Here is a 57,671-nt window from a genome sequence, read left to right on the forward strand (position 1 = left end):
GTATGGACTCGTGTTTTTTTATCCTCTGGATTTTACTTTCGTATGTCCTTCTGAGTTGATTGCTTTAGACCATCGTATTGATGAGTTCAAAAGCCGTAATGTTGAAGTGGTTAGCGTTTCAATTGATTCACACTTCACTCACAATGCATACAGAAATACACCAATTAACAAGGGTGGTATTGGCTCAGTGCGCTATGTTATGGCTGCTGACATGACTCATAGCATTTGCCAATCCTATGGAGTTGAACATCCGGCAGCAGGCGTTGCATTCCGTGGAGCATTTATTATTGATACCAATGGCGTAGTTCGTTCACAAATCGTAAATGATTTGCCTATTGGTCGTAATATGGATGAAATTTTAAGAATCATAGATGCAGTACAGCACTTTGAAGAAAATGGTGAAGTATGTCCTGCAGGTTGGGAAAAAGGTAAAGCAGGTATGAAGGCATCAACAGAAGGTGTTGCTGCTTATTTATCAGAGCATTCCGACTCCTTGTAAAAAAGATCCCGGGAGACACCAAGAGTCGTCCCGGGAAATGAAATGTCCCGCTCTAGTATCGTGAAACAAATTATTGTTCACCTATCCTAACTAAATATTTTGCTGTGCGGTTTTCCAGATGTTGACCATACGGCAAAATAAATCGGCGGTTTTTTCTGCATCATAAATAGCTGAATGTGCTTCTTGAGCATCAAAAGGAATTCCTGCTGCTTGAGCTGCTTTGGCTAAGACGGTTTGTCCATACATAAATCCACCTAATGTGGCCGTATCGAAACAAGTAAACGCATGAAAGGGGGATTTAACTCCCGTTCTTTTGATGGCTTCCTTTATAAATAACAAATCAAACCACGCATTATGCCCCACCAAGACAGCACGTTGGCATTGAGTTTTTTTTAGTGCAGCAAAAATAGGTTTAAATAGATTTTCTAAAGCAGTTTTCTCATCTAACGCAAAACGTAGAGGTTGGTATGGATCTATTTGATTGAATTCTAAGGATTTTTGATCCAATTCAGCGCCTGGGAAAGGCAAAATATGTTCAAAATGACTTGCCCCACGATGAAAATTTCCGTGTTCATCCATAGAAACTAATACGATACACATTTCTAACAATGCATTCTTGCATGGATCTACTCCGGCTGTTTCTACATCAACCACTATAGGCAAAAAACCACGAAATCGTTCTTTTATATTCATATTAAATACACTATCGCTTGGGCGCATGAATACTCCATGGAATGGTTTCACCTGCAGCGATGGGAACAACTTGGCTGGAGCCTAAAGGCAGATAAGCGGGTATGGTTTGAGGAGATTTAATTAATTCAATATGTTGTTGATTGATCGGTAGTTGATAGAACTCGGCACCAAAGCGACTAAGAAAATGATTGAGTTGTTTTAACTGGTTCATTTCATCAAATACCTGCGTGTAAAGAGCGAGAGCAAATGGTGCAGAATAAATTCCTGCACATCCACAAGCACTTTCTTTGGTACTGACGATATGAGGAGCACTATCCGTTCCCGCAAAAAACTTAGAATTACCGCTACACGCGGCCCCTAGTAACGCTTTTTGATCGTGTTCATGCTTTAAAATAGGTAAACAATAATAATGGGGTCTCAGCCCCCCAGCCAGCAACTTATTACGGTTATATAATAAATGATGTGGAGTAATCGTTGCTGCAACTGTTGCTGGGGCATCGGTGACATATTCGACCGCAGCCCGCGTTGATATGTGTTCAAGCACTATTCTTAGTTTGGGAAAATTTCGTACGATCGGCTTTAGATATTCCTCTATAAATAAGGACTCACGTTCAAAAATGTCACTATGGGTTACTTCTCCATGAATTTGCAATACCAGGTTGCTACTTTGTAACACTTCAAAAAGGGGATAAAGATCAGTTAACGACTTTGCACCTGCCTCTGAATTGGTCGTTGCCCCTGCTGGGTACAGTTTGGCACCAAGAATATAAGAAGTTTTCGCTGCTTCTTTTAATTCTTCAGGACGTACGAAATCATTCAGATAAAAGGTCATATACGGTTCAAAGGTAGCCCCTTGAGGGAGTGCTTTTAGAATTCTAGTTCTGTATTCACTTAGGGAGGACAATGAGGTTAGAGCTGGCTTAAGATTTGGCATTACTAATGCGCGAGCAAAATGCTGGGCCGTATCAGCCACAGTGTGTTCTAGCATCTCATTATCTCTAAGATGGACATGCCAATCATCCGGACGATTAATTATTAGCGTTTGCATAGTAAAGATTCCTGCGTTTTTGCCGATAATTAAGGATAACATGAAACAAGTCACGAGAATGAGTAAAAGATGGCATTTGTGGATCAAAAAGGACAATTTCTAGCATGTATTGCATTGAGCACAGTGCTTATAATAGATACAGGACATGCAATGACGCAGATTCAGTTTGCAAATCCTTTAGGGGCAAAGGGATGGCGGGTCAGCCGTAACCCGATACGTTGTGGGTTATCCCTTACTATCCCTAATTTTGGTATTGCCTATTTTGAACAGTATGCAGCCCAACCACCCCATTTTATTATACGAACATGGAATGAAGTACAGCAGTATTTACCTGCTAAAATCATCATAAAATCGCCCAATTGGAAACCAGATCGACCTGCGGTTCTAGCAGGGGAATTAATGGTTAAACCGGGGGAATTTGGCATCTTTCTAAAACGGGATGCAAGTTTAAAGCTGCTTACGTTTCTTTCACAAGGCTATGAGCCTAACTTCAGTTATCGAGCCGAAACAGGATTTAATACCCTTGTTGCTTTATCACCTGTGGGTTTTCAAAAACCCTATTCTCGCTATCAAGAATGTATTGGAAGCTTGTTACCTTTTGATTATGAACAAGTACGCGAGAGTGTGTTCCATTATAAAGAAGATGGAAGCGAATTAAGTGATAAGGATAAGGATCAATTGCGGCGTATTGCACGCTATGTAGAGGCCGATGCTCAAATAAATGAACTAAGAATTATTGGTTATGCAGATGCTAATGGGCGCAAAGGGTATAATAACGCAGTATCTGAAAATAGAGCACGAATTGTGGAAAAATATCTGCTACAACTTGGTGTACCTAAAAACATACTTCATGTGACTTGGGTCGGAGAATTGTATCCTGTAGCGAGAAATGATACAGATGTCGGTCGGGCAGCAAACCGAAGAGTCGTGATTACACTCATAAAAAAATAAAATAAGTCGACTCAAAGGAAGCCAAAAGAATTAATTAATTGCACTGTCCTTGAATTTTAGAAAAAGATTGCAAGTTGTCATAGATGCTCTATATTAGTAATCCTGTACACGCTATTTCCATTTTTTTTTAGGCCGTGCACAGGCTTCATTTTTTATAAACAAAGCCAAAGAATCGTCATGGTGCTCAAAAAAAATATCCAGTGCGTAAAAATAGCATATCCAATTGAAAAATATTAATTTTTTTTTGTAAATCTTCTTGACTTATTCTTTTCCACTGCTAATACTCACACTGTTGCATGCATCGACCTGAAGCGACGAAGGCATGCTAATGACAACTCCTAGTAGAGAGTTATCAATGAAATAGGAAACAATAATAATTTATGCGGAGACATAAGCATGTTAAGTTTAAAAAAAACCACTTTAGCAATTTTAGCTTTAGGAAGCAGTACACTATTTGCAGGTACCATGGGTCCAGTATGTACCCCAGGTAACGTTACAGTTCCTTGCCCAAGTACTGGATGGAACGTTGGCGGCCAAGCATTGGTATTGCAAACAATGACCGATAACGACGTTTCTTTGAACCTCGACATTACTCCATCAGGCATTTCTTTAAATACAGAATTAGACGCTCAATGGAACTGGGGCTTCCAAATTGAAGGTTCTTACCATTTCAATACTGGAAACGACATTACCTTAACTTGGTATCACTTAGATACTGGTTGGAACAACCATGAATTTACTCCTGATTTTGCTCCAGATGTATTAATTGGTTATGGTCATAAGAACCGATGGGATGCAGTTAACGGTGAATTCGGTCAATTCGTTGATTTCAGCGCGAACAAGAAAATCCGTTTCCATGGCGGTTTCCAATTTGCTAGCATCAAGAGAAGCATGCATGCATTTGGAACAGACTTTGATAATGGTGTTCCAGACTATACTCTAGGATTTGAAGGGGACACTCAGTACAACGGATTTGGACCACGTACTGGTATCGACATGAACTACGTATTCGGTAATGGCTTTGGTATTTATGCTAAAGCAGCTGCTGCAGTCTTAGTGGGTTCACAAAAACACAGCTACGATGTTGATTTTATTGACCCAGACGGTTCTAATCCAGTTCTTCCTAATGTGTTCACCGTGGATGTTAGCGGTTCTAGAACAGCAATCGTTCCAGAATTAGAAGTTAAGTTAGGTGCTAGCTATGACTATGCAATGGCACAAGGTGATTTGGTTCTGGATGCTGGTTACATGTGGTTCGACTACATTCATGCGTTAAACGGCACTGTATTGCCAGTTACAGCAACTGATTTCGCTGCTGCTGGTCCTTACTTTGGCTTGAAATATATAGGAAACATTTAATTCGCTATCATTTTAATAAATTTAATCGATACTGTTGACTTTAAGAAGGTCCGGTTAGATAATTGAGCAAGGTACGCTCTCGGTATAGAGCGAATATGCGTACCGTTGCTAACAATTTAAATTGGTAACGAACGGAAATAATAATAAAAAGTGGAGATAAGCATGTTAAATTTGAAAAAAACAGCGTTAGCTGTTCTTGCTTTAGGTAGCAGTGCAGTATTCGCTGGTACCATGGGCCCAGTTTGTACCCCAGGTAACGTTACTGTTCCTTGCCCAAGTACTGGATGGAACGTTGGCGGCCAAGCATTAGTATTGCAAACAATGACCGATAACGACGTTTCTTTGAACCTCGACATTACTCCATCAGGCGTTTCTTTAAATACAGAATTAGACGCTCAATGGAACTGGGGCTTCCAAATTGAAGGTTCTTACCATTTCAATACTGGAAACGACATTACCTTAACTTGGTATCACTTAGATACTGGTTGGAACAACCATGAATTTACTCCTGATTTTGCTCCAGATGTATTAATTGGTTATGGTCATAAGAACCGATGGGATGCAGTTAACGGTGAATTCGGTCAATTCGTTGATTTCAGCGCGAACAAGAAAATCCGTTTCCATGGCGGTTTCCAATTTGCTAGCATCAAGAGAAGCATGCATGCATTTGGAACAGACTTTGATAATGGTGTTCCAGACTATACTCTAGGATTTGAAGGGGACACTCAGTACAACGGATTTGGACCACGTACTGGTATCGACATGAACTACGTATTCGGTAATGGCTTTGGTATTTATGCTAAAGCAGCTGCTGCAGTCTTAGTGGGTTCACAAAAACACAGCTACGATGTTGATTTTATTGACCCAGACGGTTCTAATCCAGTTCTTCCTAGTGTGTTCACCATTGATGTTAGCGGTTCTAGAACAGCAATCGTTCCAGAATTAGAAGCTAAGTTAGGTGCTAGCTATACTTACGCAATGGCACAAGGTGATTTAACTCTGGATGCTGGTTACATGTGGTTCGACTACATTCATGCGTTAAACACAACTGTATTACCAGTTACAGCAACTGATTTCGCTGCTGCTGGTCCTTACTTCGGTCTGAAGTATGTTGGAAATATTTAATTTCTTAATTGATTAAGATCTTATAAAAGCCCGTCAAATGATGGGCTTTTTTTTTCTAATGGAGTATTCATGTTTAAGAAAACAACTATAACTGTATTGGGATTGGCAGCAAGTGTAGCTACTGCCGGTGGTATGGGTCCTGCTTGTACCCCAGGGAATGTTACAGTTCCATGTGTAACAAAACTCTGGGATTTTAGCGCTCAAGCGCTCTACCTAAGATCAATCTATGGTAGTGAAAAATCGATACAATTCGGTACATTACCAGTAAATAAAGAAATTCAGAATGATTGGAATTGGGGCTATTTTTTAGAAGGGTCTTACCATTTTAATACCGGTAATGATATTACCGTCAATTGGATGCATTACAGTACTTCTACCGGACCGACAGAGTTTTTCGGAGTTTTGAATATCCCGGTTACGGGTTTACCACCTATTCCAGCTCCATTTGATTTTATTAGTCGCAATAGAATAGACCAAGTTAATGTCGTGATGGGACAACATACTGATATTAGCATGCGTAAGAAAATGCGCTTCTATGCGGGTATGCAGTACGCAAATATCCAATCGACTGCTACAAATTATTATATAACCGAATTTATTCCTGCACTTGTGACAAATCCTTTTAGCAAATTTGACAACACTGACTATAAAGGATTTGGACCGGTAGTTGGAATTGACTATGCTTACAACTTGACAGACTCTTTAAGCGTGACTGCAAATGGAGGTGGCTCAGTGCTTTATGGTACGAATCGCTACCACGCAGGTTTTGTCGTATCCCCTCAGCAGGCAATTGTTGAGCAAGTATTCTTTCGTAAAAGAGGTATTGTTCCAAGCCTAGAAGCAAAACTTGGTATCAATTATGCGCATCCTACACCAATAGGTCTTGCCAATATTCAAGCGGGTTACCAAGTAGTGAATTATTTCCACGTTTTGGAAGAGCAACCACTCCCCAATTTATTTGGTCCAATACGTCCTGTAGATTACGGTCTTTTTGGTCCCTATTTCGGTCTGAAGTTAATTGGAAATGCATAATTTGAACTAAAGATGCACTTTCCGAATAATCCTCAAAAAAAAACCCATAGATCGACTATGGGTTTTTTTTTGATGATTGCAATAAGTAACAAATTTTAAGCAGATTTGTGAAAAAGAGGCTAGCCACTCCTTGTTTACCAAGATATAATTTTCTGCCTTTCCGATGTGGAAGTAAAAATAATGAGCAGGAGTACCGCATGCAATATAAAAAAATCATATTGGCCCTAGTCTGTTTGTCATCGCCACTCTATGCGGAACATGATCAGCAGTTGCAACGTCAAATAGCCCGTTTACAGAAACAAGCGCAACAATTACAAACTCAATTAGATTCCTTACAGAAAGAACTAGTTGCTCAGAAAGTGAGTCAGTCAAGCAAGCCAAATAAGAAGCAAGCTAAAAAATCAGAGCCAGTTGTTCATAAAAAACCAGCAAAGAAACATGAAAATGAAAAACATGAAAAAATGGTCAAATACCATTCATCCACGCTCTCAGTTCATACCCCAGAGGAACATCCAGAATCTATTGGATTTTATCCAACTGCCTTAGTGGCTGAAAGTCGAGTTGTTACTTATATTGCTGGGACACCTGTCGTGACCTCTCCGTATTTAGGGGATAGACCTGCATTCGATGGGTCAGATTATATTGTGAATATTTCCAGTATTAACCGTGACATTCGTTTGATGCAACAACGTCGAAAATTATACAGAGCCTATAGAAATATGGGTTATCCGATTCCAGAGAGACCAATTATTGCACTAAGTGGGAAAGCTGAGCCTGTGGGCATGATCAATAGTGATTTTGTTGGTGGAACCAATGTTGATTTGACTTTGGGCTCGAGCGAGGTAGATGTTGCTGCTGCGTTAAATCAAAATGTCGAGGCATATATCGCACTGGCCTATGATGAGAGTCCTCCTGATGTGGGTCCAAGAATTAATAACTCCGCATTTAACCTTAATATGGGTTTTGTGAATGTCGGTAATTTGGATAAGACGCCCTTTTATTTTACTGCTGGGCAGTTGTATGTGCCTTTCGGACGTTATTCTAGCGCCATGATTAGTGCCCCACTGACCCTAAATTTAGCTCGTACTAAAACAAGACCTTTTATTATAGGTTATAAATCACAAGAAGATACCGGGCCATTTGCTGCGGCCTATATATATCGAAGTGATACGACCTTAGGACGCGCTGGTGTAGGCGGTGCCAATGTCGGTTATGTGTTTGCATTTACGGAAGCCACCGGTGAAATAGGTGCAAGTTACATTAGCTCCATCGATGATGCAGCGGGAATGCAAAATACTGGGGGTAATCCCGGCACTTTTGGTGGGTTTGGCTCATTACTTAATGGCAATGAATTAGTCCGTAAGACGGATGCTGTCGATATTTATGGAAACATGGGTTATGACCGATTTAACTTTGCTGCTGAATGGGTGGCTACTATTGAATCATTTAGAACCCAGGATTTAAGTTTCAATGGACATGGTGCAAAACCACAGGCATTACAAACAGAAATTGGTATGACGTTTAAAGCCTTTAACCGACCTGCATCTATCGGTGTGGGTTACCAACATACCAAAGAGGCCCTTGCATTAAACCTACCAGAACACCGTTTCATTGGCGTATTTAATATTTCTATCTGGAAAGATACTGTAGAAAGTATCGAATATCGACATGAAATAGATTATGGATCTAACGATTTCGCTAATGGTGCTTCTGCCCCTGGTTTTGTCAATGCCCCCACACTAGGTACCGGAGGTACAGCGGATACAGTTTCTGCTCAAATTGGGGTTTATTTCTAAAATAATATCATTCAACCTGGGTGAAAGTACCCCCTGTCACCCAGGGTTACAGTGCATCATGCAGAATGCATAATCTCATAGATCGATACGTTACATCTTCTCCCTGCTTATCCTACTGATTTTGCAATGCATGCAGCAATAAAGACGCAATTTGTGCTATCTTTTAACATATAGCGTATTTTATTAGGAAGGGAGCATGTGTGCATCCTACATCATGCCAGGGTCCACAGACACGCCAACACATCGACTAATCTATTTATTGCGATCCAGTGTTCTGCTTATTTTTATTCTAGTTTTTTATACGTCCTGTTCCTATGCAACTAAAGTCGTTGAACTAAACATTAAAGGAGCAATTGGGCCTGCTACGGCAGATTATGTGATTCGTGGTATTGATAATGCACAACATGCAGATTTAATTATAATTACGCTGGATACTCCCGGCGGGCTCGATGAATCAACCCGAAATATTGTTCAAAGCTTTTTATCCTCCAATATTCCTATAGTAACTTATGTCAGTCCGAATGGTGCTCGAGCGGCAAGCGCAGGGACGTATTTACTTTATGCGAGTACCTTGGCCGCCATGGCGCCCGGAACACAATTGGGTGCTGCGAGTCCGGTTAATTTAGCATCAGGGTTCAGTGACACAAGCCCCTCCGATAAACAAACTACCATGGAGAAAAAAATTACCAATGATGCAGTAGCTACCATAAGGTCACTTGCACAATTGCGAGGTCGCAACCCAGATTTTGCACAAAAAGCGGTTTTAAATGCTGAAACAATGACAGCTACTGAAGCTTTAAAGCAAGGGGTTATTAATTATATTGCAAATAATGAGAGCGAATTGCTGGCGCAGATGAATGGCGTCTCAGTGATACAAAACAATCAAAAAATAACACTTAATACCAGTAATGCTAAAATTGAATTAGTGAAACAGGATTGGCGCACACAATTTTTATCGATAATTACCGATCCCACTGTAGCTTATCTTCTTCTTTTACTAGGTATATACGGTATTTTTTTTGAGTTGGTAAACCCAGGACATTTATTTCCGGGGGTTATTGGAGCGATTTCCATATGTATTGCGCTTTATGCGCTGCAATTATTACCAGTTAACTACGCTGGGTTTTTTCTTATTATATTGGGAATTGCATTTATTGTAGGAGAAGCATTTGTGCCCGCTTACGGTTCTCTAGGAGTGGGCGGTACCATTGCATTTATTATTGGCTCCATTATGTTAATTGAAACCGATAATCAAATGTACCAAATTGCGTGGTCGGTAATTGTTGCAATGGCTGTTGTAAATATCCTTTTTTTTGTTCTTCTTCTCGGGATGGTATTAAAAGCAAGACGACAAAGTGTAAAACATGGTTTAATCGTTTTAATCGGGGCCAAAGGTCGTACGCTTGGCAATATAAATCATGAAGGACAAGCAATGATTCGTGGTGAAATTTGGAGCGTACATTCTAAATTACCTATAGCCGCGAACAGGCCAATAAAAGTGATTGGAGTTTCAGGGCTTAAAATGGAAATTGAAGAGGATTTGAGCAATCAAGGAGAATAATATGGGACCATTTTTTACGGTAATTATCGTTGCAATTTTACTACTTTTGATATCAGCAGTGAAAGTCTTTAGGGAATATGAGCGCGGCGTTGTATTCATGTTAGGCCGCTTCTGGAAAGTGAAAGGGCCCGGTTTAGTGCTTATTATTCCAGTTATTCAACAAGTTGTACGAGTCGATTTACGTACTATAGTTATGGACGTACCCAGCCAAGATGTGATCTCTAAGGATAACGTTTCAGTACGCGTGAATGCAGTTTTATATTTTCGGGTGGTGGTCCCAGAAAATGCAATTATTCAAGTAGAAAATTACTATGAAGCAACCAGTCAATTGGCGCAAACTACACTCCGTTCTGTATTAGGCCAACATGAACTCGATGAAATGCTTTCTGAACGCGAACGCTTAAATAGTGATGTACAGAAAATATTGGACTCACAAACAGATAATTGGGGCATTAAGGTGTCTAATGTGGAGATAAAACGAGTCGATTTGGACGAAAGCATGATTCGTGCAATTGCAAGACAGGCTGAAGCTGAGCGCGAACGGCGTGCGAAAGTGATTCATGCTGAAGGTGAGTTACAAGCTTCAGATAAATTGCTGCAAGCATCTCAAGTTTTGGCACAACAACCGCAAGCAATGCAGTTGCGTTATTTGCAGACATTAGCTGCTATAGCCGGCAACAATAACTCCACTATTGTGTTTCCCATGCCGATGGAGTTAGGTGATATTTTATCGAATATGGCCTCAAGGAAAAAATAGATATATTAGAAGGTAGCCTGGGTGACGGCACGCCGTAATCCGGGTTTTCAACCTTAAAATCACTCTTATTTTATCGTTTAGATTAAAAAACTCGCCGTGGTTTTAATGTAAGAGAAATTTTACTGAGAATACTCACTATAGGCAGCAGAATTATATAAGAGACGAGTTCAATTATTTTGAATAAATGCTTTCGTTTCCCTTCGGCTAAGGCGTAATTTCGACTAAATTTTTCAAATAAGGGCCAATCGCAAATTTTAAAACCATTGGGGGATTTATAGCCTATAAAAAAGTAGCCAGTAAAATATCCATAAAATTGAAACAATTTTTGTGGATAAAAGACATAGGTTGCAGCCGCAGAGGCTTCTAAATAGCTCGTGTAATGCCAGCAATTTTTAGGCAAAAAGAGCATATCTCCTCGTTCAAGCGTAATGTGATAACCTTCTGCTTGGTTTAATCTTGGGTATTGTTTCAATAATAAATCCCAGGATTGACCAAATTCCACTAGACTGTCTCCAACAAAAGGAAGCTTATAGATATTTTGGCTTTGCTCTTCAGTAAACAATAACACCTGCTTTTTTCCACTTAAGCATAAGTGAAGATTACAGCAATGCTCTCTATCAAAGTGGATTTCTGTATGCGCTCCCTTACCTCCAAAAAAATAAAGAACTTTTAAATTTTTGTTAAAGTACCTAGGTCGAAATGGAATTTTTTGCCAAAGGGGCACATGACGTTCTATTGCTGCCGAATGTTTTGGAAAAGTTTGACCAAAAATTCTATAAGGCTTATTATTTTTAATGTGGGACATCACGGTTGAAAAATTACCCCGATCGTAAGATTTCCAACTATGATTTTCATAAGTATCATAGGTGATTACCCCTTCCAGAAGATTTTCAAAATATTCAATGGAAAACTTGTCGGTAAATTGTTTAATTTTAATTAAGATAGGTTCTTTTGAGCGATAAATAACATGTTTAATATATTCTTCTTGACCGTATTCGTACTCAATTTCTTGTATTTGTTTTATTTTCATTTCTTAACCTTTTGGACAAGATAATAAAAATAATATTTTCTACCCCAAAATTTTTCTTTTCGGGCGTATTTTGCGACGTAATGGAGCGCAGGATTTTTAAATCTAATTTTCCACCAAGGAAGGAAGATTAATCCGCATACCGCAGCAATCGTTGGAAGTTCGGATATAATTTGACTTATATCATCCCCAGCAATGGACAAAGCCTGTCGGTAAAACCCTTCTTCATTGACGATTAACCGTTGATAAAGTGAGGCTTGTACCTGCTTGGTAATATTCACTTTTTGGATTATTTTTAGTTTATCGTTGTTCTTAATAAATTGTTCTAACTTGTTGGATTGATCTTTATTTTTAAAATAATGATCTGCATAACAAAAAAATCCACCTAGAGATAAGACCCGCTCTACTTCAGAAAAAAAATCCTCGATTCGAGGATAAAGATGAGAGCTTTCAAGATTGATAACGATATCAAAACATTCATTACCTAAGGGGAGATTTTCGGCATCAGATTGAATGTAATTTACTTTATCCTCGTCGTAAAAATGACGATTGGAGTTGACTACTAAACGGTTAACCAAATCGACTCCTAATGCATAATCGGTTTTTAACAGTTCAGAACTTGCTTTAAGGCCAAGGCCATTGCCACTTCCTATCTCAAGCAATCTCTTATAAAAAAATTGGGTTTTGATTAGGGGCCTAATCAGTGAGTAAAGAAGTAATTGAGAATATATATCTTGCACCTCAGAGATTTTCGAAAAATCGAAATTTAATTCTTTATATTCGTCATGTATTTTTTTATCCCAGAAACCTAGGTTCAAAAATACTTTATTATGATGTAATTGACCAAAAGTGTTATAGCTGTCTTGAATCAATTTTTTAATAAATTTGATTTCTGAGCGATCTAGGTAATGATGCCTCATTACGAAACCAATTTGCCTGGCCGCATGGCTATAACTTGGGATTTCTTCATCCATTTGATTCGAGTAATTATGCAACTCATATGATAAGTATAAACGATTTTTGGTAAGAGATAGTCATCAATCATTTTGGCGCAAGATCAATACAATCTTTCGTTTATCTGACTTTTATGATAGAACACTTCTTTTGAAGAATTCATGAGGTTTTATTGTGTCGATTAAATCAGATAGATGGATAGAAAAAATGGCCCTTGAACATGGAATGATCTCTCCATTTCAACCCGGACAAGTGCGTGAAAATAACAATGGCCGCATTATTTCCTACGGGGTATCCAGTTATGGATACGACGTCCGTTGTGCGAATGAATTTAAAATTTTTACTAATATAAATTCCGCTATTGTCGATCCTAAAGCTTTTGATGAAAACAGCTTTGTTGATGTGCAATCTGATGTTTGTATTATTCCACCGAACTCCTTTGCATTAGCGAGAACAGTAGAGTATTTTCGCATTCCACGAAATATCCTAACTATTTGTTTGGGTAAATCTACTTATGCACGTTGTGGGATTATTGTGAATGTTACCCCTTTAGAGCCAGAGTGGGAAGGCCATGTAACTCTGGAGTTTTCAAATACAACTACCTTGCCCGCTAAAATTTATGCACATGAGGGTGTGGCGCAAATGCTATTTCTGGAGGCCTCGGAAGTTTGTGCGGTTTCGTATCGTGATCGCGGTGGAAAATATCAGGGCCAAACCGGCGTTACTTTACCTCGCACGTAATCTTGAATAAACAATAAAATTTAATAGTCCGAAGAATTGGCAAACTATCTCCATTAAACGAACAAAGAGCTTACGTTCCCGCGAAGGCGGGAACCTTTGCGAGACATAGTGCTGATAAGAATTGACTCCCGCGTCCGGGGAATGACGAAATGAATGGGACATCCTTCTTGGTTTTAGATACGAAATTCCAAGAGCGGTGCTCAGACTATTTCAAGCTTTACAACAAACTACCCTCAGTCTTCATCGGGTAGTTTGTATTTATCACGCGATGCATCAACGCGTTCACGTAATTCTTTTCCCGGTTTAAAGTGCGGACTGTATTTTGCTTTAGTCACTACTTTTTCACCTGTTTTGGGATTATGGGCATTACGAGGAGGTCTATAATGAAGAGAAAAACTTCCAAATCCCCGGATTTCTATTCTTTGATTTTTAATGAGTGCTTCACTCATTAATTCCAATATTCTATTAATGCCATCAGCCACTTGCTTTTCAGTAAGATGCGTCATTCGAGCAGCGATGTGTTCAATGAGTTCCGATTTGATCATACCCACCTCGTGTTGTCGCGTGTTTCAAAGTCTGCTACCAATACAGATTAGGTGCTGACAATGGTCCCTTGTTTTATAAGTATAGACTGGGAAAAAAATTATTCAATGTTTTCAAGACAGTTAGTCTAAAGTTGTTTTTCGTGTATGAATATAGGCGAAAACCACACCCCAGCTCATTTCAACTTTGGTATGGGCGGTTACAGTAAAATGAATGCAGGACAATGTTTTACTAGTTGTAATTATTGTTTTCAGCTGCGATAGCTGATCCAGCTTAGCACAGAGGTTTTCCCATGTGGGACCAAAAAAAGCAGTAGAATTAATAAAAACAAGGGTTGCCTCGTTTAGATTCGCTTCTAGAAAATCACCTAGAATAAACTGAATCCTTTTAGCTTGGTCGGTATAGTGCTTCAATGCTGCCAATTGCTTGACTCGTCTGCATGCATCTAAGTAGAGCTCAGGAAATAATTCGATTCCCACGCTTTTGCGGATGGGGAAAACCATGCTGCAGGCCAAAACCGCTTTCCCTATTCCCGAGCCCAAGTCATAGAATACTGTGTTCTCATCTGGGTTGGTTAATGATAAGAGCGCGATAAATGATAAAAACTCAATTTCTCCATAAGCATATTCCATTGCATCATGCTTCTGGCGAGCATCCTGAGAAAGGAGAAAGCCGTTAGCATCTGTGTAAATTTGGCGAAATACTTGGGCGTGTTCTAGCAGGTTTAAAGATTTTTGCCATCGGTTTATACTGGCTTGTTTATGTTTGTACCTTAAATGAAGCAGCAAGGTTAAGAATATAATGAGCAAGCAAACAAAATAAAGTATAGAATGTCTCAAGAGTAAATTCCTTTTCAAATAGGAAGCTAATTATAGCTGTTTCTCTGGGACCTTGAAAAATAAGACACTAATCAGTATATCTTATTCGCTTGTTGAGACGCTACCTGTTTTCCGAATTAAAAGTATCGAAGAAGCTAATTGGTTTCGTAAGTTTTTTACGCTAGTTTATTCGCTTTAGAGAAGGTTGGTGTTGACTATTTGGATCTTAAAAAGTTTTTTTCTTATCCACTTCATCTGATCACAAAACATAAAGTCTATCTTATTGCATTATAATCGAGTAAAATTTCTGCATGTAGTATAGAATAATAATGTTAAGTATTATTTTTGTTTAATAGTTTTTGTTTCTAAAAACGGGAGTTACTGTAAATTATGTCTTACGATGTTTATAGTTAATATTTCCTTAATTTTGATTCATTAGAATGAAGTTATATTGAGGGGTAGGAGAGGCATTATGGCTGGTTTTTTTAGTAATCGAGCTTATGTACATCAGGAAGCTAAGCCACGCGCAGAATACAATTTTATCAACGTTGGTAATGAACAATTCCATGCTGTTGCTGTAGCAATGATTGATTCGTTACAAAGCGTTTCCCAACGGGGTAACGATGCAACTTTGAAAAAAATCTTGGAGCGCTTTTATCTTCATTTCCCCAAATATATAAATAACCAACCTTATTTAACACTTCCAGAACGTATGAGTATGTTACTCAATACTTCTCGTAAGTCAGAATTAGTGGACTGCATGGCTTACGTATTACGTCAGCTTGCAGTAGATGAGATCTATACTAATCCATTAATGTATCGTGAAGTATTTAATGGATTAAGTGCTGACACACCCAAAAGCTATTTGCGTAATCCAGAGGTCGAACTCCCATCCAGTGCTTTAAAAGCCTTAGCCCAGGCGCTGGAAATTAGTATAACGCTATCTTTTAAAGAACTTGGAAAGGAACTGAGAAAAAGAGAGGTGTATGAGGGAGAAACAGGTTCTAATAAAATTAATTTAGTAATCCAAGTGCAAGGGGATCAGCATTTCCCTGCCGTAAAACATAAAGCAGATTTTGCCTATGTTGGTCAGTTAGCCATTAATGCTCCCAAACCTATTGAACATACCAAAGAGCAGGGAGAAACTTTAAGCGATATTATTGGGCTAATTGCGGAAGATAATAAACAGCTGTTGCAGTCTTATGAGCAATGGCGTAAGACTATTTTAAGCATGGTTGTTGCAGGTGAATTAAACCGCGAACAATTAGTGAGACTCTATATTACTTTTTTACCTGCTCAAATGAATAATACAATCTCGTCTGCTCTTGAACATGCAAATAGAAAACCCGTTATTGCTGGTATTCCCCAAGAACGAGAACAACAAATGATTGAGCTTCTAGCAAATGCTTTATCAAGCTGGATTAGCACAAAACAGGTTGAGCCCGATAGTTTATTTGATCAAATAGAAAATCAATCTGCTATTTCATTGAGATAATCTTTATTTAGGCTATCGAAGCAGAATCTGGTTAATACCTAAATTCCCTCTTCTGCTTCTAGGTCTGCAATTACAGAAATCCGTGCTCTTTCATCCATTCATCATTGGGAAATTTTGACATGTAATTCCGAATGGAGTCGGGCAAAATAACCAAGCATTTTTGATCCTTGCTTAATGATTTTGCAGCGTGCAGAGCCGCCCACATTGCTGCGCCTGAAGAGCCTCCTACCAGTAAACCCTCTTCTCGGATTAAATCTCTTGCAGTTCGGAATGAATCCAGATCATTCGTTTTAATGTATTTATCAATCAAACTATTATCTAAAACTTCTGGGAAGAAGTCATAACCTATCCCTTCCACGGCATAGGATTTAATTTCAGTGCCGCCACCAAGGATCGAACCTTCTGGATCGACACCAATAATCTTGATCTCTGGGTTATATTCTTTAAGACGTCTGGCAATGCCCGTAATTGTTCCGCCAGTGCCTACCCCGGCAACAATCATATGTAGATCTTTGCCAAAATCATCAATAATCTCTTGAGCAGTACCCTTATAATGGGCATTAGGATTATTGGGATTTGCGTACTGATCGAGGATATGAGAATTAGGAATTTCTGCTTGCAATCGTTTCGCTAAAGAAATATGGCTTTCAGGATCGTCATATGCTGCTTCGGTTGGGGTGCGATAAATCGTTGCCCCCAAGCGCTCAAGTACAGATTGTTTTTCCTGACTCATTTTTTCGGGCATGGTAATGATGACTTTGTAACCGAATACAGCGCCTGCCAACGCAATGCCTATTCCTGTGTTTCCAGAAGTTGGTTCGATGAGCGTGTCACCTGGTTTAATACGACCATCGCGTTCCGCATGAACAATCATTTCATACCCAATACGATCTTTAACAGAGCCGCCTGGATTGAAAAACTCGCATTTTGCATACAGTTTGCAATTTAGATCACGACCTAAACGATTAATTTTTACTACAGGAGTGTGTCCGATGGTGGCGAGTATGTTGCTATAGATCATATTTAGTCCTTTATTGAGAGTGGTTTGATTTTGATTATATGGTTTTTATGCAAAAAAAAAAATTTCTTGTTGGATTTAGGTGGTGATTTTAACTTTTTTAATTTATATTTATTTTTCAAACAACAAAAGCAGGGAGCAAAATATGTTTCATTTAAAGTCACTTAAGTGGTGTTTTGGTATCGCTTTATCTTTGGGATTATGTGCATGCATGGATATGCAGCGTTCTGAGCATATGAATACACAAGGCTATGAACAAATGAATACTCAAAACAAGCAACAAGCAGGGAATAAGCCTAAGGCACAAAAGACCTATGCATCAAAAGATCCTACGCAAAAAGCAACCCCAGGTCCTAAACGTAATGCTGCACCACAAATACCTGTAATACAATAATGTTGCGCATCTAACTTTCCCGCTATTAAGCGGGAAAGCAATTCCCTAATTGAAGTTATAGCCCACGGACTCCTCATCTCTGGCTATACACTCCTGTTCCAGTTCTCTCTGTAATTCCATTAAATTCAGTCCATCTTTAATCATTTCATCTCGTACAAATTGTCGCGAAGCATAATTTCCAAAGAAACTCATTTTTTTCTTACTCGCTTTTTCAAGGCCTTGATGAGATGTTCTTGCGTTTTTATGATCCTGCGTTACATTTTGAACAGAAGGAATAATTCTTTTTTCTTTCATACTTGAACCTTATTTTCCTATAAATTTTAATAATCATCCTTGTATTTTAAGAAGCAAATTCATTTTTGCTTCGAATACGCTAATGATTTAAAAGAGCATGCCTATTATATACATAACAGACATACCCAAAATTAGCAGAGCAACTATGTAATAGATTCACATTGTTTTTTCAAGCGATTATTTAAAATAATTATTCAGGGGCAATCATTTTTTCTGGTCTGACTAATTCCGCAAAACGTTCTGCCGTTAAAATCCCAAGCTTGACTGCTGCTTCTTGTAAGGAGCAATTGTCATGATGCGCAGTTTTAGCAATTTTAGCTGCTTTATCATAGCCTATGTGTTGATTAAGCGCTGTGACGAGCATTAAGGAGTGATGTAAGTAATAGTCAATCACCTTGCGATTGGCTTCAATCCCTTCTGCACAAAACTCTTGGAATGAATGGCAAGTATCAGCAAGCAAATTAAGCGAATGAAGTACATTAAAGATGATCACCGGTTTAAATACATTCAGTTCAAAATTACCCTGACTGTCGGCTATGCCCACCGTTGTATCATTTCCCAGAACTTGCGCACAAACCATAGTCATTGCTTCACATTGAGTAGGATTGACTTTCCCTGGCATAATGGACGATCCAGGTTCGTTTTCTGGAATAATTAACTCACCAATACCACAACGTGGACCAGACGCTAACCATCGAATGTCATTTGCAATTTTCATTAAAGCGCAAGCTAAGGTTTTCATTGCTCCATGGGCATTTACCAAAGGTTCATGGGATGCTAAAGCGGCAAATTTATTTTCTGCGCTAACAAAGGGTAATTGGGTTATTTGCGCAATATGTTGTGCTACTTTGGTTGCAAATTGAGGATGGGTATTTAACCCCGTTCCTACCGCAGTTCCACCGGCAGCCAGTTCATATAATTCGGGCAATACCCCTTCAAGGCGATGGAGGCAGGCATCAAGTTGAGCAACATAACCTGAAAATTCTTGACCTAAAGTGATAGGAACAGCATCTTGTAAATGAGTTCGGCCTATTTTGACTATATCTTTAAAGGCAGCCATTTTGACGGCGAAAGCATCACGTAAGTTTTTAACGGCGGGGATTAATTTTTTATTGAAAGCAATGGCTGCCGCAATATGCATGGCAGTGGGAAATGTATCATTTGAAGATTGAGACATGTTCACATGATCGTTAGGATGCACTGGTGATTTACTTCCCATGGTACCACCTGCCAATTCAATAGCACGATTTGAGATTACCTCATTGGCATTCATATTGGATTGAGTACCGCTTCCTGTTTGCCACACATGCAAAGGAAAATGGTCGTCTAACATCCCTTTGCTGACTTCATCGGCAGCTTGAATAATTAAGTCCGCTTTATCTTTGGGTAATTTCCCCAAATCTAAGTTGGTTAATGCGGCAGCTTTTTTCAAGATCCCAAAGGCATGGGTAACTTCGCGCGGCATAATATCCTTGCCTATATTAAAATGATGTAATGATCGCTCAGTCTGTGCTCCCCAATATTTATTGGCAGGAACAGCAATCTCACCCATGCTGTCCGATTCTATACGTGTTTTGCTCATGGTTTTTTAATTTCCTTAATGCGTTAAATAAAATAAAAAATTCTATCACATAGGGCTAAAATAAGTAATTTTTGTTATAGTATTGGCAAGTAAAGGTACGGGGCCTGGATGCATCAAAGCACTATCTAAGCTACGTAAGAGAACAAAACACATGAGAGCAGTACGTATTTATCAATCTGGAACCTATCATCCAGATCAGCTTTTAGAATTATCTCCAGAAGCCAGTCAGCATGTTGGGGTTGTTTTGCGCATGCAACCTGGCGAGTCGCTTACTTTATTTTGTGGGGATGATCACGAATTTTCTGCAACTATAGAATCAGTTAAGAAAAAACAAGTTATTGTACGTATTGGTTCGAGTACCCATATAAGCCGAGAATCGCCCTTAGCTATTCACTTAGCACAAGCCATCTCCAAAGGTGAGCGTATGGAGTTTGTAATGCAAAAAGCGGTGGAATTGGGTGTGGCGAGCATTACTCCTATTATTACGAAGCGTTGTGTCGTCAAACTAGACAAAGAACGCATGGCAAAAAAACTGCACCAGTGGCAGGCGATTGTCATTGCTGCCTGTGAACAATCTGGACGTAATACGGTTCCCCAAGTACATACCCCGATGTCCCTAGAGGATTATATGCATGCGGCGCAAGCAGAATTAAGGTTTATCTTAGATCCAGGTGAAAATAAAAAGTGGCGCGATTATGCGATTAGCTCATCGGTAGTTGATTTGCTTATTGGTCCTGAAGGTGGGCTAAGTGAGGATGAAGTTCAATTTGCTTGTAAGCATGGGTTTCAGCCTTTATCCTTAGGCCCAAGAATTTTACGTACGGAAACCGCGGCGATTACTGCATTAAGTGTGTTGCAAGCCGTAGGTGGTGATCTATAATAGAACGTGTGGACCAGTTTTTCCTGCAACAAAAATCGTGAAAAATATAAGTGGTGCGGGTTGAATGACAAATCTTTTGACTGTAGTTAAGATGATGGGAATCATTCAGAAAATTTTTCAATCAAACTATGCCCATACCGTTGCAGTAAAGGTTGGCAATTAACGAATTTTAAACAACAGAGGTTGAACATGAGTGATCTTATTAAAACGATAACAGATGCAAGCTTCGAACAGGATGTAATCCAGGCAAATAAGCCTGTATTAGTTGATTTTTGGGCTGAGTGGTGTGGACCATGCCGTGCACTGACCCCTATATTGGAAGAAGTAGCTGCTACTCATGGTGAGCAAGTAACTTTTGCGAAAATTAATATTGATGAACATCCTCAAACTCCTGCAAAGTTTGGTGTGATGAGTATTCCTACCTTGATTTTATTTAAAAATGGTCAAGTTGAAGCGGTTAAAATGGGTTTGCTTTCAAAATCTCAATTAAGTGCTTTTGTTGAAAGCCACGTTTAATTTTTATTTTCTATATAAAAAATGTTGTATCTTTTACTAAAGCTGTGATAGCCTGTCTGCAATATGTGGTATAATTTGAATATATCACATAGGCAGCAGAATCCTTAGCTGCTATTCTTAATAATATTTTTCCCGGATACCCAATTCGATTAATCAACAAATCAAGTGAGAAGTATGAATCTTAGTGAACTTAAGCAATTGCCTATTGCCGATCTTTTTAACATCGCACAAGAGATTGGTGTCGAAAACCCTTCCCGTATGCGCAAACAAGAAATTATTTTTGCGATTCTTAAAGCTCATGCCTTAAAGGGTGAAGACATCCATGGTGATGGTGTTTTAGAAGTCCTGACGGATGGTTTCGGTTTCTTGCGTTCTGCCGATGGTTCTTATTTGGCAGGCCCTGATGACATTTATGTATCACCTAGCCAAATCAGACGTTTCGGTTTGCGTTCTGGCGATACTATTTCCGGTAAAATTCGTCCTCCCAAAGACAGTGAACGTTATTTTGCTTTGTTGAAAGTTGATGAAATCAACTATGATTCCCCGGATAGTGCCAAAAGAAAAATTTTATTTGAAAACCTTACCCCTCTGTTTGCTACAGAGCGCTTGGTGATGGAGCAAGGAAATGGCAGCACCGAAGATTTGACCGCGCGAGTAGTTGATTTATGCGCACCTTTTGGTCGAGGACAACGTGGCTTGATTGTTTCCCCACCTAAAGCGGGTAAAACATTAATGTTGCAAAATATTGCACGTTCTATAGAAAAGAATTATCCAGAATGTTACCTCATTGTGTTGCTGATTGATGAGCGTCCAGAAGAAGTAACTGAAATGCAACGTTCTGTTAAAGGTGAGGTAGTTGCCAGTACCTTTGATGAGCCCGCTAACCGCCATGTTCAAGTTGCTGAAATGGTGATTGAAAAAGCCAAACGCTTAGTTGAACACAAACGTGACGTGGTTATTTTACTTGACTCAATTACTCGTTTAGCTCGCGCATACAACACGGTGATTCCTTCTTCTGGTAAGGTATTAACTGGTGGGGTCGATGCGAATGCATTGCAAAGACCAAAGCGTCTCTATGGTGCTGCACGAAATATAGAAGAGGGTGGTAGCCTGACTATTATTGCTACGGCTCTGGTGGACACAGGTTCAAAAATGGATGAAGTGATTTACGAAGAATTCAAGGGAACCGGTAACATGGAAATTCACTTGAGTCGTAATATTGCGGAACGTCGAGTGTTCCCTGCAATTAATATTAATCGTTCAGGCACACGTCGTGAAGATCTATTATTAAGCCCAGAAGATCTTCAACGTACCTGGATATTGCGTAAAATTCTGCAGTCGATGGATGAATGTGATGCAATTGAGTTCTTGATCGAGCGCATGAAAAATCACAAAACCAATGCTGAATTTTTTGATGCAATGAAACGTCAAGAGTAATTTAAGTTTTAAACGCCTTCAATGCTACCGGAGTAAGCGATGACTCTCGAGCATTAGGTTAAAGAACTTCGTCATTCCCGCGTATGCGGGAATCCATCCCTGAATTAGTTTTGGTTTTCATTAGAGTTGGTTTCCCGTATACGTGGTATTGCCTTTAGGGTTTTGTCATTTCGAAACGGGAATCAATCTTAAAGTGACCCTGTGTCTCGCTAGAAATAGATTCCTGCCTTCGCGGTAACGATTCTTCTCATCAACTTATTGGCAGTGCACCAGTATGGGATGACCAATTTACTTAGCATTAAATGCAACGAGGTTAAAGGGGATAATTAATGAAATACTCTGATCTAAGAGATTTTATTGCACAATTGGAATCACGTAATTTATTAAAGCGCATAACCTACCCTGTATCGCCAAATCTTGAAATGACTGCAGTCAGTGATCGTGTTCTACGTTCTGGCGGCCCAGCCCTTCTTTTTACTAATCTTCCCAACCATCAAATGCCAGTTTTAACCAATTTATTTGGTACTGTTGAGCGTGTAGCGATGGGAATGGGAGAAGACAGTATTAGTGCATTAAGGGAAGTAGGCAAATTATTGGCTGCTTTAAAAGAGCCTGATCCTCCCAAAGGATTCAAAGATGCGTTTAATAAACTTCCATTGTTAAAACAGGCATTAAACATGGCACCAAAATATGTAAGCGGTGCAGAATGTCAAACCCATGTGTGGGAAAAAGATGAAGTAGATCTTACTTCGTTACCTATTCAAACATGCTGGCCTAAAGACGCAGCGCCCCTGATAACGTGGGGCCTTGTAACTACCAAGGGACCTCATCAAACACGTGAAAACATGGGGATTTATCGACAACAATTATTGAATAAGAATCAATTGATCATGCGTTGGTTATCTCATCGTGGAGGAGCATTGGACTACCAGGCATGGCAACAGGTTTATCCGGGAGAACGTTTTCCGGTTTCCGTAACTTTAGGGGCAGATCCGGCAACGATACTTGCAGCAGTGACTCCAGTACCTGACACTTTGTCTGAGTATGCTTTTGCTGGTTTGTTGCGAGGTCAACGTACTCGGTTAACACGGTGTATTGGGAATGATCTCCATGTTCCCGCGAGTGCGGAAATTGTTTTAGAAGGCTATTTAGAGCCTGGAGTGGAAGCTCCCGAAGGACCCTACGGAGATCACACAGGGTATTATAATGAAGTCCAATCTTTTCCTGTGTTTACTGTCGAACGTATTACTCATCGAGATAATCCCATTTATCATAGTACCTATACGGGTCGGCCCCCGGATGAGCCAGCGATTTTAGGGGTTGCCTTAAATGAAGTATTTATCCCTTTGTTACAAAAACAATTCCCAGAGATCGTAGATTTCTATTTGCCGCCAGAAGGGTGTTCTTATCGTTTGGCTGTAGTCACAATGAAGAAACAGTATCCTGGGCATGCGAAGCGGATTATGATGGCGGTGTGGTCCTTTTTAAGACAATTTATGTATACCAAATTTGTAATTGTCTGTGATGATGATATTGATGCACGCAACTGGCACGATGTGATTTGGGCAATGACTACACGAATGGATCCGGCACGAGATACCGTGATGATGGAAAATACGCCAATTGATTATTTGGATTTTGCTTCGCCTGTTTCCGGTTTGGGTTCTAAAATAGGACTGGATGCCACCAATAAATGGCCAGGCGAAACACAAAGAGAATGGGGCGAGCCGATTGTGATGGATGAAGAAATTTTGAAAAAGGTGAATGGATATTGGTCTTCACTGGGGTTAGATGAATGAAGGTAAAAACAATTAAAGCTCTTGTAGAGGATATATCCCCGCTGACGGACAGCATCATGCGGTTGATTTTAGCACCTGAACAGTATATAGCCTACCAAGCGGGTCAATATCTACAGATCCTTTTTGGGGAGGAAGCGTTTAGTTATTCCATTGCTAATGCACCCCTAGGATCCCATAAATATGAACTTCATATTCGTCATAGTTTGGAAAATCCTTATAACCAGCGCCTATTTGCGCATATAAAGCAGCATGGTTCAGTAACTATTCGGTTACCTTTTGGGGAGTGTTCTATTGAACATTTGCATCCACAACGGCCTATATTATTTATCGCCGGTGGTACTGGTTTTGCCCCAGTTAAAGCCATGATCGAGCAGTTATTGTCCACTCCCGATACTCGACCCTTTGAGTTATTTTGGGGTGCCCGCTTGCAAAATGATTTATATATGGATGAGAAAGTAACGAGTTGGCAGGCACATGTTAGTCGTTTTACCTATGTTTCTTCAGTCTCAGAAGACAATGCGGTGCCTCTGGTCTCTCTGGTATTAGCAAATCATCCGCATGATCTTGGCGAATGGCAAATCGTCATTAGCGGTCCGTTTGATATGGTGTATAGTACGCGTGATGCATTAGTAAATAGTGGTGTTTCACCTAGCTATTTATTTTCAGATGCATTTAGTTTTGAAGCAAAATAAGGAAGAGTTTTATGGAGACTTTATATCAAATTCTGGGGCTTATTGGCGCAGGAATGATTGTTTTTATTTTGTACCGTACAATAAAAGGAAGGCCTGAACAATTTAGCAAGGAAAATTTAAATAAAAGTTTTTATACCATGGGGGTTTTGGCGCTTGTTTTAATTGGTTTTATAGCGCTTTTAGTTTTAATTTTAAGAAATACCTAAAACTTTCCAGCAAAGTGCAAACTATCGCACGTCATTTCCAGGGGGAATTTATGACGAGGAGGCCTGAGTTTTGCAAATGTATAATCAGTACCATCGACTGGAGTTCCCTAACTCCATTCGGGATGACGGATTGTGGTACTAATGAGGAGGATTGGCGTTCTTATACCGTCCTTCCTGTTCTTTTAAATAATATCCAATATGGGGATTATTAATTGGCATTTTGCTTGTATCTGCGATCAGCATACACTCTTCAACGTAGGTAATTTGACTGCTGTCATCAACTAATAAGCGATACCAAGGGTTTCGAGTGGCAAATTCACGTTTAGGTGCTTGTGGATTGTAGCGTCCTGATGCCTGAAATAAAGGATCTACATCCACTACAATTGCTCGATAGCGACTGTTTTTGTGAATCACTAAATCTCCAATATTGAATTGGGCAATTTTATTCATATAAGCCTCTTTGTTGGGCGTCTTGTATTCTATATCGGTAAAACTAAAAGAAGCTTAAGGCCGTAGAAGGAGAGAATCGCTGAATTTAAATTGCAAGTTGAACGCCGTGAGTATAAAGAGTTATTTAACCCGGAACTATTTACATAGGAGAGTCCCGGGATGATTAAAATAATTACCCAAGTAAATATTTCTTAGGTGTTCTGTTAGCCGCCTGCTAAAAATGTCCCCAGATCCTCAAGGGTTTCATCAACTGGAGCTTCTATTTCTTTCTGATCTTCAGTCTTATCAAAGAATAAAGAGGCTCGCCCTGTTCTTGCTTTTGAAAAGATTAATTTCCCTAGTGTAATAACGCTAAGCAATATGTTGAGTATGGTTTCTGGCCATGCCACATGGCCGCTCATAAGGTCATCTTGACTATGCAATCTTGCTTTAATAGTCATTTTAAATTTTCCATAAGCTTCATTTTTTGGAAGTTGGTTAGGGTTTTGACAGACAAAGTGATCGACATCTTTTTTAAGAGCATCAGCCAGCTGATTAATTATGTTCTGTTCCTCCGCAGCTAAGGTTGCTGCATAAGCCTTCATACCTTCTATACCCTGGTATAGGTGTTCCATTTTTAAAGCATAATCGTTTAATTTGCCTTTTCTTTTCCTCAAGGAGGACAGCACTTGAGCTGCTGTTAAAGAGCTCGCTTCTGTGGCAATGGGTCCTGAGTCTGCTTCTATGAGCTTTACCACAATTCGGTTAAGGGTGGCTTGCATTTTGATGCCGTTAAATTTATCAATTTGGGAGGTAATCGTATGGAGCAGCTCGTTACTATTTCCGGAATCGACGTATTTTTTTAGAAGTCCATTCTGTGTATTAATAATTTTGTCTATGAATTGATAACGGGTCTTTTTATCCCTAGGAAGAAAAAAATCCTTAGGATAATAATATTGGTTTCGATCATTGACATATGCGGTGAGCTCTTTTTTAAGTTTGAGGGCTAGTTTTCCTCGCTCTTTTTTGGCATTTAGATTTTCTTGATTCTGCTTTTTTCTTCTATTCGCGTCTTCTTCTTTAACTTGTTTTTGTCTTTCTTGTTCTACCCTTTCTTTCTCACCTTCTGGTGGGTGTTCGCCCTCTTTTTCTTCACGTTTTTGTTTCTCTTGTTCTATTCTTTCTTGCTCTTGTTGTTCGAGGTCTTTAATTTGTTGTTCCAATGAATCCACTTGTACTGCCAGTTCTTTCACATTCTCTGTTTCTATCTGGTTTATCTCTTTTTCGAGTAGAACAATTTGCTCAGAAATTTCATCCCGATCCACATGGTTTTTAACTAAGTTTATTCTAATTTGTTCTAACTTTTCTAAACCGGAGGCTAATTCTTTTTCCGTTTGTTCGTCCACTTCAAAAGGAAATGCAAATAGTTCAATTTTTTTTGGAACAACTTTAGATAAGTTTTCTCTATCTGTTTTGTCCCAAGTCCAAGTGTACTTTTTAGGATCTTCCTCAAGTAGTTCGAGTAATAAGGCAAATCCTGTGTTTTTGGGATGTTGGGTACTGGTAATGCCAGATTTATTGGTAAGTTCGGCCAGGAAATTTTTATTATAACCCTGGTGAAGATGTTCATTTACTTGTTTTAATAACGTGTTTAACTTCCTGGAATGTTCAAGTCGCTTTTGATTGCTTTGCTGTTCTTCCTTTAGAGTGGTTAGCAATTCTTGAATATAGTCCAAAACTGCTTGTTTCTTTTCTATATTTAATGGTATTGATGTTTTTGGAAAGGTTTTCGCTATAGTTAAAGCGGATGGTACCTCATGTTCTATAAGTAGCTTATTTTTTTGATTCAGTGCTTCTACAGCCTTTCTTTGTTCATTTATTTGTTGCTGTAACTGCACGATTTTTTCTTTGTGCTCTTCAAGTTGTTTTCGTTTATTTTGATGCTGTAGGATTAAATCTTCTTTACTGATCATTTCTTTTGCTCACATCTAAATGATTAAAATCGGTGCGCATTATATAGTGTATTTGTCTATTAAGAAAACTTATTGTGTTTAAAATAATTCATAAAAGAGCTAAATAAAGTAAACCGCTAAAATGATTCCAATTTCATAAAGAAGGCAAAGGGGTACCGCAAGCATGATTTGAGAAAAAACATCGGGGGGAGTAAGGAGCATACCTACTATAAAAGCGCCAACAATGACGTAAGGCCTGATTTTTTTTAAGGTGATCACTTCAATAATGTTTAAGCGCACGAACACAAAACAAAGTAATGGTACCTGAAAACAAAATCCGAAAATCATTAGCATTCGGGTGATAAAGTCCAGAGCATAAGCCATATCAGGCATATAACGCACTCCTTTAGGTAAAGCATGTGCAAAAAAATGGAACATGAATGGTAAAACCAGATAAAAGCAAAATAAGACGCCAGCAAGGAATAGCAAAAGACTAAAGATTAGGGAGATACGTAGTGTAGTTTGTTCTTTTTGATAAAGCCCAGGACTGATAAAACGCCAAAGTTGAAATAACGCAAAGGGGGCACTAAGTAACATGGCCGCATCAGCAGCGAGTTTAAGTGGAGTAAATACAGGGGATGTTATATGGGTAGCAATTAAACCTTCGTGCGTCGAAAGTACATGCAATAGTGGGTTAACTAGAGTTTGGTATAAATCATTAGCAAGGAAGAAAAAAATAAAAAATAAGCCTCCAAACCAAAAGAGCGTATATAACCCACGACGTCGTAGTTCTAAAAGATGATTTAACATATGGGATCGCTATGAAATAATATCGATATTTTTTTTCACATTGCTCAGATTGTGAAGAGCGTTGTTAAGCTTCAGCAAACTCTTTTATTCCTTTGTTTTTAATTCCAATTTTCTCGGGTCGAATTTCTCTTAAACGATTAAATTGATCGACAAAAACTACCGTAGGAACCAGGCTAGCGCATTCTTCTTCTAATACCTGAGTAAAGGAAGCAATAATGATTAAATCACCGGGAGTTACTAAATGGGCTGCTGCTCCATTAACACAAATTTCAGTAGATCCTGGTCTCCCCATAATTGCATAAGTTTCAAATCGTGTACCTGCGGTGATATTCCAGACATTGACTGCTTCATAAGGTAATATGTTTGCTGCCTTGAGCAGTTCTGGAGAAATAGTGATGCTTCCCTCATAATCCAAATCGGCTTCAGTGACACACGCACGATGGATTTTGGATTTTAACATTTTTCTATAAGCCATTGTGATTCCAGCCTTGTTCATAGTGGGCGAATTTTACACCAAATTTTGAAGTTTATGCTATATAAATTTGTCACTTTGCTTTCAAGCATCCTATCCCTGGTTGTGGAAAACCGTGAGGTTCCTTCTCTTTCTTGAGGCTACTTTTTATTGAGGATGCACGTTATAATTGACTTTTACTTTATGGGGATTAATGGTGAGGCATAGCCCACGTAAGCGTTTTGGCCAGAATTTTCTACAAAGTCGACCTATTATTGATGGCATTATACGCGCTATTAATCCGCAAGCAGAAGATAATATACTGGAAATTGGTCCTGGTCTTGGTGCTTTAACTGAGCCGTTGTTGCGCCGATTAAATCATTTAACCGCTGTGGAAATCGATACCGATTTACAAAAGTATCTTTCGGAATTGCCTATTGCACAAGGGAAACTGCATCTCATTGCTGCAGATGCGTTGACTCTTGATTACAGCCAATTTGGTCCTCACTTACGCGTGGTAGGTAATCTACCGTATAATATTTCCACCCCTTTGCTCATTCATTTATTGCAGTTTGCCTCATCTATAGAAGACATGCATTTTATGTTGCAAAAAGAAGTAGTAGAACGGATGGCAGCAGAACCCGGTAATAAGGCTTATGGACGACTCACGGTAATGTTGCAATATCATTGTGCTGTGGAGCATTTGTTTGATGTTCCCCCTGAATCTTTTGATCCGCAGCCTAAAGTAGATTCCGCGGTGGTTCGTCTTGTGCCCCATCGCGCTTCCCCCTTTAAAGAAGTATCCGTGGCACAGCTAGAACGTTTGGTGGCTTGTGCATTTTCCATGCGTCGTAAGACGTTGAATAACAACTTAAAAGGAATCATAACGGCTGAGCAATTATGCACTTTGGGTGTTGATGGAAATAAACGTCCAGAACAGATTTCTATTTCGGAATATGTGCAACTAGCGAAATTTATTTCTAATTAGTGTAAAATTAATCATCATGGATATAATTTTTTCAACTTGGAGTTATTAAATTATTATGGAGATGGCTTTGTTTCATCGTCAGCGTCAGCGTAAAGGTTCTTTATCTTCACAAGGTAAATCTTTAAAAGATTTAACACGTATTGTTAATGCAAATCTTCTTTTATCGGAGGATAGGAGACAGATTTTATTAAAAAAAATACGCATGTTATCTGCTTTGGAAACGGCACGATATGATAGCTTATGTGGCATTCTCATTGATAACATTGTTCACTATTGCCAAAATTTACCCGAGACAGCGAACAGTTATTATTCGCAACAAGGTGGCTTAGTGGATCATGCACTGAACCGTACGGAAGCGGCGTTGAGCCTTTTTCAAGAGTTTATGGTACAGGATCAGCCAGAATTATTATCCGAAGAGCAAAAGCTTTGGCAATATGCTCTTTTTTCAGCTGCACTTCTTCAAGGCATAGGCAAGTTATTTGTTGATTACCGCGTTAGTTTCTATGACACAAATGGCCAATTTTTAAAAGAATGGAATCCCTTACTTGAAAGCATGACCACTACGGGAATTTATTATTTTTATGAATTTGAAAAAGAGCCTGAAATTGAATTTCGGCGTCGTCTGAATCTATTATTGGCAAGAACAATTATGCCAGGAAGTGGTTTTGCCTGGATCGCTTCTAATTCTGAAGTTCTGGCAGTATGGCTGGCTTTATTAAATGAGGACGAACGCTCTGCTGGTACCCTGGGGGCTATATTAATTCGAGCGGAAGCCATTGCGATTCAGCGTTATTTACTTGAATTTATGACGCGAGGTATTGCGGCTGCTTATGGAAGCGGGCGCTATCGTGCGGGTACGTTTTCTGGTGGCCAGCCAGAAACCTTATTAGAGAAAGAACAGGCTCTAGGCATGGAGTTTATTCAATGGATGATTAAGTCCTTAGACTCAGGTCGGATTATGATTAATAAAGCTCCATTATTTATGGTTCCTGGAGGTTTGTTGATGTGTGCGGAAATGTTTCAACTATTCGTACGCGAACATCCGGAATATAAAAATTGGCAGGCGGCTCAAAATGGATTTTTATCTTTGAGCCTGCATAATCGAGCCGCTGATGGGGGTGTATTAAGCCGATTTGATATTAAAGGTAAAATGGAGAGTGGCGTTGTATTTTCTAAGTATGCGCTCGCTCTGCCTGAATCCGTAAAAGTGGTTAATCCGATTACAGGAAAAGTAGAATCCATGTCCGCAACCGAATTGATTCATAAAGCACAATTTAGCAGTCAGCTCACCCAGCAACAAAATATTGGATTGGCCAATTCCTTGCAAAAATTGGATGCCGCTGGAAAATGGCATGCGATTGAAAACGAAGGGAGTGCATTAAGGCCAGGAGCAAAAAACGGTGCCTGATTATGCAATTGGTGATGTGCAGGGTTGTTATGAGCCATTACAGCGACTTTTAGAATTAATCGATTTTGATGATAAAACCGATCGGTTATGGTTCGTTGGTGACTTGGTGAATCGTGGGCCTGATTCTTTATCGGTTTTACGTTTCGTTAATTCCTTACCGATTACGCCAATAGTGACTTTAGGTAATCATGATTTACATTTGTTAGCTACATTATTTAGTGATAAGCCTTGGAAGGGGCATGATGATACCTTGCACGAAGTATTATATGCTGAGGATGGAGAAGTTCTAGGTCATTGGTTGAGGAAGCAATCCATTTTGTATTACTCACCAGAGTTTAATGTGGTGATGTGTCATGCTGGAATTTGTCCTGTATGGGATTTGTCACAAGCAATACAATTTGCTCGAGAGCTAGAAGATGTACTTGCGGGGGAGGGGTACCGCGAATTTTTATCGCTTTTATATGGTAATAAGCCGGATATGTGGTCTGATGATTTAAAAGGGATAGACAGACTGCGGGTGATTACCAACTATTATACCCGGATGCGTTTTTGTGATGCGCAAGGAAAACTCGAGTTGAGTTATAAAGGAACTATTGCTCAAGCGCCCGTAAATCTTTATCCTTGGTATGAAGTGCCTCATCGTAAAGAAATTGATGTGGATATTATTTTTGGGCATTGGGCTGCTTTAATGGGGAAATGTCCTCATCCTAAAATTCATGCAATAGATACTGGATGTCTGTGGGGTGGCCAATTAACTGCATTGCGTTTGCAGGATATGCAACGATTTGCAGTGTGGAACAAAAAATGATGTTATTAAAAAAATTGCGTTTCATAAATTTATCCCATAGGTCATGGCATGTTTTTGAGCGCCTAAAAAATATTCCATACTACGTCCCGCGATTTTTCCGCAGCATTCAGGAATCTCTCCACCTCATTAAGACCCACCAACCCGTCGCCTACGTCGTAGGACATAGGCTAAGTAGAATATTAACCTTCTTCTCAATGGGTTGCCTGTTTGCGACTAGTGTTTGGTCGCTCCCTGTGGAGGATTCACACGTTAAACAAGCAGAGGAACGGCTCCAAAAAGCGATTAAAAATCCTGAGTTTATGTTACATAACTGGATAGAACTGCCCACCTCTCCTGCATCACGAAATAAAAGCCTCCATCACTTGAGTTTAAGAGAAGCAATTTTGTTGGCTTTACGATATAACCCTAATATTCAAAATGCTGAATTGGATCGAATTGTTCAACGCTACCAATTACGTTTGGCCCATAATCAATTTGAATTGCAATACGCTTTGGGTGCTTCTGGAGTTATTCAAAGAAGTAGGTTTAATGGCGTGGGTAGTGATACCACCCGAACGCTCCTCGCCAGCCCTGAGTTTAATTTGAAAACAAAGCTAGGGACCGAAGCTAATTTATCAATTAATAATAACGTCAATGAAAATAACAATTATAATCCGGTGTTGAATTTTTCTTTGACTCAGCCTTTGTTACGTGGTTTCGGAAAGGCAGTAAATGAAGCGGCACTTTTAGATGCTAAAGACAACGAATGGCTCAACAAATTGAATTTGCAGCAATCGGTTGCGGATCAAGTTACCCAAGTTATTGTGGCCTATCGTATGCTTATTTTAAGTGGTAATAATTTACAAAATCAGCGCTTGCAGTTAAAAGAAGCCAAAAAATCGTATGAAATTAATGAGAAAAAAATAAAGGCAGGACAATTAGAGCCTACGGGTAACATTCAGCAATCATACCAAATTGAATCCTTAAGTTTGATGGTGGAGCAGGCGGAAAACGATTTTGAAAACTCCTCTCAAGATCTGCTGCAGACTATTGGCTTGGATCCAGAAATGCATATATCCGTTCCTAGTGACGTTGCCTTAGATAAGCTTGCGGTCCCTAATTTACAGCAGTCTATTGAGCAAGCGTTGAATCATAATACGGTTTATTTAGCACAAAAAATGACCTTACGCGCAGATGAACGCGCTTATAAAGTAGCGAAAAATCAACAATTATGGCAGTTGGATTTGTCAGGAAATATACAAAGTGGGGTTGTAAATGATGTGACGGGTGTGAATGGGGGATTTAATGGAATTTATAATGGAAATAACATTACCGAGGCAGCCCGGGTTACCTTAACCGTTCCTTTGCATGACATCAGCCGTCGCAGTCAATTAATTAATGCCAAAGTGCGCTTGGAAAAAGACCGGTTAAATTTACTTGCAACCAAACGAGCATTAATAACGAATGTAACCAATACCATTAATAATATAAGAAGTTTGGCAAAACGTTATCAATTAGCTCTCAAGCAAGTAAAGTTAGCGGAGCAATCTTATGAATTGGAGAAGAAAAAACAACAAGCAGGTATATCCAGTGCCTTGGATGTAAACAACACTCAAAATCAGCTAATTCAGGCTCAATCTGGATTAATCAATGCAAAAATTGCATATCTAAATCAGATATCAAGCCTGCAAAGAATCTTGGGAACAACCCTGAATCATTGGCAAATTAAATTAAGGTATGGTGGATGAATAGGTATTTAAACACATCAAAAGTCATCTTTTTATTATTAATCGGGTTGCTGGTGTCTTCATGTGGGCATCATAAAGAGCAAAAAAAAGTTGCATTACATCAGTATAAAGTTGAAGAACAAACTTTGCATAAGACTTTGCATTTTACCGGAACAGTGCAGCCGTTACATGAAAATACTATAGCCAGTCCCATGGAAGCGGTAGTAGAAACAATGAATTTCCATTATGGACAATTAATAAAAAAAGGCGATGTAATTTTAACTCTAAACTCCACCGAGTTGCAGAGGCAGTTTAATGACACTTTAACGGAATACCTAAAAGCCAAAGACAGCTATACCATAGCGAAGGCCAAATTCGTGGGGACCCAGGATTTATGGGATGCGGGTTTATTGTCCAAAAATAATTACATGAGCGAGAAATCCAATGTGGACACAGGGCGAGTTACCTTGATGCAATCTACTCGTAAGCTGACAGAAATGTTGGAAAAGCTTGATGAAAATAACCCCCGAAATTTATCGGCATTAAGTTTGGCGGATTTTGATAAAATTAAAAAAATTTTAGCCTCTAATCATAATGTGATTCGTTTAAAATCCCCGCGAGATGGGGTCCTACTATACCCACCAAAAGCGGGTGAAGATAAAAGCGTACGTGCTACAGTAGGCTCGACTGTTAAGTCGGGACAGGTCATTGGGTTGATCGGTGATTTATCAGGTATCAGTATTGAAATCGATGTTCCAGAAATTGATATCACCCAAATCCATGCAGGTATGGATGCTTTAGTGAGCGGTGTAGCTTTTGGTAAATACCAATTAAAAGGACAATTGGTTGCAGTAAATGCCCAAGCCTCCAATAATAATGGATTACCCTTTTTTACCGCGGTGGTTGAGGTGAAGAAGTTACCTCCTGAAGCACAGAAATGGATCAAGGTGGGTATGAGTGCCTCCATCGAATTAACTGTGGATAATGGCAAACAGCTCATCATTCCGATTGCTGCAATAAAGCGTGAAAAAGGACAAAGCGTTGTTAGTCTACAAACAAAGCCAGGCGCTCTTGAAAAACGCGTTATTACCACAGGAGCAGCACAGGCAGACACAGTAGTTGTTGAGAGTGGTTTAAAAGCGGGTGATGTGGTGGTTTATGAGTGAGGACACAGGTATTCTTGAGCGACCCTTAAGTTCCACGAGGACATCCCGTCGTGGTCCGGAGAAAAAAAACCAACAACCGCTTATGAAACTTACGGATATTGTCAAGACTTATCATCTCGAAGGAATCAGCACCACTATATTAAAAGAAGTATCGCTGACGGTTTATGAGGGAGATTTACTTGCTATTGTAGGAGCTTCGGGTTCAGGTAAATCTACTTTGATGAATATTCTAGGACTCCTGGATAAAGCAGACAAAGGGACTTATCTATTGAAAAATCGTAATGTTGCTGCGTTGACTGACGATGAAGCAGCAGAATTACGTAATCAAAACATTGGTTTTGTTTTTCAACAATTCAATTTATTACCAAGATTTACTGCCATGCAAAATGTAGCCTTGCCATTGATTTATCGCGGTGTTGGGACTGTTGAAATTAAGGATAGGGTACTTGCCGCCCTGGAACGAGTAGGAATGCGTCAATATGCACAGCACCGACCCACACAATTATCCGGAGGACAACAACAACGGGTTGCAATTGCTCGTGCATTAGTAACTGAGCCGCAAGTAATTTTGGCAGATGAACCAACAGGTGCACTCGATTCACGTACCGGTAATGAAGTAATGAATTTATTTTTGAGTTTGCACGCACAAGGACGTAGCATCATTATGATTACTCATGATGAACAGATCGCTGCATTGTGTCAGCGCAAAATCACTTTGGTGGATGGAATGGTGATGGCGGAGACTGGTACATGAAATTTTCCGGACATTGTCAACAAGCTTTAGTAAATTTGACTGCCGCCAAGTTGCGTTCTTTTTTGGCCGTTTTAGGTATTTTAGTAGGGACTGCTGCGGTTGTGGCTTTAATAAGTTGTGGGCAATTGGCGACCGAAAAAGCATTAGCTCAATTTAAGTCTTTAGGTACAGACTTATTAGCAATTGCGGTTTATCCAAAAACGAGTGACAAATCTTCGGGAAGTATGGAATCAGTCAGTGCAGCGCAATGGGAACAAATGGCTGAGCGTATTCCTTATATTATTGATATGGCTCCCTATAGCACTGCATATCAACCCCTGAGTTTTCAAGGAAAAATGATGCAAGGAGCGGTCATCGGGGCCAATGAACATTTACCCAAAATTGTTCATATTAAATTAGCTGCGGGCCATTTTGTTTCTTTTGTTGAATCTTATGAACATTATTGCGTCATTGGTGCGGGTTTGGCACGCCAAATCAAAGAGATTAGCTTTGATGATCCCATTGGAAAGCAATTACGTATAGGACAATCTTTATATACAATCATTGGTGTCGCTAAACCTTGGAAGGAAAATGGGTTTTTCAATGAAGACATCAACCAGGCGGCAATAGTTCCCTTGGGGGGTATTGCCCTCATTAGCAAAGAGGCTAAAGTAAATAATGTGGTCTTGGAATTGAAACCCGATAGTCCTATCGATGAGGTGGTTGAGGAAATAAAACAAACGATTGGTTCAATTGCTCCTAAATTGAGTGTATTTTCACGTAGCGCCAAACAAATTATTGCCAGCATGGAAAATCAGGGCCAAATTTTTACCTTGTTACTGGCGGTGATCGGAGGAATTTCGCTTTTGGTGGGTGGAATTGGGGTAATGAACGTCATGTTAGTTTCTGTGAGTGAACGGCGGAAAGAAATTGGTATTCGTAAAGCGGTCGGAGCTAAAAATAGTGAAATTCAAGCCTTATTTTTAGTCGAATCGGTGATGCTTTCTCTATTAGGAGGGATACTAGGGGTTATTTTAGGATTAATTTGTACCCGTATTTTGGCCTATTTCAGTGATTGGAATTTTTCAATCTATCTTTTGCCTCCTGCGGCAGGCTTTTTGGTATCAGCAGCTACTGGAATTTTCTTTGGTTTTTATCCTGCACGCCGTGCAGCAAAGTTGGAGCCTGTAGTTTCTTTACGTAGTGAGTAAAACAAGTTAACGTTCCTAAGGTTCGAGCATATCTACACGATGGAGCTTATACCCTTTCCAGCGAAGCGAACCTGAAATTCGCCGCACCTAAAACCCAGAACCCCGCTTTGCTGCCCTAGGCCTATGTTAGATTTCCAGAATTTAGTCTCTATTGCACTGAATTTATAAGTACTTTATGATGAAAAAATTGTTTTTATCTAAACGGACTTATCTGTGTTAAAAAAATCTTTAGGGGTGATGGCTCTAACAGTAAGCATGGTTTCTTTTGCTTTTGCTGAGACCCCCAAACCACAACCTACTCCTGCGAATATAACAGTTCCTTCAAGTTATTTACCCGTAGTGATTCATGAGACGTTTCAAAGCGTTTTGCAACGCATGAGTAGTGAAAAGCAAGCCATTAATGACCGACAACAAGAGCTGCTAAAACAGCGTTATGATTTGAGTAATAATCCTTCTCAAACGGCAAAAATGTCCAATGGGAAACCCATCCAAGAAGGGGTTCGCGTGAAACTCCCTGCAGGCGTGACCTGGGAACAATTAGCTAAAATGAGTCCAGATGATGTGAAGAAACAAAACCTTTTTCCACAAGGTTTCTTACCCTTACCTCATCCCAATCATCCAGAAGGGGGAATGTTATTTCCTAAATTTGCGATTAATGAAATTAAAAAACAAGAAGACCGTGATTTAACTCGGTTTGACTTGGATTTTGATATTCCAGATCATTTTTTACCTCCTTTTCCTGCTCCTATTTTTTTAACTACCCGACCTGATCTTGGGGATGTTTCTCAAGGTAAATTAGTCACTATTGAGAATTATTTCGAATTGTTCAATGGTTTATTAAACCCCAAACAGTTAGAAGGGTTACGCCTATTAGTTACCCCATTCCCGCAACAACAATTTAACCAAACCGAAGACCGACGGACTGTTAAACCGAGCCGGGGGGTCTCTTGTTTTGATTGTCATGCGAACGGCCATACGAATAAAGCAACGCATTTGGTCGGTGATATAAGACCGCAAGAATTTCGTCATCGCATCAATACTCCAACCTTACGGGGTTTAAATATTCAAAGATTATTTGGATCTCAGCGTGCGCTAAAAACAGTGGAGGACTTCACTGAATTTGAACAAAGAGCAGCTTATTTCGATGGGGATCCTGTTATTGCAACTAAAAAGGGTGTTAACATTCTGGAACGTGGTAGCCAAGTTCATTTCATGGCCGAATTCCAAGAAATTTTGGATTTTCCACCCGCACCTAAATTGACTTGGGAAGGAAAGCTTGATCCTGCCAAAGCAAGTCCAGCAGAGTTACGTGGGCAAGAAGTGTTTTTTGGCAAAGGAAAATGTTCTAGTTGTCATACTCCTCCTTATTATACTGACAATACCATGCATAATTTACAGACCGAGCGATTCTATCAACCACAAATGATTAACGGCATGAAAGCAGTGGGTGATGGACCTATAAAAACATTTCCTTTAAGAGGAATAAAAGATTCTCCACCCTATTTGCATGACGGTCGTTTGTTAACGTTGGCAGATACCGTAGAGTTCTTTAACCTGGTCTTGCAATTACAGTTAACACAACAAGAAAAGGCGGATTTAACAGCATTTATGGAAGCACTTTAATACTCACTGTATAATCCTTTTATGTTGGTGTCCCGGACATAGGTCCAGTACACCAACGTGATTAGCTTTTTTGTCGTACCGCGAAGGTTTTCTAATCAGTCACCATGCTGGTGCAAGAATTAGATCCCTGTTCGCGGGGATGGCAGTAATTTTTAAGCCAATGGCAGTGGCGCTTTGAGATAGATAAAAGCTCGAGGTTTGCGGTTTAACCAGGCTGTATGTTTTTATGAGAAAGGGTCTATCTTAATATCGAGATGGCAATCAAGTAACAAAATCAGGGGGAAAGGCTATGAAAAAATGGGGACTTGCGATAATCGCATACGTTCTGGTACATCATGTTGCCTTCGCACAACAGAATTGGAATGAGTGGGTCGCTGGAGTTAGAGCAGAAGCTTTGCAACAGGGGATTTCATCAGAAACGTTTGATGAGGCGTTTGCGGGTATCCATGAGCCAAGCCATCAAATTAAAGGATTTTTACGTTCTCAACCAGAACATCGCCTTACGTTCATCAAATATCGTAACACGCGCGTTGATAGTTACAGAATTGCCATAGGACGTAAAGAATTCAAGAAGAATCAAGAAGTCTTGGAGGCTGTGGCCAAAAAATACGGGGTAAATCCTTGTTTCATTGTTTCATTTTGGGGAATGGAAACCAGTTATGGTACTTACATGGGTAATTTCCCTGTAGTGAAAGCTTTAGCCACTTTAGCATATGACTCCAATCGCAAAGATTTTTTCCGTAGAGAATTATTTATTGCTTTGCATATCTTGGATGAAGGACATGTCAGTTTAGCCGATTTCAAAGGTGAGTGGGCTGGTGCTTCAGGCCAACCCCAATTTTTACCTTCAAGCTGGGTGAAATATGCGGTTGATTATGATGGTGATGGACGAAAGGATATCTGGAGAAGTAAGCCTGATGTCTTTGCTTCAATTGCAAATTACATGAAGCAAAATGGATGGCAATCAGGGGAGCCTTGGGCTATCCAAGTCAAATTACCCCATAAATTCGATATGGCTATGGCAGGAAAAACCATTGTGAAGCCTGTGAGTGAATGGAGTGCGCTGGGTGTACGTACCGAAAATGGCGAGCCATTGCCTTATCAAAATCTGCAAGGCAGCATAGTACAGCCATTGGGCGGCCCCACCTTCTTAACCTTCCCCAACTATAAGATGATTTTACACTATAATAATTCAATATATTATGCGGGAGCTATAGGTTATTTAGCCGATAAAATTTGCCAAGGGCAACAAAGGTAGCATGATGGATGATTATCTTGATAAAACAGCCAGTTTAACCCCGTTAGCTAAAAGGATAATCTGTGAAAAAGCCACAGAATATCCTCACACTGGGGCATATAATTATGTTATGACTAATGGCACTTATTTATGTAAACGTTGTGGTTTAGCCTTATTTCGCGGCTCAAGCCAATTCAGCTCGGGGTGTGGCTGGCCAAGTTTTGATGATAATATTGTTCATGCGGTCAAACAGCTACCCGATCCTGATGGTCAACGCATGGAAATCCTTTGCTCGCGCTGCGATGCACATTTAGGGCATGTCTTTACGGGAGAATACTTCACCCAAAACAACTTACGCCATTGTGTCAACTCCGCTTCTATTGATTTCGTTGCGGACAGTCAGGTATTAGATACGGAAGAAGCGATAATGGCTGGCGGATGTTTTTGGGGAGTTGATCATTTTTTAAAACAAATTCCCGGAGTTCTGCGTGTTGAAGTGGGTTATACAGGGGGCGTTACTTTAGAACCAAGTTATGACCAAGTTTGTCAGGGAAATACTGGGCATTATGAAGCAGTACGTGTTATTTATGATAAAGCTAAGACTGATTATCACCACGTTTTAAAGCGATTTTTTGAAATCCATGATCCCACGCAGAAATCAGGTCAAGGTCCTGATATAGGTCAGCAGTATCAAAGTGCAGTATTTTATTATGATCAGGAACAATTAACAGAAGCAGAAACGTTAATCCAAATGTTACAAAAAAAAGGCTTTACGGTTGCGACTCGACTTTTTCCTGTGCAAACATTTTGGCCGGCAGAAGAGTACCATCAAGATTATTATGCCAAACATCAGAAAGCACCGTATTGTCATCAACCAGTAAATCGGTTTGATTAGAGCGTAGGGTGTGGAGGTACAAATATGGAATTTACTTTTCGGATTGCTAAGAAAAAAGATAAAGAAGAAATTTTTGGTTTAATCAAGAAACTCGCTGAATATGAAAAAAAGAAACCTGAAGAAATTAATTTGACCCTGGATAAAATTGAGTCTCATGGTTTTGGTCGAACTAAATTTTTTAATGTATTATTAGCTGAGTACAAGAAAAAACCAGCTGGGTATGCTTTATTTTTTTTCTCTTATTCTGCCCCGGCAGGAGCGCCAGTTCTTTACATTGAAGAGTTGTTTGTAGATGAACTTTATCGTAATCATGGTTTGGGCACGGCCTTGTTATCTAATCTTGCACAGTTGGCAATTGAAAAGGGATGCTGTCGCATGGAAGGGCATGCATTTACCTGGAATAAAAAAGCTATTGAATTTTACGAATTTATAGGGGCTCATCGGCGTACGGATTTGTTGCAATTTCGCTTATCAGACGAACACTTGCAAAAATTAGCCGCACAAAAATAGAGTTTTTATTTATTTCAGTTTTTTCATGACTATACCCATGAAAGGAAATGCAAGTAATTGGATGGAAATGGAAAAAATAACTAAAGCGAGAATGGACGTATCATAGAGAACGCCCATTAAAACACTACCCAAAAACCAAGATACTCCAAAACCTGTATTGAAAATTCCATATGCTGAGCCGCGTTTTTCTTTAGGTATCATACCGGCTATGATGGCGCGCATCAGTGACTCATGAGCACAAACCCCAATACTCCATAAAATTACTCCTAATATAGCCAGAGTGGAAGTACCAAAAAAGACTAAAGGGGCAAAAAAACAGGATATCAAGGAGACAAGGACGAGAATAATAAAACCATGTCGGTCATAAAGATATCCGAGAAATGGGGCACTTGCTATATTGAATCCTTTGGCTAGGGCATAAGAAATGGGGATCCAAAGTGGAGATAAAATATCTTCTTTTTGAAAGTGATAAGCAATTAATGGGAAATCGGCATAGCCAGCTGCAATGAGTGCTGCTCCTGATAAGTACAGCCAAAAAGCTGTATTCATGCTCATACCGCTAATTTCCAGGGTATCATGATGTACTTCTAAGTCTTGGGGGCGAGGATAGAGCCAACGTGACAAGAATAAAGTGCCTAAAGCAAATAATGCAGGAATTAAAAGCAACGCGAAACAATAGCGATATTCCACTTTAAAATAAAGTGCGAGAGCCACAATCAAAGGACCTATCATCGCCCCGGTTTGATCCATTGCTTCATGTAAACCAAAAGCCCAACCCATTCCTTTTTGGTGTCCTGCATGAGCAAGCATGGCATCTCGCGCAGGTGTACGAATCCCTTTTCCTACTCGCTCTGTAATAATGAGGGTAGCAGCAGCCCACCATTGTTCCGCGATGGCTAATAAGGGAACTGCTAATAAATTACAGGTATAACCAAAAATAGTGAGCGTCCAATATCTATGAGTACGATCCACAAGATAGCCGGATACCAGACGTAGTGTATAACCTAATAATTCTCCAAAACCAGATACAAAACCCACAACAGCGGCATTGGCTCCTAATAACGCCAAATACGGTCCAGTGATACTGCGTGCACCTTCATAGGTCATATCCGCAAAAAGACTCACAATACCGGTGAGAATGATGAATTTAAGCGCGGCATCCTTTGATAGGTTTTTTTGATCGCTCATGAGTTGCGTCTCTCTAAGATCATAAATTTTGTAACCTAAGTTAAGGCACAGTAAAACCTAAGTCATTGCGAGGGTAACGACTGGTGCCTTCTCATTAGGCCACAATTTTATAAACCTATTATAAGCATCTTAAAGGGCATTTAAATATAGATGTTCGAAACCAGAAAAAGATAAACTGTGATGTTTCCTTTGCGCGGGGTTACTGGTATCAAGACGTAACCCAGGAAACTGGTTCAATAGAGCTTTAAAAATGCTGTGCATCTCGATGCGTGCCAATTTTGCACCCAGACAAAAATGACTGCCATAACCATAACTGAAATGTTGGGGGTGTTTATTATTAGGATTGATGGCATCTGGGTCGTCAAAATAATGGGGATCACGATTAATGGCATGTGTCGATATGAAAATCACCTTGCCTTTTTCAATCAATTTATTTCCTATCATCGTTTCATTTTTAGTGACTCGGAAAATAAACGTTACTGCGGGATCAAGCCGGTTGCATTCTTCAATATATCTATCAAGTAGATGACAATTATCTCTTACTTGTTGCCAAAGTCCTGGTTGATTTAACAAAATAAATAAATTATTGCACAGCTGATCAGTGGTTGTGACTTGACCTGCAACTAACATCATAATTGCTTGAGAGATAATTTCATCATCGGTTAAGCCAAAATGGGCTTGATGCTCCAACAAGATACTTAAAAAATCGGATCCTGGTTTTTTTCGACGATGGACAATTAAATTTGAAAAATAACTATAGAGTTGTTTGGCACTTTGATTGACCTGAATTCCATCCTGATCTTTATAACTGGTTGAGCCACCAAAAAATTGCGTCATATTATTAGACCAATGATAAAAATCAAGACGTTCACTATCTGGAATTGCGAACAACTCTGCAAGTGTCACCGAAGGGATGTGTTGGGCCAGTTGAGTAACAAAATCAAAAGGTTTATCTGCAGTATACTCTGCCAAACAATTTGTTATAGTCTGCTGAATTAAGGGTTTCAATTGTTCCAGACAGTTGTTACTAAAGCCATGATAACAAATCCGCCGGCGATCAGTGTGTTCTGGAGCATCACTCATCACCATCATTTTACTGACCACTTTAAAAAAATCAGTAATTAATGACAAATTCATCTCGGGCATGCGTGTTATAAAAAAAGGGGTGCGATCACAAGTAAAATCCTCACTTGTGAGGACTTGTTTGGCTAATTTATAGGAAGTAACTACAAAAAATTTACCGGCTTCCCACCAAAACAATTCGCCCATTTCTCGCAAATGATTGCTGAATTGTTCTGGGCTGGTGGTTTGCTTTAACTGCATTAAAGTATAGGGTTTCATAATATTTGGATCCTTCTTAAATGTCTTGGGCTATGTCGATGAAAAGCGTTACGACCATGCAGGAGTGAAAAATTGTCGGCAAGCAGAAAATCACCTTGTTGCCATTGATGTTGATACATATGTTCAGGCATCCGCATCCTTTGACTTAAAGAAGATAAAATGGATTGCGATTCATCCTCATTTTTACCTATTATTTTAACGTGTACTGGATTTAAATAGTCTTCACCTACAGGTTCAGCAAATCTTAAGATAACCTGTTGAGTTTCTGGATGTTTATTGATTAAATTACGAGTAATGGTGCCCCCATAATGTGCTAGTTTTTCGGTATGAAATACGAGCGCATACTGTTGCCACTCTTTTTTTTGTGCATCGCTTGCAGTATGCCAAACCATTTCTGTGTTAACAAATAGAGTTTCCCCACCACTCTCTGCATTGGGTGCCTGCAAACAATGAAAGAGCAAAAAACGAGGTTCTTGATGAAAAGCTCCATCCCAATGCAATGGGACATCTCCTTCCGTAAAGAGATAGTTTTTGGGCTTTTGATCTACTTTCATTTCCATTACCGGACCAAAATCCCAAGAAAGTAACTGGGCTTGCTTTTGACAATATTGGAGCAAATCATCCCGTTGCAGAAGATTAAAGCCTCGTAGAAGCACAATCTTATGTTGAGTCGTTTGCTTTAGGAGCATTTCCAATGATAAATCGGTCAGCTTACGACCATGATCCGCTTGAATTAGATGAGGGCAAAATCGCTGTTGTTGGTTCATGAGTAGGCCTCCAATACATAATGATCTTTATTTAATCGTGCTCCCAATTGCTCAGCTTCTTGCCTTTTTATGAGTTGCCATCTTTTGCCTTTTTTAAGTAGAACATTATGCCAAGGGGTACTCCAACGATTTGATGTAGGTAGTAAGTGAACTCCTATTTTCTCTGAGCCACAAGGCTGGGGATGAATCGACAATCGCACGGATTGTGGAAAATAATTTGTTAATAATCGCGACCACGCATTCGAGCGACGGATTACTTCATAAGCAATTTGTTTGGCTTGCTGGCGTGTTTTGTTTTTTGTTTGTCCAGGTTTTAAAGCGAATTGATCCTCAACAATAAAACGGTGAATCCCGTTAAATTGATAGCGAGCGTGCGGATCGGTTGCTACATGTTGTTTTAATTCATCTAAAGATTGACCAAACTCGGCCATTAATAACTCCCGCATAATCTGATAGTTATGGCAGGGATAGACCTCATCAAGCGCAAATGTAGATAAATGAGTTAATTGGTATTCTTTGATAATTTGTTGAATTCCTTTTTGATATACATCTACATGATCATCACTCACCAAAACTAAATCATTAAAGACGCGACCGTCAGAACAAATGATTAATTTAATACCTACAGGATAAATTTCTTCCAGGGTTTGGCAGAGTCGATTCAAATTACTCAAGCCAATGATTTCACCTCGATCCGGTTTTTCGGAAAGGGTTTTTTGTCTATTGGCTGATTTTGCAGGGAAGGCAGGAAGAATGAACGTTAGGGCGCGTTGTTCCTTGATAGCATGGTGAATTTTATCTTGCGGATGGCCAATGCATTCTGGGCATAAAATTCCATTACACTTTGTCTCGGCAAACTCACTAACTCGTCGTTGATTAAACAATACCTTTAATAGCGCAGTTGTTATGTCTTGAATGTTATTTATTGGCATATATTGTCCCTCTTGCTGTTTCCCGTATGTGGAGTAAACAGATTAGATAAAATCTTTATAAGTTGATAATATTAAGTTTTAATAAACTTAATAGAAAAAAATTATGGACATTGATTTTGATGCTTTACGAGTTTTTGTAGTAGTAGTCGAGTGCGGTGGATTCAATGCGGCAGCACGGATCTTATTTAAAAGTCAGCCTGCAATTACTACATCAATAAAAAAATTAGAAGAGCAATTAAATTTGGTATTGTTTGATCGCAGTCATTATCGACCGGTTCTCACAATAGAAGGCGAAAAACTCTATCGTCGAGCTCAGTCTTTAATTGGGCACTGGAAAAACATTAGTCAATTTGCAGAACTACTGCAATCTGAAGCTGAAAGTGATATCACGATTGCCATCGATGTCTTTTTTCCTCTGTCGACTTTGAAACCTCTGTTAAAACATTGGATTTATACGTTTCCTAATACCCAATTTCATTTTCTTTCCGAATCAATTGGAGGGGCGTGTGAACGATTATTGCGAAATCAGGCAGACCTGATTATTAGCGAAAATTTAATTACTAAAAAGGCTGTCGAGGTCATCCCGCTTCGGTCTGAGTTTCTAGTCGCTGTTGCATCCCCCGAATTTATTCAATATTACGGTACCCAATTAGGTGATTTGGATACGCTTTCTGAATGCATGCAAGTGATCCTCCGTGATTCCTCGCAATCTGATTTTTCCTTCGGTGTCATAGAACATGGACATCGATGGACTGTGAGCGATGTAATGGTGAAGAAAGATATAATTGTTGCAGGTCTGGGTTGGGGAAGATTGCCCTTGCATATGATTAGCCAGGAGCTAGCGGATGGTAGGTTACAGAGCTTGCAAGGGAATCATTTCGATAAACGGTTAGTTACTTTAGGCGCGATTCGTTTACAAAAACCAGCCAGAGGACCGGTAGCCGAACAACTTTGGCAGGATTTAAATAATAAAAATATAGCAAGTTTTGAACAATAAAGTAAGGAGTAGCTCGGCCTAATCATGAAATTACTTAATTTTAAGGTTGAAGCCAATAACAAATTCTATGGAAATAAAGTGGAAGCGTAAAAGTTGAATTATACTTATACAATATAAGTTTTCAAAAAAGCCTACACTTTTAGAGGAAATATATATGTCTCAATCAAAAGATGAGGAAGAGATTCCATTAGGTCCACCGAAACACACCTCGCAAGTGGACAGTTTACTACCAGCTGAAGAGGAGGAGAGCAAAAAGAAAAGTATTCGCATTCAAAGCGAACAGGTAGAAGCTTTCCTTGCAGCCTATAAGGAACATTGTGGGGCGAAATGGTTTAAAGATCATCCTCCTAAGAAGGATGAGAATGGCGGATTGTCTTTAACTTTTAAATCAGAGGAGGACATGGCGTCGTTCTTCCAAAAGCAGGCAAAAGAAGGAAAAAGTTTTATTATGGTCGATGCAGAAACCAATAAAGTGATTGCCTATTCTAATGGTGATGGCAAGCTTTATCAAACGACTAAAGAGGGCCCTAAAGCCTATGAAGGTGGTTCTTTGCTCCCAAGTAAAGAGGCGATGAAGGACCTTCCTGACTTAGATGGTTTTAAACTGCCCGCAAAAGATGAACCTGAACAGAGTAAGGGGGCTAAGTTACAATAAGATAAAATTTAGGACACTTGCTCTTTTTTATATTGATCGTCTGCTTCTTTTGCCTTACGTTGATTTTCTTGCAATTGCAGGGCATTTAGTTGCTGTTGCCAGAGCACAGCAGCTTGTGCTCTTATTCTGTTCAATGCTTTTACCAATAATCCTAAATGGGTTGCCAACATAGGGAGTTTTTTGGGGCCAAATACAATGAGGGCAACAATAAAAATAACCAAAAGTTCGCCACTACTCATAGAGGTTTGTTATCCTTTTTTGGGTGCTCATCAGCTTGATTTTCATTCAAGGCCTTACGGAAATTTTTAATGGCCTCGCCAAGATCGGTACCTATAGTTTTTAATTTGGAAGTACCAAAAAGAGCTAGAATAATGACTAAAATTAACAATAAAGAAAGAGGGCTGATTCCACTTAGTCCCATGTTTAATTCCTCGTATTAGGGTTAATAAGTACAAACAACCCTGCCAGAATTGCTCCTGAAAGGGCAAGCGGGGTGAGTTGTTTGTGATGGATAAGATGCGCATAGTCAAGCAGGCACACTAACAGGAACGAAAGTCCCGCGCCGATCGCAATACTATTCCAATGGACTGCTGGTTTTTCATTTTCAGGCTGAGCATTAGCGCGCTCTTTATTTATTATTAATTCTTCTTTTTTAAGCTCTAGAAAATCAAAGAGCAGTTTTGGCATATGGGGCAATTGTTCCGCAAGAAAAGGTAAATTTCGTTTTAATTGGGTGAAAAAAGCTTTAGGACCTATTTGATCTCTAACCCACTTTTCAAGAAAAGGTTTGGCTGTAGCCCATAAATCCAAGTCTGGATAGAGTTGACGTCCTAAGCCTTCTACAGCAAGGAGCGTTTTTTGTAATAAAATAAGTTGTGGTTGTACTTCCATATGAAAACGTCGAGCAACCTGAAAAAGACGCAATACTACTTGTGCAAAGGAAATATCTTTTAAAGGTTTTTCAAAGATAGGTTCACATACCGTACGAATACCGCTTTCAAATTCATCTACACGGGTATCACGTGCAACCCAACCAGATTCAACGTGTAACTCCGCAACACGCCGGTAATCCCGATTAAAAAAGGCCAATAGATTTTCTGCTAAATACCGTTTGTCATTGTCATTTAATGTCCCCATAATGCCAAAGTCGATGCATATATATTGGGGGTCTTTGGGATTTTTATAAGAAACAAAAATATTTCCTGGATGCATGTCTGCATGAAAAAAACAATCACGAAATACTTGAGTGAAGAAAATTTCTACACCCCGCTCCGCCAGTTTCTTTATATCAACCCCATGTGCTTGTAAGCTTACGAGATCGGATACAGGGATGCCATGTATTCGTTCGAGCACCATCACATTAGATCGTGAATAATCCCAATAGACTTCTGGAATATACAGGATAGGAGAATGCTCAAAATTACGTCTTAATTGAGCTGCATTAGCTGCTTCTCTTAGTAAGTCGAGCTCATCGATTAAGGTATGTTCAAACTCTGTTACAATTTCTTTTGGTTTTAAACGCCTAATCTCTGGCCAATAACGGTCCGCCCATTTTGCAATAGTATGCATAATACTCAAGTCTTGCTCAATAATGCGTCGCATGTTGGGCCTAAGCACCTTGACGATCACTTCCTCGCCTGTTTTCAAAGTTGCTGCATGCACTTGCGCCATAGAAGCCGATGCTAAGGGTATGGAATCAAATTCAGCAAAAACCTCATAGGGAGACATGCCATAAGCTTTTTCAATAATGGCCATGGCTTGTTCGCTAGGGAATGGAGGGACTTTATCTTGTAATTTGCTAAGTTCAATCGCTATATCCAAGGGCAGAATATCAGGGCGCGTCGAAAGCGCTTGACCGAATTTAATAAAAATAGGCCCTAATACTTCCAAGGATTTACGAAGTGCTTCTCCATGCGTTAATTGTTCTTTACGAAACCAATTCCAAGGATTTAAATAGACAATAAAGCGTAGCGGTGCAAATAATCTCAATGACACGACTACATTATCTAGTCCATTTTTAGCTAGAACATAGTTAATATGAATAAGACGGATGAGTTTTTTAATGGATTTCATAGCGGCTTATTAGTTGATTTACATGAGCTTGCAAACGCTCGACACTTAAAGATAACTCGTCTACTTCAACAAAAAAATCTTCCAGTTCATATTTCGTTGGCATGACTCGTAATTCTTCTTGCAGATATTCCGTCACATTTTGATGAAAGGAATCATCCACTTTCTTTTTGAATGCCATCCCTTTACGCACAAAAGAACCGATTTGATGAGCCACTACATCACCAGTAAAATGAGCCAGATGGCCTTCCCAATCGATATCCATTTCGTCAAACAATTTTTTTACATGCTGTCCTAATTCCGTATCTCCAGTCATGCGAATTTTATCATTAAACAAAGAACGGGCTTTGGAAGCGGGTAATAAACTCAAGCGGATCAATCCTAAAGGGTTGCTGTGAATAACTGTGTCCGCTTTGCTATCGAAGCAATCAAGTAAGACAATTTCGCCATCCTTAAAATGTATAAAAAAATTAACGTTTAAAGGGCTTATGATTATTTCAAGGGTTTTATTATCAAGCGCTTTCAGCTTGGCTGGCATTTGCTCATCCAGTTTGGCCGCTTTGTTAATGGCTATTTGAAGAGCCTTTAGGGAGTATTTTTTTAACATAATGCACTCAATATTTATAGGCAATGTGCAAGGCAACGATACCACCACTGAGATTATCATAGTGACAGTCTTCGAATCCTGCATCCTCAATCATTTCTTTTAGTTTGAGTTGATTGGGATGCATGCGTATGGATTCAGCAAGGTATTGGTAACTGGTTTTATCTTGCGCAATAAGCCCCCCTATTTTAGGTAAAATATTAAACGAATACCAGTCATAAATAGGTTTTAAACCAGGAAATGTGGGGGTGGAGAATTCAAGAATCATCACTTTCCCTCCGGGTTTGCACACACGATACATTGAACGAAGCGCTTCTTCCTTATCGGTTACGTTTCTTAAACCAAACGCCATAGTAATACAATGAAAACTGTTATCAGCAAAGGGCAGACATTGCGCATTACCTTGTACGTAATCAATATTCTTATATAAACCTTCATCTAATAAGCGATCACGTCCTACATTAAGCATGGCTGAATTTATATCAGTGAGAACAACTCGACCTTTATCACCAACCTTCTTACATAATAACCGTGTTAAGTCGCCACTGCCTCCGGCTAAATCTAAGACAAGTTGTCCGGTACGCACTTGGCTATGGCCTACCGTGTAGCGCTTCCACAGATGATGAATACCTAAAGACATTAAATCATTCATCAAGTCATATTTTTTTGCTACGGAATGAAAAACTTCGGCTACTTTCTTTTCTTTCTCATCCCAGGCAACAGTAGAGTAACCAAAATGGGTTTTCTTTTCTTGATCAGTCATACAGGACACGGATTTGTTATTTAATACTCCATATTAACTGATTTTAGTCGAGATACACAGTCCTAATGTCTTCGCTTAGTTAACATTACTTAAGATTTTTATAAAGGATATTATTTTTTCATAAAATACCTGCTGAAAGGATTCCGTGCTCCAAATTTAAAAACTGAGAGTATTTTTTGTTCCGACATTCACTTTTCAGTCAAAGTTAAATACTATTGCGCGAAATTTATTTCTTTTAATCCTTTTTTAATCAAAGGCGAGATAAAAATTTATGAAATCAATTCTTGAACTCATTTCCATGATGAATATGGACGGTTCTTCGGCAATTACCGATGTAAAAATAAAAATCAATCAATTAATGGGTTTAACTGAAGGTGGGTTTAATATCGGCGAATCAATGAGCCGTTCTGGAGAGGATGGGGCCTTAACGGATTTGCGGACTACAGCTTCTTTAATAACCACGGATCCTAAAACAATAGAATTAAGAAGACGTTTAACCTTATTACAAAATAAATATAATCTTATTAAATTTGAAGAAAAAATTGATGAAGAGGCCAAGCAATCTACATTTATTATCACTGACGTTGTTTATCCTGAATTTCTGCATACGGTTATGAACGTTCAGCTTATAGAAGATATGAATCCTCAGGAAGTCAATTCTGTTGTTATTAGAAATATGAGGCCGGAAAATAGATTTACGGTGGAGAAACGCAATAATGCGCAATACCTCGCTCCAATGCAGTTCCTAAATGATAACTATCAATTTATCGTTGTACCTAAAAATCTAAGTCTTTTACAGGAGAAACTAAATAGTTTAGCGCCTACTACATCGTTCCGGTGTAATTAAACTCCTTTTGTTATTAGCCTCTCCTTAGGTGTCATGTACTTTGGAGAGCAATCCACTTTAGTTACGGCTTTTCTCCCCATTGGGGTGAAGAGCTATTATTTAAAAATTTTATCGCTTCCTTAGGGGAAGAAGGACTGTTAAAAAATAGCCCTCTTCCATTCACGGGAGAGGGGCAGGACTAGGTTTAAAAATGCAGTGCAAAATGCAATTTTAGAATTGGCTCACGTTTGCAGATACTGATTTTGCAGGCTTGACAATTTCAGCAATATTAATAGAGTTTACAATAGCAGCTAGTTCTCCATTTTTGGCTGCCTGAGGAATATGGTTGATGTCGAAAGTACCTTCGTGTAACGATTTAATAATGCTATCAACAGCCTTAAGTTTTGCTGTTTTCGAACGAGCTTCTCCTCCAAACCAGCGTGCCCAGGAAGTATAGAACTCGCCGCGGCTATCTTTTTCTCGCTTATCTCTATATTCCATTAACTTGACTATTGACTCGTAGTAATTACTTAGAGCTTCACTATTTATTTGACCCTGACGATCTGAATTTTGCTTAATTGCGTGTACAATAGGCTTTATCGCAAACAGCCGCTCTTCAGGTAGTAGTGCTACTTTTAAATAAGCGTCTGATGGAGGTGCTGTGTGATCAATTTTATAGGGTACCTGAATATGCACCACGCTATCCGAACTGTCATCAATAGAGGTACTGTCTTCAACAATAATAACGTTTTTAGCGCCTTTATTTGCTTTATATTCATTAGCAGTTTCTAATTTTGACTTCTTGTGTCCACCTAAAATTTCAATATTTGCAAAATCAATTTTTGCCTTTGTTAATGCCGATTGAATTTCTATCTTCGTAGCACATTTAGAGCAAATAATAATGTGGTCACCACGTTTTTGCAGATCTTCGAAAACCTGTTTGGTTGTATCTGGAAAAAACAAAACTCTATTATTATCGCCCAATCCGTTTTCTGAGCTTAATGTGTCATCCATATCAAACAAAACGATATTAGCCATAAAATAACCTCAACAGAGAAAATTGGTAGTGTACTCTTTGGTTTTAATTTGATCAACTAAAACATAGAGTACACACGTTTTATATCAGTTATACATAGGATGCACGATAAAGTTCATTGCCTGAGTGGTCTTATTTACCCTTTCCACTGAAAAATACTTCAAAGGGTAGCTAATGTTTGCAGATACTGATGCTCATCAGGAGGAATATTATTTTTTTGTGAGAGCCACAGGTATTCGGCCAACTGCTCCATCATTAAATGTTCTACTACTAATGAGTCATTGTATTTGTTGATCAAATTTTTATAGATTAAATGAATGCCCGCAGGACGATCGGTTGCAATTTGTTCTCTAATTGCAAGATGAAGTCCCATGTGGAGGAATGGATTCGGTTCCCCTGACTCGGGGAAATAGGATTGTAGCTGGAATTTATCTTGATTTTCGAGGAGCTTATGATATTCAGGATGGGCCAATATTACTTGAACAATCTCATTTTCTAAAGGAGACAATAGTTTTTTATGTTGGTATTTTTCCCAACTGGAAAAAAACATTTGTCTTGTGTCTTGGATGGTATCGCCGTAAAACATGTACTGCTCAATTTGTGTAAAAGGTTGAGTTTAACTGAAGTGGGTTTGAACAACAATGGGAAAGGGCTTTTGTTGTTTATTCCTCGGTTGACATGGATAAATGGTTATGAGATATTCGCATTGCGAGGTTGGACTTGCTATGTGTCATTCCACTGGGTCAATTGGCGACACACTGATTGGCCCTTTCTATCACATCGATGTACCGATTAATTCTGAAATTAAACTTAAACAATCCGTCCCAAGTTTAATGCCTATAAAAGCCATTAATAAACCACTGAGTAATTCGATCCCTTTCCATACGTTAGTTTTTGACAAGACATCAGAAAAATATCGTGCGGTGAAAGTTAATGAGCTAAACCAAATCAAGCTTGAGGTAAGTACCCCCAGTAGAAAAATATGTTCTTGCTCCGGATATCCGCTGCTGCCACCACCAATAATCACCAGAGAATCAATAATGGCATGGGGATTAAGTAAGCTAAATCCCAGGGCCAGGAGGATGATTTGAGTTCTGTTACGGGGTTGATGAGATGTATTTTCTTCAGCATCAGTTGATTTTGAAAACGCACGAGATAGTGCTTTTGCGGAATAAAATAGTAAAAAAGCAGTACCTAACAACATCATCCAGATTTGCAGAACAGGACGAAGTAGGAGCAATTCATGCAAGCCTGTTATACTGGAGCAAATTAAAATAAAATCACAGATAAAACAAATAACAGCAGAGAGCATTGCGTGATTTTTTTGTGCACCTTGTTTGATTAAAAAAATGTTTTGCGGTCCTAAGGCAATAATCAAAGATAAGCCTAAAAGTAAACCATTAAGATAAACAAACATAATCACGATATAAAAATAATCAAAGATAGCGATTATAACATTGCAACTTAGGCAATGTGGAGTATAAAATGCGTCGATTATTCTGTCTCCGCAAGAGAAGCGTACAAAATAAGAACAAATAGGAGGGAGCGTGGGCTCTTTGTTACTAAGAAAGCTAATCGTCACGGCAACTGTGGCGGTGCTTGGCCTGGCAGGTCAATTATTACATGCAGAAAATGAACCTGCTCAAGAGAAATTATCAATTATTAATGGGTATTATCCTGCTTATCCACCGACAGCTCCAGCCACTGGTGAACAACAGAATTTAATTCAGCGGGGAGAGTATTTGGCCAAGATGGGGGATTGTATTTCCTGCCATACCAATGTTAATGCTCGCACACCTGCATATGCTGGTGGATTACCAATAGATACTCCTTTCGGGACATTTTATAGCCCTAATATTACTCCAGATAAAGAAACGGGTATTGGTAACTGGACTGAAAAAGATTTTATTCGTGCTCTTAAAGAAGGTCGTGATCCTAAAGGAAGAAACTATTTCCCAGTATTTCCCTATATTTATTTTTCTAAAATAACAGATGATGACGCCCGAGCTCTATACGCTTATTTTATGAGTCTGCCTCCGGTTAAATTACCTAACAAATCATTGCCTTTCCCTTTTAATGTTCCAGGTTCTCGCTTTACACTTTGGGGCTGGAATTTATTATTCTTTTTCCCTGAGGGACATGGATTTCAATATGAGAAAGGCAGATCCCCTGAGTGGAATCGTGGAAAATATATAGTTGATGGTCTAGGACATTGCAGTATGTGTCATACCCCATTAAATGTATTTGGGGCTCCAAAAAATAAGTATTATTTAACGGGTGGATTTATTGATGGATATTGGGCACCAAACATCACCAAGTATGGATTGGAGTCAGGAACCCATCAGGAAGTCGCAGATGTATTCAAATTAAATAAGCTTCTCAATAATGCAGGCCCTGTGGCAGGTCCTATGGCAGAAGTAAATCATAACAGTCTGATGTATTTGACTGATGCCGATAGAATGGCTATAGCTACATACCTTAAGACCGTAGTAAGTGAGGAACCTTTAGGATTACCCGCTTCCAATGAGCCCCCCTCGCTGGATCGCGGAAAGCAAGTTTATTTCACGGCGTGTGTCATTTGTCATCAAGACGGTGCCATGAGTGCTCCTTTGCTGGGTAGTTCACCAAGCTGGTACGAGCGTTTAAAGAATAGTGGGTTAACGGGTTTATATCGTCATGTCATTGATGGGTATAATTTGATGCCTATTAAAGGCGCCTGCGTGACCTGCTCTGATAACGACATCATTTCTGCTGTTGATTACATATTAAATGAGTCATTAACCCGCACCCAATTGATAAACCTGAAGTCAGGTGGCGCAGCAAAAGCTCCTCCAAGTGGGGAAGCCGTTTATAACGAGCACTGCGCAGCCTGTCATAATGATGGAAAACAAGGTGCGCCTAAAATTGGTGATCAAGAAACATGGAAATCATTGATTGCAAAAAATATGGATGTATTGATTGAAAACACCGTTCATGGGAAAGATCATCCAAAAAACGGAGGCTGTGATCAATGCACCACGAATGAGGTAATCGAGGCAGTTAAATACATGGTCAGTAAATCTAAAACTGAAGGAAATTACTCATTGTGGTAGTGTCGTATTGCTGAACAAGAACCCCTGCGAATGGGGGAGACCAAATTAAAAATATAAAACTAAATTGGAGCCAGTTCATACTGGCTTTCTTGACAAGACGAGGAATGGGGATGTTAAACAGGTTAAAGATCTGTAGATTATTAACGATGCTAGGTGCCTGGGTTGCGAGCCGACCACTATTCGCTGCTGCGGATTTTTGGCAGTTAAATATGCACAAAGGGGTCACGCCTATCAGCAAAGACGTATATTACCTGCATATGGTATGTATGGCTGTTTGTGCCATTATTGGAGTCGTTGTCTTCGGTGTGATGATCTATTCAATGATCCATCATAGAAAATCTAAAGGATATAAGCCCGCTAAATTTCATGATAATCCTCGATTAGAAATTGTCTGGTCGATCATTCCTTTCTTGATTCTTGTTGGACTTGCAGTTCCTGCTACGCGGGTTTTAATCCGAATGGATGATACAAATCAATCCGAAGTAACCATAAAAATAGTAGGTTATCAGTGGCGCTGGCAGTATGAATATCTTGATCAGGGAATTAGTTTTTTCAGTACCCTATCTACACCATTTGCGCAAATTCAAAATAAACAGAAAAAGAATGAGTGGTATTTACTCGAAGTAGATAAGCCCATGGTGGTACCTGTGAATAAAAAAATTCGCTTTTTAGTGACTTCAAATGATGTTGTTCACTCTTGGTGGGTTCCAGAATTAGGTATTAAGCGCGATGCAATACCGGGATTTATGTATGAAGCGTGGGCAACTATTGAAAAACCAGGAACTTATCGAGGTCAATGTGCGGAACTTTGTGGTGTAAATCATGGCTTTATGCCAATAGTAGTTGAGGCCGTGACTCAGGATGATTTTGATAAATGGGTCGTCGCGCAAACAAAAAAAGAAGATCAGTATGCGAATCAAGAAGAGAATCCTCCTACCCAGAAAACGATGAGCCGAGATGAGTTACTTGCATTTGGGAAGCAAAAATACGAGCAATTTTGTTCTGCCTGTCATCAACCCAACGGCAAAGGTATCCCACCGCTATATCCTGCGCTCAGAGGTAGTTCGGTCGCAACAGGCCATCCTGTTTCCCGGCACCTGGATATAATCCTTAATGGTATTACTGGTTCTGCAATGCAGCCTTATAAAGATCAACTTACCGATGAAGAAATAGCTGCGATTACGTCTTATGAACGTAATGCCTGGGGTAACAACACAAATGATGTCGTTCAAGCCGCAGAAGTTGCTGCACAACGTCAGAAAGCTAATCAACAACCAACCATGGTTAATAAAGTTCAAGCTGGAGGTTTGCAATGAGTAGTTATACATTAGCGCACGATGAAAAACATGATGATCATGGTCCAGAACAGGGTAAAGGCATTTTAGGCTTTATAAAACGCTGGTTGTTTACTACCAACCATAAAGATATCGGCACACTTTATCTGTGGCTCGCAATGATCAGTTTCTTCCTGGCTGGTGGCATGGCGCTAGTGATTCGTGCAGAGCTGTTTCAACCTGGTCATCGCTTTGTTGATCCGAATTTCTTTAACCAAATGACGACATTACATGGGTTAATTATGCTATTTGGGGTGGTAATGCCTGCATTTACCGGAATGGCTAACTGGCAAATTCCTATGATGATCGGTGCTCCAGATATGGCTTTGCCCCGATTAAATAACTGGAGTTTTTGGCTTTTGCCCTTTGCGTTTACATTATTACTTTCAACCACATTTCATGCAGGAGGTGGCCCTAACTTTGGTTGGACGATGTATGCACCTTTATCTACCAAATATGCCCCTCCTAGTACAGATTTTATGATTTTCTCGATCCATATGATGGGTATTTCATCCATTATGGGTTCGATTAACATTATCGCAACGATTTTAAATTTACGTGCCCCAGGTATGACATTGATGAAAATGCCAATGTTCGTATGGACTTGGCTAATTACTGCCTTTTTGCTAATCGCGATTATGCCTGTATTGGCTGGAGCAGTCACCATGATGTTGGCAGATCGTCATTTCGGCACCAGCTTCTTTGAAGCTTCAGGTGGTGGAGATCCCATACTGTTTCAACACGTATTCTGGTTCTTCGGACATCCAGAGGTGTATGTTCTTGTATTACCCGCTTTTGGCGTGATTTCCGAAGTTATACCTACGTTTAGTCGTAAGCCATTATTCGGCTATTATTTTATGGTATACGCGACCGTCAGCATTGCAATATTGTCATTTATTGTATGGGCACACCATATGTTTAC

At 39.4% G+C, this 57,671-nt stretch carries 59 protein-coding genes (2 of these 59 cut by a window edge); 34 read left to right on the plus strand and 25 right to left on the minus strand.

The features are described from left to right. Positions 1-499, plus strand: partial view of a peroxiredoxin gene (locus ACWTE2_RS24870; protein ID WP_454784861.1) — the 3' portion only. 107 nt of this gene lie to the left of the window's left edge; only the last 499 of its 606 coding nucleotides appear in the window; its start codon lies off the left edge, out of view; its stop codon occupies positions 497-499. Positions 500-589: 90 nt separating this feature from the next. Here the strand turns inward: ACWTE2_RS24870 and rnt are convergent, their stop codons facing one another. Continuing rightward, a complete protein-coding gene (gene rnt / locus ACWTE2_RS24875) occupies positions 590-1,219 on the minus strand; it encodes a ribonuclease T (protein WP_182392162.1) in 630 nt (209 codons plus the stop codon). Further along, positions 1,203-2,240, minus strand: coding sequence for a dihydroorotase (pyrC, locus tag ACWTE2_RS24880; protein ID WP_182392163.1), 1,038 nt, complete (start codon positions 2,238-2,240; stop codon positions 1,203-1,205). Before pyrC ends, rnt begins: the two co-directional genes overlap by 17 nt. Before the next feature lie 69 nt (positions 2,241-2,309). Here pyrC and ACWTE2_RS24885 point away from each other — a divergent pair, with 69 nt between their 5' ends. The 7 genes from ACWTE2_RS24885 to ACWTE2_RS24915 all read left to right on the plus strand — a co-directional run bounded on the left by ACWTE2_RS24885 (position 2,310) and on the right by ACWTE2_RS24915 (position 10,821). Further along, positions 2,310-3,191, plus strand: a complete 882-nt coding sequence (locus ACWTE2_RS24885; protein WP_454784862.1) for a flagellar protein MotY — start codon at positions 2,310-2,312, stop codon at positions 3,189-3,191. Between the two features lie 396 nt (positions 3,192-3,587). Beyond that, positions 3,588-4,550 (plus strand): Lpg1974 family pore-forming outer membrane protein, encoded by a 963-nt coding sequence (locus ACWTE2_RS24890; protein ID WP_454784863.1) that lies wholly within the window; start codon positions 3,588-3,590, stop codon positions 4,548-4,550. Between the two features lie 162 nt (positions 4,551-4,712). After that, the gene (locus ACWTE2_RS24895; protein ID WP_454784864.1) at positions 4,713-5,675 is read left to right on the plus strand and encodes an Lpg1974 family pore-forming outer membrane protein; all 963 of its coding nucleotides are present in this window, start codon (positions 4,713-4,715) and stop codon (positions 5,673-5,675) included. 69 nt (positions 5,676-5,744) lie between these two features. Further along, positions 5,745-6,707, plus strand: coding sequence for an Lpg1974 family pore-forming outer membrane protein (locus ACWTE2_RS24900; protein ID WP_454784865.1), 963 nt, complete (start codon positions 5,745-5,747; stop codon positions 6,705-6,707). A 197-nt stretch (positions 6,708-6,904) separates the two neighbouring features. Beyond that, positions 6,905-8,503, plus strand: a complete 1,599-nt coding sequence (locus tag ACWTE2_RS24905) for an LbtU family siderophore porin (RefSeq protein ID WP_182392168.1) — start codon at positions 6,905-6,907, stop codon at positions 8,501-8,503. A gap of 196 nt (positions 8,504-8,699) precedes the next feature. After that, the gene (locus ACWTE2_RS24910) at positions 8,700-10,064 is read left to right on the plus strand and encodes an NfeD family protein (RefSeq protein ID WP_454784866.1); all 1,365 of its coding nucleotides are present in this window, start codon (positions 8,700-8,702) and stop codon (positions 10,062-10,064) included. A 1-nt stretch (position 10,065) separates the two neighbouring features. Then, the gene (locus tag ACWTE2_RS24915) at positions 10,066-10,821 is read left to right on the plus strand and encodes a slipin family protein (RefSeq protein ID WP_182392169.1); all 756 of its coding nucleotides are present in this window, start codon (positions 10,066-10,068) and stop codon (positions 10,819-10,821) included. 82 nt (positions 10,822-10,903) lie between these two features. Here ACWTE2_RS24915 and ACWTE2_RS24920 read toward each other — a convergent pair whose 3' ends face one another. Both ACWTE2_RS24920 and ACWTE2_RS24925 read right to left on the minus strand, forming a co-directional pair. Beyond that, on the minus strand, positions 10,904-11,851 hold the full coding sequence (locus ACWTE2_RS24920; protein ID WP_454784867.1) for a cupin-like domain-containing protein: 948 nt from the start codon (positions 11,849-11,851) through the stop codon (positions 10,904-10,906). Further along, on the minus strand, positions 11,848-12,822 hold the full coding sequence (locus ACWTE2_RS24925; protein WP_182392171.1) for a class I SAM-dependent methyltransferase: 975 nt from the start codon (positions 12,820-12,822) through the stop codon (positions 11,848-11,850). Before ACWTE2_RS24925 ends, ACWTE2_RS24920 begins: the two co-directional genes overlap by 4 nt. Positions 12,823-12,976: 154 nt before the next feature. Here ACWTE2_RS24925 and dcd point away from each other — a divergent pair, with 154 nt between their 5' ends. After that, a complete protein-coding gene (gene dcd / locus ACWTE2_RS24930) occupies positions 12,977-13,543 on the plus strand; it encodes a dCTP deaminase (RefSeq protein WP_182392172.1) in 567 nt (188 codons plus the stop codon). A gap of 233 nt (positions 13,544-13,776) precedes the next feature. On the opposite strand, the gene ACWTE2_RS24935 is transcribed toward dcd, so the two are convergent. Continuing rightward, entirely contained in the window at positions 13,777-14,088 is a 312-nt protein-coding gene (locus tag ACWTE2_RS24935; RefSeq protein ID WP_182392173.1) for an integration host factor subunit beta, read from the minus strand. Between the two features lie 120 nt (positions 14,089-14,208). Then, positions 14,209-14,925 carry a class I SAM-dependent methyltransferase gene (locus tag ACWTE2_RS24940; protein WP_454784868.1) on the minus strand — a complete coding sequence of 239 codons (717 nt, stop codon included), beginning with the start codon at positions 14,923-14,925 and terminating at the stop codon, positions 14,209-14,211. 451 nt (positions 14,926-15,376) lie between these two features. On the opposite strand from ACWTE2_RS24940, the gene ACWTE2_RS24945 reads away from it, so the two are divergent. Continuing rightward, positions 15,377-16,399, plus strand: a complete 1,023-nt coding sequence (locus ACWTE2_RS24945) for an OTU domain-containing protein (RefSeq protein ID WP_454784869.1) — start codon at positions 15,377-15,379, stop codon at positions 16,397-16,399. A gap of 70 nt (positions 16,400-16,469) precedes the next feature. Here the strand turns inward: ACWTE2_RS24945 and ACWTE2_RS24950 are convergent, their stop codons facing one another. Then, positions 16,470-17,420 carry a pyridoxal-phosphate dependent enzyme gene (locus ACWTE2_RS24950; RefSeq protein ID WP_454784870.1) on the minus strand — a complete coding sequence of 317 codons (951 nt, stop codon included), beginning with the start codon at positions 17,418-17,420 and terminating at the stop codon, positions 16,470-16,472. Between the two features lie 142 nt (positions 17,421-17,562). Between ACWTE2_RS24950 and ACWTE2_RS24955 the strand changes: the two genes are divergently transcribed. Continuing rightward, positions 17,563-17,811, plus strand: coding sequence for a hypothetical protein (locus ACWTE2_RS24955; RefSeq protein ID WP_182392176.1), 249 nt, complete (start codon positions 17,563-17,565; stop codon positions 17,809-17,811). A 45-nt stretch (positions 17,812-17,856) separates the two neighbouring features. On the opposite strand, the gene ACWTE2_RS24960 is transcribed toward ACWTE2_RS24955, so the two are convergent. Next, entirely contained in the window at positions 17,857-18,105 is a 249-nt protein-coding gene (locus ACWTE2_RS24960) for a hypothetical protein (RefSeq protein WP_454784871.1), read from the minus strand. 190 nt (positions 18,106-18,295) lie between these two features. Further along, positions 18,296-19,687, minus strand: a complete 1,392-nt coding sequence (gene fumC, locus ACWTE2_RS24965; RefSeq protein WP_454784872.1) for a class II fumarate hydratase — start codon at positions 19,685-19,687, stop codon at positions 18,296-18,298. Between the two features lie 151 nt (positions 19,688-19,838). Here fumC and ACWTE2_RS24970 point away from each other — a divergent pair, with 151 nt between their 5' ends. The 6 genes from ACWTE2_RS24970 to ACWTE2_RS24995 all read left to right on the plus strand — a co-directional run bounded on the left by ACWTE2_RS24970 (position 19,839) and on the right by ACWTE2_RS24995 (position 25,217). Further along, entirely contained in the window at positions 19,839-20,567 is a 729-nt protein-coding gene (locus tag ACWTE2_RS24970) for a 16S rRNA (uracil(1498)-N(3))-methyltransferase (protein ID WP_454784873.1), read from the plus strand. A gap of 189 nt (positions 20,568-20,756) precedes the next feature. Continuing rightward, the gene (gene trxA / locus ACWTE2_RS24975) at positions 20,757-21,083 is read left to right on the plus strand and encodes a thioredoxin (RefSeq protein ID WP_182392180.1); all 327 of its coding nucleotides are present in this window, start codon (positions 20,757-20,759) and stop codon (positions 21,081-21,083) included. Positions 21,084-21,257: 174 nt separating this feature from the next. Continuing rightward, positions 21,258-22,520: a transcription termination factor Rho gene (rho, locus tag ACWTE2_RS24980; protein WP_182392181.1), complete on the plus strand. Its 1,263-nt coding sequence runs from the start codon at positions 21,258-21,260 to the stop codon at positions 22,518-22,520. Positions 22,521-22,849: 329 nt separating this feature from the next. Next, positions 22,850-24,319 (plus strand): 4-hydroxy-3-polyprenylbenzoate decarboxylase, encoded by a 1,470-nt coding sequence (gene ubiD, locus ACWTE2_RS24985; protein ID WP_454784874.1) that lies wholly within the window; start codon positions 22,850-22,852, stop codon positions 24,317-24,319. After that, the gene (locus ACWTE2_RS24990) at positions 24,316-25,011 is read left to right on the plus strand and encodes an NAD(P)H-flavin reductase (RefSeq protein ID WP_454784875.1); all 696 of its coding nucleotides are present in this window, start codon (positions 24,316-24,318) and stop codon (positions 25,009-25,011) included. Before ubiD ends, ACWTE2_RS24990 begins: the two co-directional genes overlap by 4 nt. Before the next feature lie 11 nt (positions 25,012-25,022). Beyond that, positions 25,023-25,217 (plus strand): hypothetical protein, encoded by a 195-nt coding sequence (locus ACWTE2_RS24995; protein WP_182392184.1) that lies wholly within the window; start codon positions 25,023-25,025, stop codon positions 25,215-25,217. A gap of 138 nt (positions 25,218-25,355) precedes the next feature. Here the strand turns inward: ACWTE2_RS24995 and hspQ are convergent, their stop codons facing one another. From hspQ to panD, 4 genes are all read right to left on the minus strand, one after another. Continuing rightward, entirely contained in the window at positions 25,356-25,667 is a 312-nt protein-coding gene (gene hspQ / locus ACWTE2_RS25000) for a heat shock protein HspQ (RefSeq protein WP_454784876.1), read from the minus strand. Between the two features lie 203 nt (positions 25,668-25,870). Next, complete coding sequence (locus tag ACWTE2_RS25005) at positions 25,871-27,619, minus strand: hypothetical protein (protein WP_454784877.1); 1,749 nt, start codon at positions 27,617-27,619, stop codon at positions 25,871-25,873. A gap of 99 nt (positions 27,620-27,718) precedes the next feature. Beyond that, complete coding sequence (tatC, locus tag ACWTE2_RS25010) at positions 27,719-28,408, minus strand: twin-arginine translocase subunit TatC (RefSeq protein ID WP_454784878.1); 690 nt, start codon at positions 28,406-28,408, stop codon at positions 27,719-27,721. 64 nt (positions 28,409-28,472) lie between these two features. Next, a complete protein-coding gene (gene panD, locus ACWTE2_RS25015) occupies positions 28,473-28,883 on the minus strand; it encodes an aspartate 1-decarboxylase (RefSeq protein WP_454784879.1) in 411 nt (136 codons plus the stop codon). Between the two features lie 193 nt (positions 28,884-29,076). Here panD and rsmA point away from each other — a divergent pair, with 193 nt between their 5' ends. The 11 genes from rsmA to ACWTE2_RS25070 all read left to right on the plus strand — a co-directional run bounded on the left by rsmA (position 29,077) and on the right by ACWTE2_RS25070 (position 41,144). Continuing rightward, positions 29,077-29,847, plus strand: coding sequence for a 16S rRNA (adenine(1518)-N(6)/adenine(1519)-N(6))-dimethyltransferase RsmA (gene rsmA, locus ACWTE2_RS25020; RefSeq protein WP_454785025.1), 771 nt, complete (start codon positions 29,077-29,079; stop codon positions 29,845-29,847). A 55-nt stretch (positions 29,848-29,902) separates the two neighbouring features. Next, complete coding sequence (locus ACWTE2_RS25025; protein ID WP_454784880.1) at positions 29,903-31,255, plus strand: conjugal transfer nickase/helicase domain-containing protein; 1,353 nt, start codon at positions 29,903-29,905, stop codon at positions 31,253-31,255. After that, the gene (locus ACWTE2_RS25030) at positions 31,248-32,063 is read left to right on the plus strand and encodes a symmetrical bis(5'-nucleosyl)-tetraphosphatase (protein WP_454784881.1); all 816 of its coding nucleotides are present in this window, start codon (positions 31,248-31,250) and stop codon (positions 32,061-32,063) included. Before ACWTE2_RS25025 ends, ACWTE2_RS25030 begins: the two co-directional genes overlap by 8 nt. A 194-nt stretch (positions 32,064-32,257) precedes the next feature. Further along, positions 32,258-33,790 carry a TolC family protein gene (locus tag ACWTE2_RS25035; protein WP_454785026.1) on the plus strand — a complete coding sequence of 511 codons (1,533 nt, stop codon included), beginning with the start codon at positions 32,258-32,260 and terminating at the stop codon, positions 33,788-33,790. Beyond that, positions 33,787-34,935, plus strand: a complete 1,149-nt coding sequence (locus ACWTE2_RS25040) for an efflux RND transporter periplasmic adaptor subunit (RefSeq protein WP_454784882.1) — start codon at positions 33,787-33,789, stop codon at positions 34,933-34,935. Before ACWTE2_RS25035 ends, ACWTE2_RS25040 begins: the two co-directional genes overlap by 4 nt. 82 nt (positions 34,936-35,017) lie before the next feature. Next, complete coding sequence (locus tag ACWTE2_RS25045; RefSeq protein WP_182393568.1) at positions 35,018-35,689, plus strand: ABC transporter ATP-binding protein; 672 nt, start codon at positions 35,018-35,020, stop codon at positions 35,687-35,689. Further along, the gene (locus ACWTE2_RS25050; RefSeq protein ID WP_182392192.1) at positions 35,686-36,879 is read left to right on the plus strand and encodes an ABC transporter permease; all 1,194 of its coding nucleotides are present in this window, start codon (positions 35,686-35,688) and stop codon (positions 36,877-36,879) included. The genes ACWTE2_RS25045 and ACWTE2_RS25050 overlap by 4 nt, the downstream gene beginning before the upstream one ends. A 213-nt stretch (positions 36,880-37,092) precedes the next feature. Continuing rightward, a complete protein-coding gene (locus ACWTE2_RS25055) occupies positions 37,093-38,502 on the plus strand; it encodes a cytochrome B6 (RefSeq protein ID WP_454784883.1) in 1,410 nt (469 codons plus the stop codon). A gap of 289 nt (positions 38,503-38,791) precedes the next feature. Beyond that, entirely contained in the window at positions 38,792-39,760 is a 969-nt protein-coding gene (locus ACWTE2_RS25060) for a lytic murein transglycosylase (protein ID WP_454784884.1), read from the plus strand. 4 nt (positions 39,761-39,764) lie between these two features. Next, entirely contained in the window at positions 39,765-40,634 is an 870-nt protein-coding gene (locus ACWTE2_RS25065) for a bifunctional methionine sulfoxide reductase B/A protein (RefSeq protein ID WP_454785027.1), read from the plus strand. 24 nt (positions 40,635-40,658) lie between these two features. After that, complete coding sequence (locus tag ACWTE2_RS25070) at positions 40,659-41,144, plus strand: GNAT family N-acetyltransferase (RefSeq protein ID WP_454784885.1); 486 nt, start codon at positions 40,659-40,661, stop codon at positions 41,142-41,144. Between the two features lie 9 nt (positions 41,145-41,153). On the opposite strand, the gene ACWTE2_RS25075 is transcribed toward ACWTE2_RS25070, so the two are convergent. The 4 genes from ACWTE2_RS25075 to ACWTE2_RS25090 form a co-directional block, all read right to left on the minus strand. Next, positions 41,154-42,332, minus strand: coding sequence for an MFS transporter (locus tag ACWTE2_RS25075; protein WP_454784886.1), 1,179 nt, complete (start codon positions 42,330-42,332; stop codon positions 41,154-41,156). A 129-nt stretch (positions 42,333-42,461) separates the two neighbouring features. Further along, complete coding sequence (locus ACWTE2_RS25080) at positions 42,462-43,673, minus strand: cytochrome P450 (RefSeq protein WP_454784887.1); 1,212 nt, start codon at positions 43,671-43,673, stop codon at positions 42,462-42,464. Next, positions 43,670-44,440, minus strand: coding sequence for a TauD/TfdA dioxygenase family protein (locus ACWTE2_RS25085; protein ID WP_454784888.1), 771 nt, complete (start codon positions 44,438-44,440; stop codon positions 43,670-43,672). The genes ACWTE2_RS25080 and ACWTE2_RS25085 overlap by 4 nt, the downstream gene beginning before the upstream one ends. Further along, positions 44,437-45,372 carry an L-tyrosine/L-tryptophan isonitrile synthase family protein gene (locus ACWTE2_RS25090; protein ID WP_454784889.1) on the minus strand — a complete coding sequence of 312 codons (936 nt, stop codon included), beginning with the start codon at positions 45,370-45,372 and terminating at the stop codon, positions 44,437-44,439. The genes ACWTE2_RS25085 and ACWTE2_RS25090 overlap by 4 nt, the downstream gene beginning before the upstream one ends. A 103-nt stretch (positions 45,373-45,475) precedes the next feature. Between ACWTE2_RS25090 and ACWTE2_RS25095 the strand changes: the two genes are divergently transcribed. Continuing rightward, positions 45,476-46,369, plus strand: coding sequence for a LysR family transcriptional regulator (locus ACWTE2_RS25095; protein WP_454784890.1), 894 nt, complete (start codon positions 45,476-45,478; stop codon positions 46,367-46,369). Between the two features lie 154 nt (positions 46,370-46,523). Then, a complete protein-coding gene (locus ACWTE2_RS25100) occupies positions 46,524-47,024 on the plus strand; it encodes a hypothetical protein (RefSeq protein WP_454784891.1) in 501 nt (166 codons plus the stop codon). Between the two features lie 8 nt (positions 47,025-47,032). Here ACWTE2_RS25100 and ACWTE2_RS25105 read toward each other — a convergent pair whose 3' ends face one another. From ACWTE2_RS25105 to ubiE, 5 genes are read right to left on the minus strand one after another with little or no spacing between them, the layout of a single operon-like run. Then, the gene (locus tag ACWTE2_RS25105) at positions 47,033-47,263 is read right to left on the minus strand and encodes a Sec-independent protein translocase subunit TatA/TatB (RefSeq protein WP_454784892.1); all 231 of its coding nucleotides are present in this window, start codon (positions 47,261-47,263) and stop codon (positions 47,033-47,035) included. Beyond that, positions 47,260-47,445: a twin-arginine translocase TatA/TatE family subunit gene (gene tatA, locus ACWTE2_RS25110; protein WP_182392203.1), complete on the minus strand. Its 186-nt coding sequence runs from the start codon at positions 47,443-47,445 to the stop codon at positions 47,260-47,262. Before tatA ends, ACWTE2_RS25105 begins: the two co-directional genes overlap by 4 nt. Positions 47,446-47,447: 2 nt before the next feature. Next, positions 47,448-49,097 carry a ubiquinone biosynthesis regulatory protein kinase UbiB gene (gene ubiB, locus ACWTE2_RS25115; RefSeq protein WP_454784893.1) on the minus strand — a complete coding sequence of 550 codons (1,650 nt, stop codon included), beginning with the start codon at positions 49,095-49,097 and terminating at the stop codon, positions 47,448-47,450. Next, entirely contained in the window at positions 49,084-49,701 is a 618-nt protein-coding gene (locus tag ACWTE2_RS25120) for a ubiquinone biosynthesis accessory factor UbiJ (RefSeq protein WP_182392205.1), read from the minus strand. The genes ubiB and ACWTE2_RS25120 overlap by 14 nt, the downstream gene beginning before the upstream one ends. Before the next feature lie 7 nt (positions 49,702-49,708). Then, complete coding sequence (gene ubiE / locus ACWTE2_RS25125; protein ID WP_454784894.1) at positions 49,709-50,461, minus strand: bifunctional demethylmenaquinone methyltransferase/2-methoxy-6-polyprenyl-1,4-benzoquinol methylase UbiE; 753 nt, start codon at positions 50,459-50,461, stop codon at positions 49,709-49,711. A gap of 271 nt (positions 50,462-50,732) precedes the next feature. Between ubiE and ACWTE2_RS25130 the strand changes: the two genes are divergently transcribed. Beyond that, positions 50,733-51,308, plus strand: coding sequence for a hypothetical protein (locus ACWTE2_RS25130; protein WP_454784895.1), 576 nt, complete (start codon positions 50,733-50,735; stop codon positions 51,306-51,308). 210 nt (positions 51,309-51,518) lie between these two features. Here the strand turns inward: ACWTE2_RS25130 and ACWTE2_RS25135 are convergent, their stop codons facing one another. From ACWTE2_RS25135 to ACWTE2_RS25145, 3 genes are all read right to left on the minus strand, one after another. Beyond that, positions 51,519-52,325, minus strand: a complete 807-nt coding sequence (locus ACWTE2_RS25135) for an HAD family hydrolase (RefSeq protein WP_454784896.1) — start codon at positions 52,323-52,325, stop codon at positions 51,519-51,521. A gap of 158 nt (positions 52,326-52,483) precedes the next feature. Next, positions 52,484-52,909, minus strand: coding sequence for a DUF1841 family protein (locus ACWTE2_RS25140; RefSeq protein ID WP_454784897.1), 426 nt, complete (start codon positions 52,907-52,909; stop codon positions 52,484-52,486). Positions 52,910-53,098: 189 nt separating this feature from the next. Beyond that, positions 53,099-53,740 carry a LysE/ArgO family amino acid transporter gene (locus ACWTE2_RS25145; protein WP_454784898.1) on the minus strand — a complete coding sequence of 214 codons (642 nt, stop codon included), beginning with the start codon at positions 53,738-53,740 and terminating at the stop codon, positions 53,099-53,101. A 130-nt stretch (positions 53,741-53,870) separates the two neighbouring features. Between ACWTE2_RS25145 and ACWTE2_RS25150 the strand changes: the two genes are divergently transcribed. From ACWTE2_RS25150 to ctaD, 3 genes are all read left to right on the plus strand, one after another. Next, the gene (locus tag ACWTE2_RS25150) at positions 53,871-55,415 is read left to right on the plus strand and encodes a c-type cytochrome (RefSeq protein WP_454784899.1); all 1,545 of its coding nucleotides are present in this window, start codon (positions 53,871-53,873) and stop codon (positions 55,413-55,415) included. Positions 55,416-55,525: 110 nt separating this feature from the next. Then, positions 55,526-56,731 carry a cytochrome c oxidase subunit II gene (coxB, locus tag ACWTE2_RS25155; RefSeq protein ID WP_454784900.1) on the plus strand — a complete coding sequence of 402 codons (1,206 nt, stop codon included), beginning with the start codon at positions 55,526-55,528 and terminating at the stop codon, positions 56,729-56,731. Further along, a protein-coding gene (ctaD, locus tag ACWTE2_RS25160) for a cytochrome c oxidase subunit I (protein ID WP_454784901.1) crosses the window boundary here: on the plus strand, positions 56,728-57,671 show its 5' portion. It continues 676 nt past the right edge of the window; 944 of the gene's 1,620 nt are visible here — the first part of the coding sequence; the start codon lies at positions 56,728-56,730; the stop codon falls past the right edge of the window. Before coxB ends, ctaD begins: the two co-directional genes overlap by 4 nt.

It is taken from the genome of Legionella nigrisilvae (genome assembly GCF_977063395.2).

Excerpts from the sequence above, each read along its gene's own strand:
- ACWTE2_RS25120 (WP_182392205.1), bottom strand. The coding sequence starts at position 49,701 with ATGTTAAAAAAATACTCCCTAAAGGCTCTTCAAATAGCCATTAACAAA.
- ACWTE2_RS24995 (WP_182392184.1), top strand. The coding sequence starts at position 25,023 with ATGGAGACTTTATATCAAATTCTGGGGCTTATTGGCGCAGGAATGATT.
- panD (WP_454784879.1), bottom strand. The coding sequence starts at position 28,883 with ATGGCTTATAGAAAAATGTTAAAATCCAAAATCCATCGTGCGTGTGTC.
- ACWTE2_RS24990 (WP_454784875.1), top strand. The coding sequence starts at position 24,316 with ATGAAGGTAAAAACAATTAAAGCTCTTGTAGAGGATATATCCCCGCTG.
- ACWTE2_RS25090 (WP_454784889.1), bottom strand. The coding sequence starts at position 45,372 with ATGCCAATAAATAACATTCAAGACATAACAACTGCGCTATTAAAGGTA.
- rnt (WP_182392162.1), bottom strand. The coding sequence starts at position 1,219 with ATGCGCCCAAGCGATAGTGTATTTAATATGAATATAAAAGAACGATTT.
- ACWTE2_RS25145 (WP_454784898.1), bottom strand. The coding sequence starts at position 53,740 with ATGTTTGTTTATCTTAATGGTTTACTTTTAGGCTTATCTTTGATTATT.
- ACWTE2_RS24900 (WP_454784865.1), top strand. The coding sequence starts at position 5,745 with ATGTTTAAGAAAACAACTATAACTGTATTGGGATTGGCAGCAAGTGTA.
- ACWTE2_RS24890 (WP_454784863.1), top strand. The coding sequence starts at position 3,588 with ATGTTAAGTTTAAAAAAAACCACTTTAGCAATTTTAGCTTTAGGAAGC.
- trxA (WP_182392180.1), top strand. The coding sequence starts at position 20,757 with ATGAGTGATCTTATTAAAACGATAACAGATGCAAGCTTCGAACAGGAT.
- ubiE (WP_454784894.1), bottom strand. The coding sequence starts at position 50,461 with ATGACTGATCAAGAAAAGAAAACCCATTTTGGTTACTCTACTGTTGCC.
- ACWTE2_RS24935 (WP_182392173.1), bottom strand. The coding sequence starts at position 14,088 with ATGATCAAATCGGAACTCATTGAACACATCGCTGCTCGAATGACGCAT.
- ACWTE2_RS24960 (WP_454784871.1), bottom strand. The coding sequence starts at position 18,105 with ATGAAAGAAAAAAGAATTATTCCTTCTGTTCAAAATGTAACGCAGGAT.
- ACWTE2_RS25045 (WP_182393568.1), top strand. The coding sequence starts at position 35,018 with ATGAAACTTACGGATATTGTCAAGACTTATCATCTCGAAGGAATCAGC.
- hspQ (WP_454784876.1), bottom strand. The coding sequence starts at position 25,667 with ATGAATAAAATTGCCCAATTCAATATTGGAGATTTAGTGATTCACAAA.
- ubiD (WP_454784874.1), top strand. The coding sequence starts at position 22,850 with ATGAAATACTCTGATCTAAGAGATTTTATTGCACAATTGGAATCACGT.
- ACWTE2_RS24945 (WP_454784869.1), top strand. The coding sequence starts at position 15,377 with ATGGCTGGTTTTTTTAGTAATCGAGCTTATGTACATCAGGAAGCTAAG.
- ACWTE2_RS25065 (WP_454785027.1), top strand. The coding sequence starts at position 39,765 with ATGGATGATTATCTTGATAAAACAGCCAGTTTAACCCCGTTAGCTAAA.
- fumC (WP_454784872.1), bottom strand. The coding sequence starts at position 19,687 with ATGAGCAAAACACGTATAGAATCGGACAGCATGGGTGAGATTGCTGTT.
- ACWTE2_RS25080 (WP_454784887.1), bottom strand. The coding sequence starts at position 43,673 with ATGAAACCCTATACTTTAATGCAGTTAAAGCAAACCACCAGCCCAGAA.
- ACWTE2_RS25095 (WP_454784890.1), top strand. The coding sequence starts at position 45,476 with ATGGACATTGATTTTGATGCTTTACGAGTTTTTGTAGTAGTAGTCGAG.
- ACWTE2_RS25060 (WP_454784884.1), top strand. The coding sequence starts at position 38,792 with ATGAAAAAATGGGGACTTGCGATAATCGCATACGTTCTGGTACATCAT.
- ACWTE2_RS25105 (WP_454784892.1), bottom strand. The coding sequence starts at position 47,263 with ATGAGTAGTGGCGAACTTTTGGTTATTTTTATTGTTGCCCTCATTGTA.
- ACWTE2_RS25050 (WP_182392192.1), top strand. The coding sequence starts at position 35,686 with ATGAAATTTTCCGGACATTGTCAACAAGCTTTAGTAAATTTGACTGCC.
- ACWTE2_RS25085 (WP_454784888.1), bottom strand. The coding sequence starts at position 44,440 with ATGAACCAACAACAGCGATTTTGCCCTCATCTAATTCAAGCGGATCAT.
- coxB (WP_454784900.1), top strand. The coding sequence starts at position 55,526 with ATGTTAAACAGGTTAAAGATCTGTAGATTATTAACGATGCTAGGTGCC.
- ACWTE2_RS25100 (WP_454784891.1), top strand. The coding sequence starts at position 46,524 with ATGTCTCAATCAAAAGATGAGGAAGAGATTCCATTAGGTCCACCGAAA.
- rho (WP_182392181.1), top strand. The coding sequence starts at position 21,258 with ATGAATCTTAGTGAACTTAAGCAATTGCCTATTGCCGATCTTTTTAAC.
- ACWTE2_RS24950 (WP_454784870.1), bottom strand. The coding sequence starts at position 17,420 with ATGATCTATAGCAACATACTCGCCACCATCGGACACACTCCTGTAGTA.
- ACWTE2_RS24915 (WP_182392169.1), top strand. The coding sequence starts at position 10,066 with ATGGGACCATTTTTTACGGTAATTATCGTTGCAATTTTACTACTTTTG.
- tatC (WP_454784878.1), bottom strand. The coding sequence starts at position 28,408 with ATGTTAAATCATCTTTTAGAACTACGACGTCGTGGGTTATATACGCTC.
- ACWTE2_RS24910 (WP_454784866.1), top strand. The coding sequence starts at position 8,700 with ATGTGTGCATCCTACATCATGCCAGGGTCCACAGACACGCCAACACAT.
- ACWTE2_RS24955 (WP_182392176.1), top strand. The coding sequence starts at position 17,563 with ATGTTTCATTTAAAGTCACTTAAGTGGTGTTTTGGTATCGCTTTATCT.
- ACWTE2_RS24885 (WP_454784862.1), top strand. The coding sequence starts at position 2,310 with ATGGCATTTGTGGATCAAAAAGGACAATTTCTAGCATGTATTGCATTG.
- ACWTE2_RS24905 (WP_182392168.1), top strand. The coding sequence starts at position 6,905 with ATGCAATATAAAAAAATCATATTGGCCCTAGTCTGTTTGTCATCGCCA.
- tatA (WP_182392203.1), bottom strand. The coding sequence starts at position 47,445 with ATGGGACTAAGTGGAATCAGCCCTCTTTCTTTATTGTTAATTTTAGTC.
- ACWTE2_RS25005 (WP_454784877.1), bottom strand. The coding sequence starts at position 27,619 with ATGATCAGTAAAGAAGATTTAATCCTACAGCATCAAAATAAACGAAAA.
- ACWTE2_RS25070 (WP_454784885.1), top strand. The coding sequence starts at position 40,659 with ATGGAATTTACTTTTCGGATTGCTAAGAAAAAAGATAAAGAAGAAATT.
- ACWTE2_RS25075 (WP_454784886.1), bottom strand. The coding sequence starts at position 42,332 with ATGAGCGATCAAAAAAACCTATCAAAGGATGCCGCGCTTAAATTCATC.
- ACWTE2_RS25025 (WP_454784880.1), top strand. The coding sequence starts at position 29,903 with ATGGAGATGGCTTTGTTTCATCGTCAGCGTCAGCGTAAAGGTTCTTTA.
- ACWTE2_RS24920 (WP_454784867.1), bottom strand. The coding sequence starts at position 11,851 with ATGAAAATAAAACAAATACAAGAAATTGAGTACGAATACGGTCAAGAA.
- ACWTE2_RS24895 (WP_454784864.1), top strand. The coding sequence starts at position 4,713 with ATGTTAAATTTGAAAAAAACAGCGTTAGCTGTTCTTGCTTTAGGTAGC.
- ACWTE2_RS24970 (WP_454784873.1), top strand. The coding sequence starts at position 19,839 with ATGAGAGCAGTACGTATTTATCAATCTGGAACCTATCATCCAGATCAG.
- ACWTE2_RS24925 (WP_182392171.1), bottom strand. The coding sequence starts at position 12,822 with ATGGATGAAGAAATCCCAAGTTATAGCCATGCGGCCAGGCAAATTGGT.
- ACWTE2_RS25135 (WP_454784896.1), bottom strand. The coding sequence starts at position 52,325 with ATGGCTAATATCGTTTTGTTTGATATGGATGACACATTAAGCTCAGAA.
- ACWTE2_RS25140 (WP_454784897.1), bottom strand. The coding sequence starts at position 52,909 with ATGTTTTACGGCGATACCATCCAAGACACAAGACAAATGTTTTTTTCC.
- ubiB (WP_454784893.1), bottom strand. The coding sequence starts at position 49,097 with ATGAAATCCATTAAAAAACTCATCCGTCTTATTCATATTAACTATGTT.
- ACWTE2_RS25040 (WP_454784882.1), top strand. The coding sequence starts at position 33,787 with ATGAATAGGTATTTAAACACATCAAAAGTCATCTTTTTATTATTAATC.
- ACWTE2_RS25130 (WP_454784895.1), top strand. The coding sequence starts at position 50,733 with ATGAAATCAATTCTTGAACTCATTTCCATGATGAATATGGACGGTTCT.
- ACWTE2_RS25035 (WP_454785026.1), top strand. The coding sequence starts at position 32,258 with ATGGGTTGCCTGTTTGCGACTAGTGTTTGGTCGCTCCCTGTGGAGGAT.
- pyrC (WP_182392163.1), bottom strand. The coding sequence starts at position 2,240 with ATGCAAACGCTAATAATTAATCGTCCGGATGATTGGCATGTCCATCTT.